The organism is Treponema sp. UBA7570, from assembly GCA_002477955.1.
Lineage (GTDB): Bacteria > Spirochaetota > Spirochaetia > Treponematales > Treponemataceae > Treponema_D.
This window is the reverse complement of record DLLE01000056.1, coordinates 51,106-108,776: the sequence shown is the minus strand read 5'-3', so window position 1 is coordinate 108,776 and position 57,671 is coordinate 51,106. Positions and strand designations below refer to the sequence as shown.

50 protein-coding genes and 2 tRNA genes (1 of these 52 running past the window's edge) are annotated in these 57,671 nt (G+C 40.5%); 32 read left to right on the top strand and 20 right to left on the bottom strand.

What is annotated here, in order from left to right:
- The 9 genes from B4N75_RS07450 to B4N75_RS07410 all read left to right on the top strand — a co-directional run.
- Positions 1–714, top strand: partial view of an iron-containing alcohol dehydrogenase gene (locus tag B4N75_RS07450; RefSeq protein ID WP_296707034.1) — the 3' portion only. It extends 444 nt beyond the left edge of the window; the window shows 714 of its 1,158 coding nt (coding positions 445–1,158); its start codon lies beyond the left edge, outside the window; its stop codon occupies positions 712–714.
- Entirely contained in the window at positions 714–1,568 is an 855-nt protein-coding gene (locus B4N75_RS07445; protein ID WP_296707032.1) for a carbon-nitrogen hydrolase family protein, read from the top strand. Before B4N75_RS07450 ends, B4N75_RS07445 begins: the two co-directional genes overlap by 1 nt.
- A gap of 177 nt (positions 1,569–1,745) precedes the next feature.
- Positions 1,746–2,915 carry a transporter substrate-binding domain-containing protein gene (locus B4N75_RS07440; protein ID WP_296019402.1) on the top strand — a complete coding sequence of 390 codons (1,170 nt, stop codon included), beginning with the start codon at positions 1,746–1,748 and terminating at the stop codon, positions 2,913–2,915.
- Positions 2,916–3,144: 229 nt separating this feature from the next.
- Positions 3,145–4,008, top strand: a complete 864-nt coding sequence (gene urtB / locus B4N75_RS07435; protein ID WP_296668373.1) for an urea ABC transporter permease subunit UrtB — start codon at positions 3,145–3,147, stop codon at positions 4,006–4,008.
- A gap of 12 nt (positions 4,009–4,020) precedes the next feature.
- Positions 4,021–5,127, top strand: a complete 1,107-nt coding sequence (locus tag B4N75_RS07430) for an ABC transporter permease subunit (RefSeq protein WP_296019396.1) — start codon at positions 4,021–4,023, stop codon at positions 5,125–5,127.
- Positions 5,128–5,247: 120 nt separating this feature from the next.
- On the top strand, positions 5,248–6,114 hold the full coding sequence (gene urtD, locus B4N75_RS07425) for an urea ABC transporter ATP-binding protein UrtD (RefSeq protein WP_296019393.1): 867 nt from the start codon (positions 5,248–5,250) through the stop codon (positions 6,112–6,114).
- A 2-nt stretch (positions 6,115–6,116) separates the two neighbouring features.
- Entirely contained in the window at positions 6,117–6,815 is a 699-nt protein-coding gene (locus B4N75_RS07420) for an ATP-binding cassette domain-containing protein (RefSeq protein ID WP_296019390.1), read from the top strand.
- Positions 6,816–6,829: 14 nt separating this feature from the next.
- A complete protein-coding gene (locus tag B4N75_RS07415) occupies positions 6,830–7,489 on the top strand; it encodes an AAA family ATPase (protein WP_277075881.1) in 660 nt (219 codons plus the stop codon).
- Between the two features lie 60 nt (positions 7,490–7,549).
- Positions 7,550–8,782, top strand: coding sequence for a Zn-dependent hydrolase (locus tag B4N75_RS07410; protein WP_296019384.1), 1,233 nt, complete (start codon positions 7,550–7,552; stop codon positions 8,780–8,782).
- A 2-nt stretch (positions 8,783–8,784) separates the two neighbouring features.
- Here B4N75_RS07410 and B4N75_RS07405 read toward each other — a convergent pair whose 3' ends face one another.
- From B4N75_RS07405 to B4N75_RS07395, 3 genes are read right to left on the bottom strand one after another with little or no spacing between them, the layout of a single operon-like run.
- Positions 8,785–9,546: a LamB/YcsF family protein gene (locus B4N75_RS07405; RefSeq protein WP_296668377.1), complete on the bottom strand. Its 762-nt coding sequence runs from the start codon at positions 9,544–9,546 to the stop codon at positions 8,785–8,787.
- Positions 9,533–10,417, bottom strand: coding sequence for a DUF4392 domain-containing protein (locus B4N75_RS07400; protein ID WP_296668379.1), 885 nt, complete (start codon positions 10,415–10,417; stop codon positions 9,533–9,535). Before B4N75_RS07400 ends, B4N75_RS07405 begins: the two co-directional genes overlap by 14 nt.
- 39 nt (positions 10,418–10,456) lie before the next feature.
- On the bottom strand, positions 10,457–11,314 hold the full coding sequence (locus B4N75_RS07395; RefSeq protein WP_296019376.1) for an aminotransferase class IV: 858 nt from the start codon (positions 11,312–11,314) through the stop codon (positions 10,457–10,459).
- A 249-nt stretch (positions 11,315–11,563) separates the two neighbouring features.
- On the opposite strand from B4N75_RS07395, the gene B4N75_RS07390 reads away from it, so the two are divergent.
- On the top strand, positions 11,564–13,570 hold the full coding sequence (locus tag B4N75_RS07390; protein WP_296707030.1) for a pectate lyase family protein: 2,007 nt from the start codon (positions 11,564–11,566) through the stop codon (positions 13,568–13,570).
- A gap of 227 nt (positions 13,571–13,797) precedes the next feature.
- Here B4N75_RS07390 and proC read toward each other — a convergent pair whose 3' ends face one another.
- Together proC and proB are read right to left on the bottom strand one after the other, a co-directional pair.
- On the bottom strand, positions 13,798–14,589 hold the full coding sequence (gene proC, locus B4N75_RS07385; protein WP_296707028.1) for a pyrroline-5-carboxylate reductase: 792 nt from the start codon (positions 14,587–14,589) through the stop codon (positions 13,798–13,800).
- Between the two features lie 11 nt (positions 14,590–14,600).
- Positions 14,601–15,395, bottom strand: coding sequence for a glutamate 5-kinase (gene proB, locus B4N75_RS07380; protein WP_296692709.1), 795 nt, complete (start codon positions 15,393–15,395; stop codon positions 14,601–14,603).
- Positions 15,396–15,538: 143 nt separating this feature from the next.
- Between proB and B4N75_RS07375 the strand changes: the two genes are divergently transcribed.
- From B4N75_RS07375 to B4N75_RS07360, 4 genes are all read left to right on the top strand, one after another.
- Positions 15,539–19,564, top strand: coding sequence for a phosphoribosylformylglycinamidine synthase (locus tag B4N75_RS07375; RefSeq protein WP_296707027.1), 4,026 nt, complete (start codon positions 15,539–15,541; stop codon positions 19,562–19,564).
- Between the two features lie 224 nt (positions 19,565–19,788).
- Positions 19,789–20,856, top strand: coding sequence for a hypothetical protein (locus tag B4N75_RS07370; RefSeq protein WP_296692705.1), 1,068 nt, complete (start codon positions 19,789–19,791; stop codon positions 20,854–20,856).
- A gap of 3 nt (positions 20,857–20,859) precedes the next feature.
- A complete protein-coding gene (locus B4N75_RS07365; RefSeq protein ID WP_296019360.1) occupies positions 20,860–22,143 on the top strand; it encodes a hemolysin family protein in 1,284 nt (427 codons plus the stop codon).
- Positions 22,143–23,423, top strand: a complete 1,281-nt coding sequence (locus B4N75_RS07360) for a hemolysin family protein (RefSeq protein ID WP_296669241.1) — start codon at positions 22,143–22,145, stop codon at positions 23,421–23,423. The genes B4N75_RS07365 and B4N75_RS07360 overlap by 1 nt, the downstream gene beginning before the upstream one ends.
- A gap of 108 nt (positions 23,424–23,531) precedes the next feature.
- Here B4N75_RS07360 and B4N75_RS07355 read toward each other — a convergent pair whose 3' ends face one another.
- From B4N75_RS07355 to B4N75_RS07345, 3 genes are all read right to left on the bottom strand, one after another.
- Positions 23,532–24,173, bottom strand: coding sequence for an AAA family ATPase (locus tag B4N75_RS07355; RefSeq protein WP_296019354.1), 642 nt, complete (start codon positions 24,171–24,173; stop codon positions 23,532–23,534).
- Between the two features lie 81 nt (positions 24,174–24,254).
- Positions 24,255–25,283, bottom strand: coding sequence for an omptin family outer membrane protease (locus tag B4N75_RS07350; protein ID WP_296707025.1), 1,029 nt, complete (start codon positions 25,281–25,283; stop codon positions 24,255–24,257).
- 1 nt (position 25,284) lies between these two features.
- Positions 25,285–26,037, bottom strand: coding sequence for an RluA family pseudouridine synthase (locus B4N75_RS07345; protein ID WP_296669236.1), 753 nt, complete (start codon positions 26,035–26,037; stop codon positions 25,285–25,287).
- Between the two features lie 248 nt (positions 26,038–26,285).
- On the opposite strand from B4N75_RS07345, the gene fabV reads away from it, so the two are divergent.
- The 4 genes from fabV (at position 26,286) to B4N75_RS07325 (ending at position 30,462) form a co-directional block, all read left to right on the top strand.
- Positions 26,286–27,503 (top strand): enoyl-ACP reductase FabV, encoded by a 1,218-nt coding sequence (gene fabV, locus B4N75_RS07340; protein ID WP_296707023.1) that lies wholly within the window; start codon positions 26,286–26,288, stop codon positions 27,501–27,503.
- Positions 27,504–28,043: 540 nt separating this feature from the next.
- Positions 28,044–29,357 (top strand): THUMP domain-containing class I SAM-dependent RNA methyltransferase, encoded by a 1,314-nt coding sequence (locus tag B4N75_RS07335; protein ID WP_296669233.1) that lies wholly within the window; start codon positions 28,044–28,046, stop codon positions 29,355–29,357.
- Positions 29,357–29,965, top strand: a complete 609-nt coding sequence (locus B4N75_RS07330; protein WP_296019342.1) for a TetR/AcrR family transcriptional regulator — start codon at positions 29,357–29,359, stop codon at positions 29,963–29,965. The genes B4N75_RS07335 and B4N75_RS07330 overlap by 1 nt, the downstream gene beginning before the upstream one ends.
- A gap of 2 nt (positions 29,966–29,967) precedes the next feature.
- Positions 29,968–30,462, top strand: a complete 495-nt coding sequence (locus B4N75_RS07325; protein WP_296707022.1) for a YkgJ family cysteine cluster protein — start codon at positions 29,968–29,970, stop codon at positions 30,460–30,462.
- Here the strand turns inward: B4N75_RS07325 and B4N75_RS07320 are convergent.
- On the bottom strand, positions 30,453–31,019 hold the full coding sequence (locus tag B4N75_RS07320; protein WP_296669230.1) for an ANTAR domain-containing response regulator: 567 nt from the start codon (positions 31,017–31,019) through the stop codon (positions 30,453–30,455). The two genes, B4N75_RS07325 and B4N75_RS07320, sit on opposite strands and share 10 nt — an antisense overlap.
- Before the next feature lie 4 nt (positions 31,020–31,023).
- Entirely contained in the window at positions 31,024–32,217 is a 1,194-nt protein-coding gene (locus B4N75_RS07315) for a glutamine synthetase family protein (protein ID WP_296019334.1), read from the bottom strand.
- Between the two features lie 314 nt (positions 32,218–32,531).
- Here B4N75_RS07315 and B4N75_RS07310 point away from each other — a divergent pair.
- The 8 genes from B4N75_RS07310 (at position 32,532) to B4N75_RS07275 (ending at position 42,481) form a co-directional block, all read left to right on the top strand.
- Positions 32,532–32,605, top strand: a tRNA-Ala gene (locus B4N75_RS07310).
- A gap of 102 nt (positions 32,606–32,707) precedes the next feature.
- Positions 32,708–33,982 (top strand): O-acetylhomoserine aminocarboxypropyltransferase/cysteine synthase family protein, encoded by a 1,275-nt coding sequence (locus B4N75_RS07305; RefSeq protein ID WP_296692690.1) that lies wholly within the window; start codon positions 32,708–32,710, stop codon positions 33,980–33,982.
- 86 nt (positions 33,983–34,068) lie between these two features.
- Positions 34,069–34,764: a PrsW family glutamic-type intramembrane protease gene (locus B4N75_RS07300; RefSeq protein ID WP_296667647.1), complete on the top strand. Its 696-nt coding sequence runs from the start codon at positions 34,069–34,071 to the stop codon at positions 34,762–34,764.
- A 21-nt stretch (positions 34,765–34,785) separates the two neighbouring features.
- A tRNA-Met gene (locus tag B4N75_RS07295) sits at positions 34,786–34,858 on the top strand.
- A 278-nt stretch (positions 34,859–35,136) separates the two neighbouring features.
- Entirely contained in the window at positions 35,137–39,096 is a 3,960-nt protein-coding gene (locus B4N75_RS07290; RefSeq protein ID WP_296707020.1) for a fibronectin type III domain-containing protein, read from the top strand.
- Positions 39,093–41,357, top strand: a complete 2,265-nt coding sequence (locus B4N75_RS07285) for a fibronectin type III domain-containing protein (RefSeq protein ID WP_296667644.1) — start codon at positions 39,093–39,095, stop codon at positions 41,355–41,357. The genes B4N75_RS07290 and B4N75_RS07285 overlap by 4 nt, the downstream gene beginning before the upstream one ends.
- A 4-nt stretch (positions 41,358–41,361) precedes the next feature.
- Positions 41,362–41,763, top strand: a complete 402-nt coding sequence (locus B4N75_RS07280; protein WP_296707019.1) for a hypothetical protein — start codon at positions 41,362–41,364, stop codon at positions 41,761–41,763.
- Between the two features lie 10 nt (positions 41,764–41,773).
- Entirely contained in the window at positions 41,774–42,481 is a 708-nt protein-coding gene (locus tag B4N75_RS07275) for a hypothetical protein (RefSeq protein WP_296667640.1), read from the top strand.
- A 10-nt stretch (positions 42,482–42,491) separates the two neighbouring features.
- Here B4N75_RS07275 and arfB read toward each other — a convergent pair whose 3' ends face one another.
- The 4 genes from arfB to B4N75_RS07255 all read right to left on the bottom strand — a co-directional run bounded on the left by arfB (position 42,492) and on the right by B4N75_RS07255 (position 44,405).
- A complete protein-coding gene (gene arfB / locus B4N75_RS07270; RefSeq protein ID WP_296019287.1) occupies positions 42,492–42,905 on the bottom strand; it encodes an alternative ribosome rescue aminoacyl-tRNA hydrolase ArfB in 414 nt (137 codons plus the stop codon).
- 168 nt (positions 42,906–43,073) lie between these two features.
- The gene (locus B4N75_RS07265) at positions 43,074–43,622 is read right to left on the bottom strand and encodes a hypothetical protein (RefSeq protein WP_296707017.1); all 549 of its coding nucleotides are present in this window, start codon (positions 43,620–43,622) and stop codon (positions 43,074–43,076) included.
- A gap of 51 nt (positions 43,623–43,673) precedes the next feature.
- Entirely contained in the window at positions 43,674–44,183 is a 510-nt protein-coding gene (locus B4N75_RS07260) for a JAB domain-containing protein (protein WP_296707016.1), read from the bottom strand.
- 33 nt (positions 44,184–44,216) lie between these two features.
- Positions 44,217–44,405, bottom strand: coding sequence for a hypothetical protein (locus B4N75_RS07255; protein ID WP_296707014.1), 189 nt, complete (start codon positions 44,403–44,405; stop codon positions 44,217–44,219).
- Between the two features lie 197 nt (positions 44,406–44,602).
- On the opposite strand from B4N75_RS07255, the gene B4N75_RS07250 reads away from it, so the two are divergent.
- Positions 44,603–44,803, top strand: a complete 201-nt coding sequence (locus B4N75_RS07250) for a hypothetical protein (RefSeq protein ID WP_296667202.1) — start codon at positions 44,603–44,605, stop codon at positions 44,801–44,803.
- A 525-nt stretch (positions 44,804–45,328) separates the two neighbouring features.
- Here the strand turns inward: B4N75_RS07250 and B4N75_RS07245 are convergent.
- Both B4N75_RS07245 and hisG read right to left on the bottom strand, forming a co-directional pair.
- Complete coding sequence (locus B4N75_RS07245) at positions 45,329–46,012, bottom strand: imidazoleglycerol-phosphate dehydratase (protein WP_296019279.1); 684 nt, start codon at positions 46,010–46,012, stop codon at positions 45,329–45,331.
- A 46-nt stretch (positions 46,013–46,058) separates the two neighbouring features.
- On the bottom strand, positions 46,059–46,931 hold the full coding sequence (hisG, locus tag B4N75_RS07240) for an ATP phosphoribosyltransferase (protein WP_078930800.1): 873 nt from the start codon (positions 46,929–46,931) through the stop codon (positions 46,059–46,061).
- Between the two features lie 249 nt (positions 46,932–47,180).
- Here hisG and B4N75_RS07235 point away from each other — a divergent pair, with 249 nt between their 5' ends.
- Both B4N75_RS07235 and B4N75_RS07230 read left to right on the top strand, forming a co-directional pair.
- On the top strand, positions 47,181–47,675 hold the full coding sequence (locus tag B4N75_RS07235) for an Lrp/AsnC family transcriptional regulator (protein ID WP_296019274.1): 495 nt from the start codon (positions 47,181–47,183) through the stop codon (positions 47,673–47,675).
- Positions 47,676–47,677: 2 nt separating this feature from the next.
- The gene (locus B4N75_RS07230; protein ID WP_296707013.1) at positions 47,678–48,856 is read left to right on the top strand and encodes a pyridoxal phosphate-dependent aminotransferase; all 1,179 of its coding nucleotides are present in this window, start codon (positions 47,678–47,680) and stop codon (positions 48,854–48,856) included.
- Positions 48,857–48,920: 64 nt separating this feature from the next.
- On the opposite strand, the gene B4N75_RS07225 is transcribed toward B4N75_RS07230, so the two are convergent.
- Positions 48,921–50,261 (bottom strand): tetratricopeptide repeat protein, encoded by a 1,341-nt coding sequence (locus B4N75_RS07225; RefSeq protein WP_296707011.1) that lies wholly within the window; start codon positions 50,259–50,261, stop codon positions 48,921–48,923.
- 89 nt (positions 50,262–50,350) lie between these two features.
- Positions 50,351–51,925, bottom strand: a complete 1,575-nt coding sequence (locus B4N75_RS07220; RefSeq protein ID WP_296707009.1) for an ATP-binding cassette domain-containing protein — start codon at positions 51,923–51,925, stop codon at positions 50,351–50,353.
- Between the two features lie 108 nt (positions 51,926–52,033).
- Between B4N75_RS07220 and B4N75_RS07215 the strand changes: the two genes are divergently transcribed.
- Together B4N75_RS07215 and B4N75_RS07210 are read left to right on the top strand one after the other, a co-directional pair.
- Positions 52,034–52,879, top strand: a complete 846-nt coding sequence (locus tag B4N75_RS07215) for a phosphatidylserine decarboxylase (RefSeq protein ID WP_296707008.1) — start codon at positions 52,034–52,036, stop codon at positions 52,877–52,879.
- 221 nt (positions 52,880–53,100) lie between these two features.
- Positions 53,101–54,276, top strand: a complete 1,176-nt coding sequence (locus tag B4N75_RS07210) for a dienelactone hydrolase family protein (protein ID WP_296692665.1) — start codon at positions 53,101–53,103, stop codon at positions 54,274–54,276.
- Here the strand turns inward: B4N75_RS07210 and ilvY are convergent, their stop codons facing one another.
- On the bottom strand, positions 54,277–55,164 hold the full coding sequence (ilvY, locus tag B4N75_RS07205; protein ID WP_296019251.1) for an HTH-type transcriptional activator IlvY: 888 nt from the start codon (positions 55,162–55,164) through the stop codon (positions 54,277–54,279).
- 111 nt (positions 55,165–55,275) lie between these two features.
- Here ilvY and B4N75_RS07200 point away from each other — a divergent pair, with 111 nt between their 5' ends.
- Positions 55,276–56,142 carry a hypothetical protein gene (locus B4N75_RS07200; RefSeq protein WP_296667224.1) on the top strand — a complete coding sequence of 289 codons (867 nt, stop codon included), beginning with the start codon at positions 55,276–55,278 and terminating at the stop codon, positions 56,140–56,142.
- A gap of 143 nt (positions 56,143–56,285) precedes the next feature.
- Here the strand turns inward: B4N75_RS07200 and mnmA are convergent, their stop codons facing one another.
- Entirely contained in the window at positions 56,286–57,461 is a 1,176-nt protein-coding gene (mnmA, locus tag B4N75_RS07195) for a tRNA 2-thiouridine(34) synthase MnmA (protein ID WP_296692662.1), read from the bottom strand.
- Positions 57,462–57,671: the final 210 nt, after the last annotated feature.

Here is a 57,671-nt window from a genome sequence, read left to right as displayed (position 1 = left end):
TTTACAGAAACAGCGACAGATTCAAAACTCTTAATAAAAGGCGACGCGCTTCTTCCAAAAATCGCTGTTGTTGATTACACATATACTCTTTCTTCTCCTTCTTCAATCACACTGGCCACAGGAATGGATGCGCTCACGCATGCGATTGAAAGCTATACTTGTGTAAAACATACTCCAGTTACGGATTTGTACTGTCTTGATGCGATTAAGAGAATTTTCAAATATCTTCCAGTCGCTGTAAAGGACGGTACGGACAAGGTTGCCCGCGAAAATATGAGCATTGCCGCTTACGAGGCTGGAGTTGCAATAAATACTAGTCCTACAACGATTGTTCACGGAATGAGCCGTCCGATTGGAGCGGTTTTTCATGTTCCGCATGGAATATCAAATGCTATGCTTTTGGTTGAATGTCTGCGCGCTGTGCTTCCTGGAGCATATTCACGTTTTGCAGAACTTGCCGTATTGGTTGGAGCGGCTCATGACGGAGAGGAACCGAAAATTGCCTCTGAAAAATTTCTTGAAAAACTTGAGGAATTTACAAAATCCTTGAATGTTCCAACTCTTCGTGAATACGGTCTTGATCTTCAAAAATTTGCTCAAAAAGAAGAAAAAATGGCGTCAGATTCCGTTGCGTCTGGTTCACCTGCAAACTGCTACAAAGTTCTTTCAAAAGAAGAGCAGATTGCGGTTTATGAGATTTTGAGGAAAAAATAATGAAAATCGCGCTGATTCAGATGAAAGGAAAAAGTTCCAATGATGACAATATCGAAATTGCGCTGGAACAAATCGAAAAAGCAAGTGATTCTAGTGCTGATTTTGTTGTTTTGCCGGAAATGTTTTCCTGTCCTTACAAGGCGTCAAATTTTCCTGTCTATGCTCAGGAAGATGGCGGAAAGAACTGGCAAAAATTGAGCGCTGCTGCAAGAAAAAATAAAATCTATCTTGTGGCTGGCTCAATGCCTGAACTAGAAATAAGTGAAGAAAATGGCAACCGCGTAGAAAAAATCTACAATACTTCCTATGTTTTTGACCGAACCGGAAAACAGATTGCAAAGCATCGAAAAATGCACTTGTTTGACTGCGATATTCCTTCGGCGCGGTTTTATGAAAGCGAGACTTTAAGTCCAGGAAAAAACGTAACAGTATTCGACACAGAATTCGGCAAAATCGGACTTATGATTTGCTTTGACATTCGATTTCCTGAATTGGCGCGGCTTATGGTTGACAAGGGTGCAAAACTGATTGTTGTTCCTGCAGCATTCAATATGACGAGCGGTCCTGCCTGGTGGGATATTATGTTCCGTGCACGTGCAACCGACAATCAGGTTTTTATGGCAGGATGTTCTCCTGCCCGTGACGAAAATGCTGGTTATGTTGCGTGGGGACATTCGCTTTTTGTTGACCCATTTGGAAAAATTCTTGCTCAACTGGACGAAAAAGAAAATATTCTTTTGTGCGATTTGCAGCTTGAACAGGTTGATGATTTCCGAAATCAGTATAAAATTCTCTCTGCCCGGAGAAAAGACGTTTATTCGCTTGTTGAATGCAAAAATGTTACAGAAAAATAATGCAGGCATATAGTTAAAATGCACGAAAAAAAAATTAAAATTTGTGCAAATAAGATTTTTATGTCTGGAGCAATGTCTGTATACTAAGTTTAATTTTTATGAATCAAAGGCGGTTCTATTCATCGTAGAAGATGGATTGGGCCGCCTTTTTTTGTTCATCTATGGAGGTGCATAATTATGAAAAAAGTCTTTAAAAAATCACTTGAGGTTTTAGCAGTCCTTGCGGCTGTTTTTGGATTTTTTTCTTGCGGAGAAAAAAAGAGTTCTGCAAAAACAGTTAAGATTGGAATTCTCTACAGCACGACTGGAAATTTCAGTCTTTCTGAAACGCCTATGCAGAATGCGGCTAAAATGGCGATAGACGAAATCAATGCGGCTGGCGGCGTAAAAGGAATGCAGATTGAACCTTTGTATGTTGACTACGGTTCAGACCCGGCTATGGCAGCGGAAAAGGCTCAGCAGATGATTTTGAAAGATGGCGTTACTGCTATTGTTGGAACAAATGCATCTAATACGCGTCTTGCAGTAATTCCTACGATTGAAAAATACAATAGCGTTCTTGTTTATAATACTTATTATGAGGGCGAAAAACCTTCAAAGAACCTTCTTTACACAAACACTTGTCCAAACCAGCAGGTTGCGGCATTTATTCCGTGGATGATAAAAAATCTCGGTCCGAAAATCTATATTGTTGGATCGGATTATGAATTTCCACGCAAGACAATCGCCTTTGCAAAGGAATATATTGCAAAATTTGGCGGACAAATTGTTGGAGAAGAATATACACCTACAAACGAAACAGACTTTTCTTCTGTTGTAAACAGAATTAAGGCTTCTGGCGCAGATTGCGTATTCTCCGGTGTAGCAGGCAACTCAAATGTTCCATTCTACAAGGACTATGTTCAATATGGAATGGATCCAAAAAAAGTTCCTCTTTGTTCAATTTCGTCACACGAGTCAGCAATTAAGGCTGTAGGTTCCGCAGCGGTCGGAAACTATGCTTCGTTCGACTATTTTAATTCTCTTGATACGCCAGAAAGCAAGCTTTTTGTTGAAAAATATCAGAAGCTTTTTGGAACGACAACAACAGTTACAAACAGCGCAGAAGGTGCTTATCACGGAATCTACATTCTTGCAAAAGCAATAGAAAATGCGCAGTCGCTTTCGGCGCAGGATATTATTGCCGCGGCTGCAGGTGTTGAAATTGATTCACCTGGAGGAAAGATAAAAATGGACGAGAAAAACCATCACTGCTGGCTTAATACTTATATTGGCCAGGTTCAGGATGATTTGTCTTACAAGATTCTTGCAAAAAGTGACGGACTTGTAGCTCCGATTCCTGAATAACGGAATAAAATTGAAGAAAAAATCTGTCGTCGCGGTGGACAATGACGGAAAACTGCCGCGGCGCACAGTCAGTTGATGAGTTTTTAACACAAAAAGGAGGCATGATAAAAAATTACATCCTTGTAATTTTTATCATCACAGTTTGCTCAAGCGATGCTTTCACAAACTGTGATTCTCGCCATCCGTGGCTCGCCTCTAACGCGGAATTTTATAAGGAGGCATGATACAGATGAGCCTTTTCTTACAACAGCTATTGAACGGAATCAGTAACTCATCGGTTTTGTTTCTTACGACAATCGGGCTTGTAATCATTTTTGGAATGATGGACGTTGTCAACAATGCACACGGAGAGTTCATAATGATTGGAGCTTATACGGCCTGTATAAGCGTTAATGCGCTGCATATTCCGTTTGCACTCGCATGCATTCTTGCAGCCCTCATAACTGGATTTGTCGGAATAATAATTGAGCAGGCGGTTATTAAAAAACTTTACGGAAAAGTTGCAGAAACTCTGCTTGTTACGTTCGCACTTGAATATATAATTCAGCAGATTGTACGAATGATTTTTGGACCGGAAAGCCAGACGCTGGAAGTTCCGTTGCGTGGACAGATTACAGTTCTTGGAGTTTCTATTCCGTATTACAACCTTATTTTGATTTTAATGGCCTTGGTTGTGCTTGCGCTTACGCTTGTTCTTTTTTATAAAACTTCGTTTGGAATGCAACTCCGCGCAATTACACAAAACCGCGATATGACGCAGTGCCTTGGAATCAATGTTGCACGGATAAATATGTTTACATTTGGCTATGGTGCTGCTCTTGCAGGTTTTTCTGGTGCGTTGATTGCTCCGATAAAGAGCGTTTTTCCTGGAATGGGACCGGCGTTCAATGTTGACGGTTTTCTTGTCGTAATTCTCGGAGGACTTAATTCAATAATAGGATCATTTGCAAGTTCATTTGTAATCAATGAATCAATCACAATTATGTCGGGATATATGAGCCAGATTGTCTCAAAGCTTTTAATTTTTGTTGTGATAATTGTGATTGTACGTTTCCGGCCGAACGGTCTGTTTTCTTCAAAGGAAAAAAGATAGGTGAGGTGAATTATGAGTTTTGATGAAAAAATTGAAAAACTGAAGACGCCAGGTTTGTCTTCTGTAAAATCTGTAAGCGTTGAAAAGTGGATTGCTTATGGAATATTTGCGCTTCTTATTTTTATTCCGCTTTTTAGTTCAATGTACAGCCAGCTGGTGTTCGGAAAATTTATCTCCTATATGATTTTTGCGCTTGCGCTTGATATTCTTTGGGGATATGCCGGATTGATGAACCTTGGATTTGCGCTCTTTTTTGGGCTTGGCGGATATGTATTGGGAATCTCTCTCTCGTGCCAGAACGGGCTTCCTGCATTCATGGAATTTGGCGGACTAACGCAGATTCCTCTATTATATAAGCCTTTGCAGAATATTCCGTTTGCTTTTTTGATGGGACTTTTGGTTCCTTCGGCAGTTGCCTTTATTCTTGGGCTTTTTATTTTCTACAGCAAGATTAAAGGAGTTTTCTATAATTTGATAACTCTTGCGCTTGCGGCTTTGTTTGAACTTCTTCTTGCTACAAAGCAGATGTACACCGGCGGCTCTTCCGGAATCAACGGGATTGCAGGAGGACTCGACAAAATAAAATTTTTCGGCAGACCTATAACGATTACGGGCTGGTATTATATCGGTCTTGCTGCGCTTGTGGCAGTTTATGTTCTTTGCCGTCTTATTACAAAGGCTCGTTTTGGCAGTGTAATAAAATCTGTCCGCGACAACGAGGCCCGGCTTCAGTTTCTCGGATACAATCCTGCGGTGTTTAAGATTGCGGTCTTTACAATAGCAGCGTTTTTTGCAGGTTTTGCCGGAATGGTCTATCTTCCAATGACGTCGTTTATTTCTATTGAGGCGGCCGGCGTCAGCTTTTCAACGATGGTTCTTGTTTGGCTTGCAGTCGGTGGACGTGGAAACCTGACGGGGGCAATGGCTGGCGCACTTCTTGTAAGTTTTTTGCAGTCAAAGCTTTCTGAAAGTTTTGGCAATATGTGGCAGCTTGTGCTTGGCGCTGTCCTTATTCTTATCGTTTATTTTTTGCCAAAAGGAATTGTTGGAACTTTGCAGGATATTCAGTATAACCGTCGAATTGCAAAAGTAATCTCGCAGCAAAAACAGGAGGCATGATAAAGATTACGTCCTTGTAATTTTTATCATCACAGTTTGCTCAAGCGTTGCTTTCTCAAGCTGTGATTCTCGCCATCCGTAGCTCGCCGCTAACGCGGAGTTTTAGAAGGAGGCATGACAATGGCTTCATACCTTGAATTGAGAGATGTTTCAGTTGTTTTTTCAGGATTCCGGGCTGTCAATAAAGTCAATCTCAAGATTGAAAAAGGAGAACTTCGCGTGCTTATTGGACCGAACGGTGCCGGAAAAACCACAATAATGGATATGATTACCGGCAAGACAAGACCGACAGAAGGGCAGATTCTCCTTGACGGACACGATATAACAGGAGAACCGCCCTATAAAATCGCTGAAACTTACAGAATCGGGCGCAAATTTCAAGGACCGAATATTTTTGCGAACATGACTGTCTTTGAGAACATAGAAGTTGCTCTTCGCGGTTATTCGTCGCTTATAAAAACATTCACCTACAGACGCACGCCGCAAATTGTCGAAAAAATCAATGGCATTTTAAAGCAGATAAATCTCTACGATTACCGGGACATGATAAGTTCTTCTCTTTCGCATGGTCAGAGGCAATGGCTTGAAATGGGAATGGTTTTGGCACAGGATCCAAAGGTTATTCTTCTTGACGAGCCGACTTCGGGAATGACAGCGGACGAAACATACAAGACGGGCGAGATGATTCTCAATGTTATGAAAGGAAAAACTATTCTTGTAATCGAGCACGACATAGATTTTGTTAAGCAAATTGCAAAAAAAGTCACTGTTTTAAATCATGGAGAGATTCTTGCAGAAGGCACTTACGAGGAAATTACCAATAATCCGGAAGTTGTCCGTGTTTATCTTAAAAACGATGCCGACCTTGATAAAAAAGAGCCAACGGCTGAAGAAAAAATTGTCAAACAGATGCAGACACAGCTTCTTGAAAAGGCAGGTGTTTCTATAGAGGCAGTTGCAGGCCAGAAAACTACAGGAGGAGAATAAAAATGCTTGAAGTAAAAGACGCATGTGTAAGTTACGGAAAGAGCCGGGTTGTGAACGGAATCTCCTTAAAGATTGAAGGCGCAGAAACATTCCTTATTCTTGGAAGAAACGGTGTTGGAAAGACAACATTTATGAAAAGCATAATTGGACTTTTGCCGGTAGATTGCGGCTCAATAAATTTTGGCGGAAGCGATATAACAAAGAGCCGGGCGTATGAACGTTCTCAAAAGGGAATTGCCTATGTTCCTCAGGGACGTGAAATTATTCCTATGCTTACAGTTAAAGAAAACTTGCAATTAGGGGCTGTGGCACATAAAAAAGTTCAATTTGAGGCAAAAATGAAGGAAATTCTTGAATATTTTCCTGATTTGACGCCGCATCTGCGAAGAAAAGGAGGTGTGCTTTCTGGCGGACAGCAGCAGCAGCTTGCAATTGCCCGCGCGCTAATGAGCGATCCCAAAATTCTTATTCTTGATGAGCCGACAGAAGGAATTCAGCCAAATATAGTTATGGGAATTGCAGATATTCTCAAACGGTATCAAAAAGCGAAGAATATTCCTCTGATTATCGTAGAGCAGAATCTTCACTTTGCGCGCAGAATTGGAGACCGTTTTATGATTATCCAAAAAGGCCTCAGCGTAAAAGAAGGTTCTATAGACGAACTGACAGATGAAGTTTCTGCTAAATATATTTCTGTATAGGCGGGGGTAAAAAAATGTCTAAAAATTATGTAATTACAATTGCGAGAGGTTTTGGTTCTGGCGGCAAACAGACGGCGACACAGATTGGAGAGAAACTGGGAATTCCCGTCTACGAAAAGCAAATTCTTGAAATGGCTTCGGCATATTCTGGGTTAAGCGAGGAAATGTTCATTGAAGTTGATGAAAAACTCCGTGGAAATTATGTAACCAATGCGCTTGCAAAATTTACTTTTCCAAAGGAAGTTTCGCCTACAAGCAAGCGTTTTGAGAGCGATATAAATCTCTTTTGTATTCAGGCGGAAATAATAAAGCAGCTTGCACAGAACGTGTCGTGCGTAATTATCGGAAAATGCGCCGATCATATTCTCAAAGATTTTGACAATGTTGCGAGTTTTTATATAGAAGCTCCTCGAAAAGAGTGTCTGGAATCAATCATGACAAAGACCGGCGTAAATGAAAAAGAAGCCGCAAAGATGATTGAGAGCACGGACAAATATCGTTCCGAGTATTATAAGTTTTATTCTGGCGGAAACTACTGGACAAATCCTGTCAACTACGACCTTACGCTTAACAGCGCGAGAGTGGGACGCAGACGTTGTGCCGATGTTATTATCGATTATATGCGTCGGAGATTCGGGGCGGACTTTGAAGATACATTCAAGGGAAAAATATAATGAAGGAATAACTGGTTGCGTTTTTTAACCGCATTATTTTGCTAAAAAGAGGTATGACAAATGTATGAATGTGATATAAAAAGAATGGAAGAGAAAATAACTACTTTTGGAGGTTTTGGAGACACAGGCCACGGCGGAATTACACGATTTTCACTTTCTCCAGCGGCTATTCAGGCAAGAAACGAGATAAAATTGCGCATGACAAAGCTTGGCCTTGATTTTAAGACGGACGATCTTGGAGACATTTACTGCACTCTTCCAGGAACAGATCCGGATGCAAAAGTCATAATGTCCGGCAGCCACTGCGATTCAGTTCGGCAGGGTGGAAATTACGATGGAATTCTTGGCGTTCTTACTGCTATGGAAGTGATAGAAACTATAGTCACCAAAAAAATTCCACACAGGCATCCGATTCAGCTTGTTGTTTGGACAAACGAAGAAGGCGCGCTTTATGAACCTGCGATGATGTGTTCAGGAATAATCTGCGGCAAATTCAAAAAAGAAGAAATGTTTGCTTCAGTCGCAAAGGACGGTTCTGGAAAAACTTTTGGACAGGCTCTTTCGGAAAGCGGCTTTTTGGGTGAACAAAAGAACAGAATTGAACCTTCAAAAACAGAAGCTCTTGTTGAACTTCATATTGAGCAAGGACCGGTTCTTGAAGCCGGTGGATACGACGTTGGAGTGGTTGAAGGAGTGGTTGGAATGATAAATTATGAATTTACATTTCACGGACAGGCTGACCATGCCGGCACATTCCCAATGCCTTACCGAAAAGACGCTCTTTTTGCCGCAAGCCAAGCTCTTTTGTTTCTTCACGAAGAATTTGACAAGATAGGCGACAAGGAACTGGTTTATACAACCGGAAAAATAAGTTGTCATCCGAATATTCACACAATTATTCCTGACGAGGTAAAATTTACACTAGACGTGCGTCATCAAAATCCAGAAATAATAAAAAGATGTGTTGAAATAATAAAAGCTATGCCAAAAGAGTGGGCAAACTGCACAATGAGCTATAAAGAAGCATGGGCGCGAAACACTGTAACTTTCTACAAGGAATGGGTTGATGATGTCGAAAATGCGGCTCAAAAACTTGGTTACAAGAGCCACAAAATGTACTCTGGAGCCGGTCACGATGCACAGTATCTTAGCGAAATTGTTCCTACTACGATGATTTTTGTCCCGAGCAAAGGCGGACACAGCCACTGCGAACTTGAATATTCGCCAGTTGAATGGTGCTGGAAAGGAGCAAACGTGCTCCTTAACACAATTCTTGAGATAGACAAAAAATAGGATTATTTTCCCATGGCAACAACTTTAATTCCCTCAGTTTCAAGTGAACTCCGGATTTTTTTTACAAATTCAAGGGCTTTAGGGCTGTCGCCATGCACGCAGATAGAATCGGCTTCGATTTCTATTTCTTTGCCAGAAATTGTCTTTACTTTGTGATTTTTTATCATTTCAAGAACACGTTCAATTGCAAGATTTTCGTCTTGAATCATTGCGCCTGGCTTTGTACGGGAAACAAGACTTCCGTCATCTTTATAAGCGCGGTCTGCAAAAACTTCTTTTTTTGCCCGTAGACCGACTGTTGAGGCTGCTTTTAGCATTTCGCTTCCGCTTAGGCCAAGAAGAATCAAAGAATCGTCAATTTCGGCAATTCCCTCTGCTATTGCAATGGCAAGTTTTTCGTCTTTTGCCGCCATATTGTACATTGCTCCATGGGGCTTTACATGCTGAAGAGGGACTTTATTTGCAACACAAAAAGAATGCAAGGCTCCGATTTGATACTGTACCATCGCTTTTAGTTCGAGAGGGCTGACATTCATATTCCGCCGTCCAAATCCGACAAGGTCTGGAAAACCTGGATGCGCGCCTGCTGCCACATTGTTCAGTTTTGCCATGGCAACAGTTTTTGACATAACCAGCGGATCTGACGCATGAAAGCCGCAGGCAATATTTGCAGAGGAAATATATTTTATAACCTCTTCATCAAGTCCGATTTTATAATTTCCAAAACTTTCTCCAAGATCACAGTTTAAATCAACTTTCAGCATAATCGTTTTCTCCGTTTTTATATTTTATGACTGCGTTTTTCAGGGCAAGAATTATTTCTTTTTCTGTGTCCATTCCAAACCCGTCAACACCGACAATTTTTTCTCTTTTGACTCCGTCCACACTTCCGATTTTTACCGTGCTGCAGATGTAATCCTCGATTTCCTTAAAATCCGGCAAAAGCTCTGTTTTTTGAGAAAGAGCATCGAGATACGCAATAATTGAATACGCTCCCCAGTTGCTTACGGAAGCTATTACAAGGCAGTCTACTTTTACAGAACATGGAACAAGGCTCAGTTTTGAACTTATCAATTCCGCCACATTTCCCATTCCAATTTCGTTTCCGCCGTCGCCAACGCCAATTGTCGGAATTTTTCCGTAGGCAAGAGTGAATAAAATGTCTGTTCTGGCAGTAAATTCGCCAATGCTTTCTCTGCGCATATTTTCGTATCTGCCGTTGATGTTTATTCCACAGCGTTCAACCGAAATAAGCCCCGCCGGCTGATATTTTTCAAGCAGAGCCGTGCAATATTTTTCGTCGCCGTCAAAAGGCATATAGACAACTTCAAGCCCTTTTAGTTCAAAAAAATCTTTGCAAAAAGAATCTGTAACAATTACAGGATTAAACCCAAGTTTTTTTAACGCAAGCGCCAGAAAAACAGTTCCAGCAGGACCGTCTGTTTCTGCATATCCGGCTACATAAAAACCTGTTGTCAGAAGAATTGTTCTTCCTCTCTCCCAGGACAAAATCATTTCTGCCGCCTTATGCGAATAACCAGCCGGCAAACTTTTTTTAAGCACGTTCATTCCGCGTGAGCCATGACGCAAAACAATATCTTCAATTGTTTCTGTCAAATTAGTCGAATTTTGCATAGATGTCTCCCAAAATAAGAAAAACAGCGTAATTAAAAATCAGATAATGTCGGCTTTATATCCAGTTTCCTTGTAAAAATCTTCAACAGCCTCAGTTTGAAGCCTTTTTAAAAGTTCAGGATCCTTTCTTCCAACTGGTTTTCCGTCAATTTCGTAAGCCGGCAATCCCAAGGTTCCTGCCGAAGTGATGAAAACTTCGTCTGCGGCAAAAAGCTCATCTAGTGTAAAAGGACGCTCTTCATAAGGAACTCCTATTCTTTTGCAAATTTCAAGATAATGACGGCGTGTAACGCCTGGAAGAATAAGTTCATCCAATGGAGGAGTGATAAATTTTCCGTCTTTTAAAATATTTACGTTTGTATGCGCACATTCAGTAACACGCTCGCCACGATGAAAAACAACTTCCTTTGCGCCGCTTTCAAAAGCTCTTTGGCTTCCCATTACGCTTGGCAGGAGGTTCAAAGTTTTTATGTTGCAATGGAAAAAGCGAGTGTCTTCTTCTGTAATAAGTTTGCAAGGTTTTCTCAAATCAGTGAGTTTTGATTCAGAAATTGTGATTAGAAGATTCGGTTCAACATTAGGAAAAAGGTGGTTGCGCGGCGCAGTTCCACGGGTACATTCCCAGTAAACAAAACATACTCCGTCGCTATCCATGGCATCAATGCATTTTTGAAGTTCTGCGACCAGCTGCTCTTTTGATAATTTGAAAGGAATTCTTGTAAGACGCAAACTGTTAAAAAAACGTTCAATGTGGTAATCAGTCTCAAAAATTTTGCGGTTTGCACAGTATGTCGCATCGTACACACCGTCGCCAAAAAACATTGCACGGTCCAAGAAAGGAACCGTCATCTCTTCCTGTAAGCCCATCTTTCCATTGTAATAACCTACGTTTTTCATGCTTTAGCCTCTTATATTTCGTGCATCGTGCACGTTGATAATAAAATTATTATGTTTTTCATTTTTTTTGGCAAGAATTTTTTACATTTTTTTATTGCTTTTTGACAAATTTTTTACTTTGAAAGATGAATTCATTTTGCCTTTATTTTGGAAAAAGCAGGCAGAATTTTATATATTCAATTAAAAAATTCTCGAATAAACTAAAAAAGAATGTTATTGAAGTTTACATTACAAATCTGGAGGAACAGAATGAAAAAATTAACTAGGCTTGCTGCAATTCTGGCAAGCACAGCAATCTTGTTTAGCGCAATAAGCTGCAAAACCGACGACAGTGGGGGGGGCGGAGAAGAAAGCGGACCGTCAATCGAAACAAATGCGGACGGAACAACGACGTTAAAAATCGAAGAGAATGGAAAAGGCTTTGTCAGCACGACAGGCTCTATAAATACTACGGAGGCAAAATGGATTGGGTACAGCGGAGGCTTTGTTGAAAATCTGACAATCGGCACAAGCGTGATTTATGCTGTGAAAGTAGATTCTGATATTTCTGATGCGAAAATCGCGATTCATTATGCTAACTGGCAAAATACAAATGTTCGTGGAGCATATGTATATGTGAATGGAACTCTTGTAAACGAGAATAATCCTATTTCAATGACATATACTCAGGGGCAGACTGTTTCTGACCGATGGATTGACACAGGATTTTTGACTGGAATAAGCCTTAAAGCAGGAACTAACAAGATTGAGCTAAAAGGTGCGCCAGAGGGTTCTTACGAAAACTTCATTCCGACTGCAAAAGATACTGCAAATAATCTGCCTTTGCTTGCTGTGAACAATGACGGGCAGCTTTCAAATATTGACTATCTTATTGTAAATGGAAAAGGAATTTCTTTTGGAAATTCTTCTGATGTGAAATCTTCCTATAAATTTTATGTTTCTTCAGAAAACGAGACTGCTGGTTCTGTAACGTCTTCTGCTGCAAACGGAAGCGTTGAGGAAGATACGAGCGTAACTTTGAATGCCTTGGCAAACAGCGGCTGGAAATTTGAGTGCTGGACTGACGGAAATACAAGTGCGGAACGTGTAATAAATGTTTCAAAAAATACTTATCTAATGGCGCATTTTGTTCCAGAAAATTATGTTGTGCCAAGCGGTTTGGTCGGATATGCAAGTGTAACAACTGACAACGGGGATTCTTACACGATTACAGGAGGCGCAGGCGCAGCAAGTGAAAATGTCGTAACTGTTTCTTCTTACGATGAGCTCATTGCAAAGAAAGAATTGCTTGCCTCTGATACGCCAGCAATTTTTACGATAAAAGGAAAAATTTCGACCGCAGGACAGTCGAATCCGCTTTTAAGCGTAAAACTTACTGTTGGTTCAAATACAACTATTTATGGAGATATAACAGAACAGGGACGTTTGCAAAATATTGAATTATGTGTTGAAGGCGAGAACGTGATTATCCGGAATATGATGCTTGGCGAAGTTATCAGCTGGGACGGATACGCAAGAAGCGGCGCGGACGATGCCTTGAGCTTGAACGGAGCTACGCACGTCTGGATTGACCACTGTGAATTCCAATCGCATTTGACGCCGCAGGACTTGGACGGAAACGAGATAAAATCTGGCAACAATTATTATTCTTCCGATGAAGACTGGAAAAAAGATTTTTACGATGGCTTGCTTGACATAAAGAACGGCTCAACATGGATAACAGTTTCAAACTGTTATTTCCATGATCACTGGAAAGCTGTTCTCTGCGCTTCTGGAGATGAAAAACCTGATGCAAATACAACAACTGGCGCAACAGACGAAGATATGAGAGTAACTTTTGCTGGAAACTACTTTAAAAATGTGAATGCCCGTATGCCGTTGTTCCGTTATGGAAAAGGTCATATTCTCAATACTTATTTTGACGCTGGCACGCAGTCGGACAGTGCAAGCTGCATAAATGTCCGTGCGGGAAGCGAGCTCTATATTGAAGGCAATAATTTTGCTAATTTTACTAAAACAACAGGAGATTCTGTTGTGAACGGAAGCTATTTAATCGGTTTCTATTTTGCAGATGCTGCCAAAACATATGGTAATGCCTCTGGTAAATGGAAAGCTGTAAATAATTCTTCGGATAACGGTGGTTCAAGTTCTTATAAACCGCCATATGAATATACTGCGCCAGGCAGTGCTGTTTCTGAACCGACTCCAGGTGTAAACGTTGGTGTCAATGTTTTGACGGCTAGTGATTTGCAGTAGGGCATAGAGCAGCGGCGATGGCGGGTTGGAACCTGCCGAAGCCGAAAACCGCAGACGCGCTGTTTGCGCGGCGAGGATTTAGAGCGTTAGCGAACTGCGGCACGCCCGACGGCAGCTTTGCTGCCGGACTGCCCTTATAAAAAAAAGAACCCGGTTTTATTAAATTCCGTTTTTGAAATTTTTTAAGCCGGGTTTTGTGTTTTTATAGGACAATCTTCTGATAATTTTTATTTTTGCATTATTGAATCGATTGATTTTATGCAGGCGTTGCGAAGTCCGTTTTCTTCGAGGGCGGTTACTCCGCGGATTGTGCTTCCTGCCGGGCTGCACACGTTGTCTTTTAATACGGCTGGATGTTCGCCTGTCTGCAGCTGCAATTTTGCCGAGCCTAAAACTGTCTGGCTTACGAGTTTATATGCTGTTGCGCGCGGAATTCCGTATTTGACGGCGGCATCTGCGTAGGCTTCGATAAAAAGGTCTACAAATGCCGGTCCGCAGCCGCTTATTGCCCCTCCGATCCCCATTAAATTGTCTGGCAATTCTTCGACTGTGCCAAGATTTTCAAAAAGCTGCCAGATTTGCGCGCGTTCTTCTGGTTTGAGCGAATTTGTTTTTTCAAAAAGGAATACTCCTTCGCCAGCCATGGCCGGTGTGTTTGGCATGACAAACTGGATGCGCGGTTTTTCGGTGTAGGCTGAAAATATTTTTTCAAAAGCGTGAAAATTCCAGCCGAGCGCAATTGAAATGAGGGTTTTGTTTGCAAAATCACGTCCAACTTCCGAAATTACGTCTTCTATCTGGTATGGTTTGCAGGCCATAAAAATCGTGTCGGCTTTTAAAACGGCTTCTTTTAATGAGGAGCAGGGATTAAAGCCGTATTTTGATGCGTTTTGCGCAAGCTTTTGTTGGTTTGGCGCGTAGGCAAATATGTTTTTTGGCTCGATTTTGCCGGATTTTATAAAGCCTCCGGTCAAAGCCTGCGCCATGTTTCCCATTCCGATAAATGCAATTTTTTCCATATTTTTCCTCTTTATTCTGCCAGGAAAAGGCTGCCTTTTTCTGTGCCGTCGTTGAGTTTATCCAGAATATTTTCTTTTCCGCCGTTTGCCAGCAGCATTGGAATTCCGTAGACTGTTGTTTTTTCTGCCGCCTGAATTTTTGTTTCGATTCCGCCTGTTCCAAAATTGTTTGTGCCGCCAATGTGAATTGTTTTTCGCAATTCTGGAATTGACTTTACGACTTCTACGAGTTTTGCGTTCTTGTTTACTTTTGGATTGTCTGTAAAAATTCCGTCGATGTCGCTAAAAAGAATTAGAAGGTCTGCGCTCCAGAGAATTGATGTGAGCGCCGCAAGGTTGTCGTTGTCGCCGATTGAAAATTCGAGCGTAGAAACGGAGTCGTTTTCGTTGATGATTGGAACAACGCCTTCGTCTGCAAGTGTAAAAAGCGTGTTGCGGATATTCAGTGAGCGGTTGTTGTCTTCAAAATCTTCTTTTGTCAAAAGAATCTGTCCGATGTGAAGTCCTTGTTCGTTGAACGCTTTGCGCCATTGAGCCATAAGTTCTACCTGACCGATTGCGCACAATGCCTGCCGAAAATGCAGGTCTTTTTTGCGTGCCCATTCTTTTAGTGTCGAAACCCCGGAAACCTGCGCTCCTGAAGAAACTATGACGAGTTGTTTTCCCTGATCGATTAAATTTTTGCACTGTTTTGCAAACGAAGCCATAAATTGCGTATTTTGTGTTCCATCCGGCAATGCAAGTGTGTTTGAACCGATTTTTATAACGATTTTGCGAGAAGATTTTATTGCGTCCTGAATATTCATAGCAGTATTTTAGTGAAAAGACAGGCTGTGGACAACAAGAAATTTTTGTGGTTATAAATTGAATTTGGAAAATGCGTTTTATTGAAGTTTTTACAATGCCGTTCGATGTTGAATTAAGAGGTCTTTCTCATTAAAATAGTAGAATGTTTCGTATTTATGTAGAACGCAAGCCTGGCTTTCAGAGTGAAGCTCAGAGCATTTTATCGGAGATCAATGGATTTTTGGGCATTTCCTCTGTAAAGGGAGTGCGTTACTTTAACCGCTACGACATTGAAAACACTTCGGAAGAAGTGTCTAAGATGGCCGCATCGAGAATTTTTTCTGAGCCTCAGAGCGACAGTGTGGCTTATGAAGAAGTTAAGATTGATGAAAAAGACACGGTTATTGTGTGGGAATATTTGCCTGGACAGTATGACCAGCGAGCTGATTCTGCCGAGCAGTGTCTTTCGCTTTTGCGCGAGTCTATGAAGAATTCTGCAAAAGTTTGCTCTCTTCCTCCGCGTGTTCGATGCGCAAAAATGGTTGTTTTGTCTGGAAGCATTGGTGCTGACGAGATTCAGAAAATTCAGCATTATCTTATAAATCCTGTTGACTCGCGTCTCACAGACTCAAAAATTCCTGAGACTTTGGAAATAAAAGCTGCCGAGCCGGGAGACGTTCCTGTTGTTGAAGGATTCAACAAGTTTGGCAAAAAAGAGCTTAGTGAATATATTTCAAAGATGGGTTTGGCGATGGACTTGCCTGACATCCAGTTCCTGCAGAAATATTTCAAGTCAATCGAGCGCGACCCGACCGAGACTGAAATCCGCGTTCTTGACACTTACTGGTCTGACCACTGCCGCCACACAACGTTCAACACAGTTCTTAAAGACATAAAAATCGACAAGGGTCCTTATGCCAAGCTTTTCAAGCAGTCTCTTGAAAACTACAAGGCTCTTCACACAGACCTTTACGCGAACCGCAAGGACAAGCCGCTCACTTTGATGGACATGGCGACAATCGGCGGAAAATATCTTCGAAAGCACGGAATGCTCGACGACATGGAAGTAAGCGAGGAAAACAACGCGTGCTCTATCTTCATCGATGTTCATTACACGACAGACAAGGACGGAAATCCTTATCCAGAGGGAAAGGACGAAGTTGAGCAGTGGCTTTTGCAGTTCAAAAACGAAACACACAACCATCCGACAGAAATCGAGCCTTTCGGAGGCGCGGCAACTTGTATCGGAGGCGCAATCAGAGACCCGCTTTCAGGACGAAGCTGGGTTTATCAGTCAATGCGCGTTACAGGAGCAAGCGACCCGACTGTTCCGATGAGCGAGACTCTCCACGGAAAACTGCCTCAGCTTAAGCTCTGCCGCGAGGCTGCACAGGGGTTCTCTTCTTACGGAAATCAGATTGGATTGACAACTGGACAGGTTACAGAATTCTATCATCCAGGGTTTGTGGCAAAGAGAATGGAGCTTGGAGCTGTAATCGCGGCAAGCCCTTATTCAACAGTAATGCGCGAGACTCCAGAAGCTGGCGACATTATCATATTGCTTGGAGGCGGAACCGGACGCGATGGAATAGGAGGAGCGACAGGCTCTTCTAAAGTCCATACGGAAAAATCCGTAACGACTGCGGCTGCGGAAGTTCAGAAAGGAAACGCCGTTGAGGAAAGAAAAATCCAGCGTCTTTTCAGAAATCCAGAAGTAAGCCATATGATTCGCCGTTCAAACGACTTTGGCGCAGGCGGAGTTTCTGTTGCTGTAGGCGAGCTTGCCCCTGGACTCGACATCAATCTTGACGCTGTTCCAAAAAAATACGAAGGCTTGAATGGAACAGAGCTTGCAATTTCTGAAAGCCAGGAGCGAATGGCGGTTGTTGTTCGTGCCGGCGATGTTGAGAAATTCATAAAATTCTGCAACGACGAAAACTTGAATGCGGTTGTTGTCGCAACTGTTACTGATAAAAATAAGCTCACAATGAAGTGGCGCGGAAAGACGATTGTTGACATTGACCGCTCATTCTTGGACTCGGCTGGAGCTCCTCATTACGCAAAGGCAGAGATTGAAAGTCCTGCTGAAAACAGAAAATCTCCTCTTGTCCAGCCGCTTGAAAGCGTAAAAAAAGCGCTCGGCGACTGCGCCTCTGCGACAGGAGAAAGCGGCGAAAGCGAGCCTACAAAAGAGCAGATTAAAAACGCTTTTGTCGCAAACATCTCAGACCTCGCATGCTGCTCTCAGCGCGGACTTCAGGAACGCTTTGACGGCTCAATCGGCTCTTCAACTGTCTTGTTCCCGTTCGGCGGAAAATATCAGGGAACTCCAGAATGTGCGATGTCGGCAAAAATTCCAGTGGTTTCTCCACGCGAGACTTCAACTGTCAGCCTTATGTCTTACGGCTACGATCCGCGCGTTGCTGAATGGTCTCCGTGGCACGGCGCGCAGACAGCGGTTTTGTCTTCTCTTGCAAAAATCACTTGTATCGGCGGAAAAGCGACTACAAGCCGCATGAGCTATCAGGAATTCTTCGGACGCACAGTTGACGAGAAAACTTGGGGCTATCCGGCGGCGGCTTTGCTCGGCTCTGTTGATGCGCAAAAATCAATGGGCTGCGCTTCAATCGGCGGAAAAGACTCAATGTCTGGAACTTTCGAGCATATGAATGTTCCCCACACTCTCGTTTCTTTCGCAGTCGCTCACGATGAGGCAAAAAACGTTCAGTCAGGCTCATTCAAAAAATCTGGAAGTTATATTTATCTCGTTCAGGTTCCATATTCTGCTGAGCTTGCGCCAGACTGGGAAGTTTTCAAGAAGAATTCAGACGCGCTTTATGAGGCGAACAAAGCCGGAAAAATTCTTGCGATGTATCCGGTCGGAGCGGGCGGAATCGCAGAGGCAATCACAAAAATGTCTTTTGGAAACAAGATTGGTGTTCAGCTGACTGCAATTCCTTCAAGCGCTACTGCAATTGGATTCCATCGCAATGTAAATAATACGATTGCAGACTTGTTTACTCCGCTCTATGGTTCGATTATTGTAGAAACTGATGATGACAAATTCGAGAACAACGAATTTGTAAATACGACTGTAATTAGAATCGGAAATACTCAAAAAGATCCGGTTATCAGCGTTGCAATGGAAGGACTTAATCCTCTTCCTCTTACAGAAATTTCGCTTGATGAGCTTTACGGGGCTTGGGATAAAACTCTTGCAAAAGTATTCCCGCCAGTTTCTTCTGCAAAACCTGCTGAAAAACTTCCTGAATGGGCAGTTGAAAAGCACTCTTCTCTCGAAGAAGCCCGTGCAAAAGTTTCTGCCTTTACAGTTCTCGACAAGGCAAAAGCTAAGCCTCGCGTAATTGTTCCTGTTTTCCCGGGTACAAACTGCGAATATGACATGGCTCGTGCTTTTAATTTGGCTGGAGCAGATTCAAAAATCTTTGTTTTCCGCAACAGAACTTCAAAAGACTTGGAAGAATCTCTTGTTGGATTGCAAAAAGAAATTTCTGGCGCACAGATTGTTGCGTTTGCAGGCGGTTTCTCCGCTGGCGATGAACCTGACGGTTCAGGCAAATTTATTGCAAACGTTATTCGGGAGGCAAATATTGCGCAGGCAATTACAGACCATCTTGAAAAGAAGAATGGCTTGATTCTTGGAATTTGCAACGGTTTCCAGGCTTTGATTAAGACGGGACTTGTTCCTTTTGGAAAAATTGTTGAGCCGGCAGCCGAAAATCCGACACTTACTTACAATAATATTCACCGTCACATAAGCCGCGTTGTCAGAACGACAATGGTAAGCGCTTCTTCTCCATGGGCTTTGGACAAAACTGTTTTGGACACTCGCCCGCACTATGTTCCAGTAAGCCACGGTGAAGGACGTATTATTATGTCTGAAGAATTTGCAGAAAAAATGTTCAGAAACGGCCAGGTATTTACACAGTATTGTGACGAAAATGGAATTCCTGCTGTGAGTGAACCGGATAATCCAAACGGCTCAGCATTTGCAATCGAAGGCCTTACAAGTCCGGACGGACATGTTCTCGGAAAGATGGGACATTCTGAACGCACTGTTGGAATCGGTGGATTTAGCAATGATTTGATTAAAAATATTGCTGGTGAAGACGATGGATCTTCTTCTTGCCAGAATATTTTTGCTGCAGGTGTAAGATACTTTAATTAAGCCTTCGGTTTAGGGATTTTTGCGTGCAAGCACGCTGCGACTTTTGCTGACGCAAAACTCGTGATTATAGTGTGTGTTAAAGCACACGACCTAAGCCTTCGGCTTAGGGATTGGAGTGGTGGAAGTGGCTGCTTTGACAGCCACCGTAGGCGAATGCCGTAGCCACGGAAAGCCCGGCCCGCGCGAGCGGGAAAGCCCCAAATTTTAAAATTTAGGAATTTAAAATGAAAAAAAATTTGAAACTTTTTGCTGTTCTTTTGATGAGTTCGGTTATTTTTGCCGGATGTTCAAAAAAAGAAGAAACTCAGGCTCGCAAGCCTTCAGAAAATATTGACTCGTCGACTTGGGTTGACAATTTGATTGACGGAAAAGCCGCGGCCTCTAAAGAAAATAAAAAAATCTTCTTGCTTTTTTCGGGCGATGATCAGGATAAATCGAGCGCTGAGCTTAAAGAAAAGATTTTCAACCGCGACGGTTTTATTTCTGAAATGACAAAAAATTATGTTCTTGTTAATTTGGATTTTTCAAATTCGCTTTTTGACAAGGCTGCTGCTGAACCGACAGCTTCTGAAGAAGAAAAAGCCGAGGCTGCTAAACTTTGGGTCAAACTCGAAGAAAATATGCGCGATGCCGGACTTTACAATATTCAGGTAACTCCTTCTTATTATCTTTTGACAAAAGAAGGCTATGTAATTAAGCAGATGGTTTTTGAAAATAAACCTGAATCTGTTGAAGATTTTTTTGCCGGTTATAATCCGCTTGTTGAAGAAATTGCTGAATACGAAAACACGATTTCTGCGGCTCGTTCTGGAAAAACAGAAGACAGGCTGGCTGCAATCAACCGTCTTTTTGAAAAAACTGACCCTCAGTTGCGCTATCTGCTTGCTGATTTTTGCTCGGATTATATTAAGCTCGACAAAAAAAATTCGACTGGAATGGTTGGAAGCTATGTCGTTGCATTGGCAAATTCAAACGCTGTTCAGCATTATCTTGACCAGGATCCTCTGGCTGCAAGTGAAGAATTTGCAACGGCTGCAAAGAGCAAATTTTTGGAACCAGAGCAGAAACAGCAGTGTCTTTATACAGCGGCATACCTTTTTGCTTCGAGCGGAACGGACGACGCTGCAAAAGTTAAAGATTATTTGCAGAAAGCTTACGATGTGGCTCCGGATTCGGAATATGCAGAGTCAATTTTGAGCATGATGCGAATGATGGAAGAAAAATATGGTGAAAATGCAGAGCCTTCTGCAGACGCACATGCGCCGGAAGCTAAAGATTCTGCGGAGAATTAAAATATGGACGGCTACCCCTCGGATAATTTAATTATTCTTTTATTGGTTGCGATTACTTGCATTGTGCTTTCGTCGCTTTTTTCGGCTTCAGAAAGCGCATTTCTCGGACTCAACAAGCTTCGCGTTCATTTTTTGCGTGAAAAAGGTGATAAACGCGCTATTCGGGCTGGAAAACTGCTTGAACGCAAGGAAGAACTTTTAAATATGCTTTTGGTCGGAAACGAAATTGTAAATGTTACGCTGTCCGTTGTTTTAACTTCAATATTTTTAAAACTTTTTGGAGCGGCTGGTCTTGGAATTGCCACTTCAATTTCGACTGTTTTGCTTTTGATTTTTGGAGAAATTACCCCAAAAAGTTTGACTACGCGTTATCCAGAAAAATCGTCTTTTTTCTTGAGCCGGTTTGTCTGGTTTTTCTTTTATTTTTTGCGTCCTTTTGTAATAATTTTTACTTCAATTTCCAGACTTTTTTTGAAAATTTTTGGAATTTCCACCAAAAAGAAACAGGCGACTTTTACCGAAGAGGAAATCAAAACTTTTATTGATGTTGGCGGCGAAGAAGGTGTCCTTGAAAATGGCGAAAAAAATATGATGAACCGCGTTTTTAAGTTCACCGATTTGAATGCCACCGATATTATGGTTCCTCGTTGCGATGTAATTGGAATTGAAGCAAAGGCTTCTTACCGCGATATAATTCAACTTTCTGAACGAACGAGAATCAGCCGTTTTCCAGTTTATGCCGAAGACGGAATTGACAATATTCTTGGTGTGCTTTATGTAAAAGACTTGCTGTTTTTTAGAGGCGCAAAGGAAGATTTTTCTGTCGAGAAGCTGATGCGTCCTCCGCTTTTTATTCCTGGAACTACAAAAATGTCTTCGATTCAGGAGATGATGCGTAAAAATAAGCAAAGTTTTGCTGTTGTAATTGATGAATATTCTGGAACTGACGGAATTTTGACGACAGAAGACATTGAACGTGAAATTTTTGGTGCAATTGCGGACGATTTTCAAAAGGCAGGCGACTCGACTTCTGTCCATATAAAAAATCCTGACGACAATTTGCTCGATGGAAGCGCTCGGCTTATTGATTTGGCGGACGAACTCCACTTAAAGCTTGAGAGCCGCGACAACGAAACAATTGGCGGTTACATTTGCGAAGTTTTAGGACACATTCCTGTTCCCGGCGAATTTATTGAAGTGGGCGAATATCGTTTTGAAGTGAGCTCAATGGACAGGCTCAGAATTGCAAGCGTTCATTGCACAAGAATTCCTGGAGGCGAAGAATAATGAAAATTTTTGTCGAAATAATTCTTCCGATTCTTGCCGACATTTTGCTGGTTTTGATTGTTGCTTTTTTTGCTGCGAGCGAAACGGCTTTTTTGTCGATTACCCGTGTAACCTTGCATCAGATGATAAAAAAAGATGGCGATAAAAAAAATACGCCGGCCAAAAAAATTCAATTTTTAAAAAAAGATACAAACCGCCTTTTGTCGCTGATTTTGATTGGAATCAATTTTGTAACTTCTCTGGCTTCCGGTCTTGCCGCAATGATTGCGATTAAAATTGCAGGAAATTCAGGCTCGACCTATGCAACAATCATTATTTCGTTTGTTTTGATTGTTTTTGGAGAAATTATGCCAAAAACTGTCGCTGCTGTTTATCCAGTCCAGATGGCAAGTATTTTTGCTTCTCCGCTGATTTTTTTAGAAAAACTTTTGTTTCCGATTGTCTGGCTTTTTTCTAAAATTACAGATTTTATTACGGAAATTCTCACAAGTTTTATTCACGAAGGCCGGGAACTTATAACTGAAGACGAGTTAAAATCGCTGATTGCAGTTGGTGCAAACGAAGGAACTTTGGAAAACAGCGAAAAGCGAATGTTGTATAAAATTTTTGAATTTACGGATTTGAAAGTTCACGATATTATGCGCCATAAAAGTCAGGTTCAGTTTGTGCCGGAAAATGCCTCGTATGTTGAAATTGCCGACATTTTTGCAAAAACTGGCTATAGCCGGCTTCCTGTTTGCCGAGGTTCCTTTGAGGATGTTCTTGGTGTTCTTTATTACAAAAATGTGCTTTTGGCGGGAAGAGTTATAAAGGAATCTAAAAATCTGGCGGCAAGATGTATGCGTCCGGCGCTTTTTATTCCAGAAACGATTACAGCGACAGAGCTTTTGCAAAAATTTAGAAAGGAAAACATAAATTTTGCAGTTGCTGTTGACGAAAACGGTTCAAATATCGGAATTGTAACGATGGACGACATTATGCGCGCGGTTTTTGGACACAGCGTGCACGGAGAACAGTCAGATATTCCTCCAGAAACCTTGATAGTTCCTGTTACTTCAAAAGAATTTTTGGTTCCTGGCGATATGAAAATTGACGATGTAAATGAACTTTTAAAGCTTGAGCTTGTAAGCGATGATTACGACACTCTTGCCGGCTGGCTTTTGGAACAGTTTGATGCAATTCCGGAAGCAGGCGAAACAATTCGCCGTGACGGAGTTTTGTTCAAGGTAGAAGACCAAACCCGCCATCGGATTCAGAGCGTAAGAATCACATTCCCGTAATATTAAAAGATTTGCCGCAGATTCCTTGCAAAGGCGGTTTACAAAAAATCAATAAAATAGTGTAAATTCGTCTTTGCAAGGCAATGCGTTTTTTTTTGCAGTCGGCCTTTACTGGTGTTTTGCAATTTCCGAAATTATCCGGGCGGTTTCTTCGATTCCTGCTGTTGAACTGTTAATCATAATGTCGTAGTTTTTGCGGTCGCCCCATGTTGCTTCCGTAAAAGTGTTGTAATGATTTGCACGGCGTTTATCAATCTGCTGAATTGTCTTTTTTGCCGCCTGTTCCGGTTCTTTGTACAAGTCTTCGATTCTTTTGAGTTTTTCTTCCAGATTTCCGTAGATAAAAACATTTAAAAGAGATTTTGAATCAATTTCATCGCTTGCTTTAAGAATATAATCTGCGCAGCGTCCGACAATTACGCAGTTTTCTTTTTTTGCAAGGTCGAGAATAACTTTGCGTTCGGCATTAAAAACCTGGTCCGCAAGAGGAAGCATCTGAGTTCCGTTTATCGAAGCCGCGCCATTTGCTGTTCCAGAGTAGCTTGAGCCTAAAAGAAGATTGTATAAAAATCCTGAAGAAAGATTTTGTTCAGTTTTTTTTATAAAATCTGGAGAAAGTCCGCTTTCCTGAGCGGCCATGTCGATAATTTCCTTGTCGTAAAAATCATAACCCAAAGTTTCTGCAACGAGTTTTCCGATAAGTCTTCCGCCGGAACCGTATTCACGGCTGATTGTAATAATTTTTTTCATAAAAAGCCTCCGTAAAGACTGATTTTTGTTTTTTGTAGGCTTATTATATCACAAAAATGCAGAATTTTAGGAAGCTAATTTTTAGAAAAATTTATATTTAAATGAAAGGGAAATGTTAAAGCATTGCTGATTTGCGCCGCCTTCTGAATCTTCAAGCTCGTTATTTTTAGACCATCTTTGAGAATTGCTGGAATATGATTTTCCACGAAGAGTTTTCATATAAAGGTAGTCTGCGTTAAGACAGATTGATTTTTTTGAATCGATTTTATACTCGGTGTTGAAATTGCAATTAAAGAGGCTGCAAAAATCCGAAACAATGTCTAAAAAATAAAGATCTCTTAAATAATGGCAGTCGATTGATTCTGAATAGACAAATGGAGAAAATTTAAATCCTGCTCCGACAGAAAAATTTTTTGGAAGCTTGAAATCGATGCTGCCTCCGAGCCAAAAAATAAAATTCTGCCGTTTATAAGAAATTACGTCGCCAGAAAAATTGATTATTTCCCGGTTTGCTTCAGCTTCATCGTTCCAGGCCGCATAATAGCCGTCTATTGCGTTTCCATACCAGCCAGTTCCGTTTTTTGCCGTAAACTTAAATAACTGGTATTCAAACTCAAAAAACGGGCTTATCTTTGCGCTGATTTTTTTTAGCTCTGGAAGTTTGAACGAATAGCCGGTTTTTAAGCTTGCAGAAATGTCATAATCGATATAATTGTCGCTTTCCGAATAGCATGTTTTGTAATCGTGTCCAGAAGTTTTTGTCACATCGCTTGGAGAATTATTGAGCCAGTCAGAATCTTTCATTGTTCCGCATTTTAGCGGGAATCCTGCCGTAAATCCTGCTTCCAGAAAGACATTTTTATAGCTGCCGTTAAGTTTTAGCCCAGAATAGAATTCGTTTTTGATTTCCCAGTTTAATTCACTTAATTTGTCGCAATCGTAGTTCGACTCTTTTAAAAAGACATATTCGTTTACCTGGCCGTTTTTTATTCCAATCAGCGGTTCAACAGAAAGCGAAAAGTCTGTTTTTTTTATTTCGGCTGTGGCATAAACTGAGGCAAAAATCGAAAAAAAAGGAATTGCTAAAACTAACGGTAAAACTTTTTTCATTTTATTTTTGATTAAAAGGATCAACTCCAAAAATGCTTGCCAGCTGTTTGCGTGTTGCTTCCATGTCTTTTTGATAAGGCGCGGTAAAAGTCATGCGTTCGCCGGTTTTTGGGTGTTCGAGCGAAAGACTGTAGGCGTGAAGAGCCAGTCTGCTTAAAAGCGGACGTTCTGTTTCTGTGTCTCCGTTCCAGCGTTTTTTTATGTCGCTCAGGCGGACAGGTTTTTGGTTTCCAGAATAAAGAGGATCGCAGACGATAGAAAGTCCGATCGACTGCAAGTGAACGCGAATCTGGTGAGTTCTGCCGGTTTTTGGGCGGGCTTCAAGCCAGCTGTACGGTCCGCATATGCCGATTAGTTTAAAATCTGTGATGCTTGTTTTTCCAAAGCGCGAATTTATCGTTGTGCGGTGGCGCAAATCTCCATCTGGCAAAAGTTTTGAGTCTACGGTTTTTGTCTGCCAGAGCGGCCGCCCGTTTACAAGACAGTGATAGATTTTTTCGACAGTCCGGTTTTCAAACTGCATAGAAAGCGCGCGGTGTGAATCTGCATTTTTTGCGTAAATTACACAGCCGGAAGTGTCTTTGTCGATTCTGTGGACAGCATAAAGCCTGCCGAATTCTTTTTCAGCTTCGGAGTCTAAACGTGGAGCGTCTGGATCGTAGCGGTCTTGCGCAACTAAAAGTCCGGAACGTTTATTCAATACAATAATGTCGTCGTCGTTATAAATGACAGTGTAATTTGGCGTAATTTTCATAGAAAAATTGTAGCACAAAAAAAGAGTTGATAGAAGTTGAATTTGGACGGCACCGCATGGTCAAACCGGTGTTTCAGTGTTGTCATTCTAAAAAACGGGGTTTTTTAGAACGCCTTCGGCGCACTTGCACCCCGGCGTAGGTTTTGCCTAAAAAAAGCAAATTGACAAAAATGGAAAAAGTGTCATAATGGTAATAATTAGTATTTTGGCTCTCTATAATTTGAGGTGCCGATTTTTAGGGGAAAAAAATGGCTATTATTAAACCGATGATTCGTTCGAACATTTGTATCAATTCGCACCCGCTTGGATGTGCACAGGATACTAGAAATCAGATTGCCTATGCTGTTGCTCAGAAAGCAAAACGCGGAACAAAAACAGCCGCTGAAGGCGGTTATGCTCCAAAGAACGTTCTTGTTCTTGGTTGCTCCACAGGATATGGACTTGCGAGCCGTATTTCGGCGGCTTTTGAATATGGCGCAGACACAATCGGTGTTTCGTTTGAAAAAGAAGCTACAGAAACAAAAGCCGGAACTCCTGGTTTTTACAACAATATGACTTTTGACAAGGAAGCACAAAAGGCTGGCCTTAAATCAAAAACTTTCAATATGGACGCTTTTTCTGACGAATGTCGTCAGGCGGTAATTGACGAAGCAAAAAAACAGGGAATTAAATTCGACCTTATTATTTATTCTCTCGCTTCTCCAGTTCGCACAGATCCGGATACAAAGGTTATGTACCGCTCTGTAATCAAACCTATCGGTTCAACATTTACAGGTCCTGCGCTTGATATGATGACTGGAAAAATTGCTATTCAGGAAGTAAAGCCTGCCGAAGGCGATGACATTCCAAATACTGTAAAAGTAATGGGCGGTGAAGACTGGGAACGCTGGATTAAACAGTTAAAAGAAGCGGATGTTCTTGCTGACGGTGTACGCACACTTGCTTATTCTTACATTGGACCAAAATACAGCCATCCGATTTACCGCGACGGCACAATTGGCGAAGCAAAAAAAGACTTGGAAGCCCGCGCCCACAATATCGACAGCTCCCTCAAAGGATTGAACGGCGCCGCTTATGTTTCAGTAAACAAAGGCCTTGTAACCCGCTCTTCGGCAGTAATTCCAATTATCGCGCAGTATCTTGGAGTTTTGTTCAAGATTATGAAGGCAAAAGGAACACACGAAGGCTGTATCGAACAGATGGAACGTCTTTTTGCTGAGCGTCTTTACACAGCGGACAAGAAAGTTCCTGTAGATTCAGAAAACAGAATCCGCATAGACGACTGGGAACTTGATCCTGCAGTTCAGGCAGAAGTAGACAAGGCAATGCCAAATGTTACAGAAGAAACAGTAAACGAATACTGCGACATGGAAGGACTCCGCCACGACTTCTTGATGATTAACGGTTTTGAAGTTCCAGGCGTTGACTATACCAAAGAAATCGCAAAAATGAACGAAATAGACTAGTCAAAAATTAAACAAAAGCTTTTTAATGATTAAAGACCTGCTTTTTTTAGGCGGGTCTTTTTTATTTTAGGAGCGCACCGCAATCACAAACCGGCTCTTCACGGTTCCGCTTACGCTCCATTCATGAACGCTTTGCGCCGTTCCGATCCGGGCTAAGTTTTTCCGCAATTACAGCATTTTTCTCTTCCTGTTCTAATAGGAAGATGAGTTTTGTTCTAAGCGGAAAGGACTTCCTGTTAGAGCAGGAATGAAATTCCGGCTAGAAGAGGAAGAAACATTGTCATAATCTAAGGCTGGCAGACACTTTCAATAGATTATCGGGCCAGCCCGATAATGACAGGGGGCGTCGCCGCATTAACGAGATTGTCTGAATTTAAGAAAAAGCTACCCCGGATGCGCAGGACGGCAGTCGACCGCAGGCTTTAGCCGAGGACGATGAGCGTGAGCGAATCCGTAGCAGCCGGATAAGACGATAAAATGTGGTTCTAAAAAAAATCTTTGGTTGTCCAAAATGACATTTTGTGCTAAATTGTCAAGATAATGAACACTTTAGTTGCTTTGTGCGCAATTGGCGCGGAAAAAATTCTTGGAAACGAAATTAAGCTCTTGGGTTACAGGCTTGCTGGAAATGCTCCTGGACGCGTTTTTTTTGAAGGCGATGATGACGCTCTTTTTAGGGCGAACCTTTGCCTGCGGACTGCCGACCGCGTTTATCTTTTAATGGCTCGCTACAAGGCTGAAGATTTTGATCAGCTTTTCGAAGGAGTTTATTCTGTAAACTGGCAGGATTTTTTTAAGAAAGATACAAAAGTTACGGTTGATAAAGTTCGTTCGTATAAATCAAGACTGAATTCTGAACATTCTGTGCAGGGAATGGTTCAAAAAGCGATTTATAAAAAACTCGGCGACAGATGGAATATGTCTTCTTTGCCGGAAACTGGCGAAAAAAGCGATGTCCGCGTTTATCTGGATAATGACGAAGCGTTGATTTTGCTGGATTTGAGCGGATTGCCTTTGCACAAGCGCGGCTATCGTACTGACGGCGGAATGGCTCCTTTGCGCGAAACTACTGCTGCCGTTCTTTTACAGATGAGCATGTGGAAGAGAAAAATTCCTTTCCACGATCCATTCTGCGGTTCGGGAACTTTGCCAATCGAAGCGACACTTTTTGCTTTTAACGTTGCGCCGGGTTTTGGCCGGAGATTTGCTTTGGAAAATCTTCCTATTTTTAACCGCGAACGTGCAATCGAAATAAAAAATGCTGAAGCGGCAAAAATCCGCACCGACGTTGAAGTTCGCATTACAGGAACGGACATTGACCCTTCTGCCGTTGAGCGGGCCCGTTTAAATGCTGAGCATGCCTGCGTAACTGCCGGCCGTGCGCTCAAGGCGATTGGTGTTGATGCCCATTTGTGGCGTCCTGATTTTCAGGTGAGCGATTTTAAGGACATTGAAGCTCCTTACGAAAACGGAATGATAATCTGCAATCCGCCGTATGGCGAGCGTCTTGGCGATGAGCGTCAGGCCGCGGAACTTTATTCAAGCATGAAAAGTCTTTTTGAAGATTTTAAAGGCTGGCAGATTGGCGTAATAACTGCGCACAAAGAGTTTCAGGAAAATGTTGGCCGCTATGCTACGACCTTAAAAAGCATAAAATCTGGAAACTTGGACACGATTTTCTATCTTTATAACGGAACAGAAAAAGAAAAAAAACGTGGTGTTCGTCCGGCGGATTTTAATTCAAACAGAAAAAAATCCGGAGAATGGAAAAAAGACAGTCCAAAAAAACAGAATGAAAAGCCTTTTGCTCCACGCGAACGCAAAAATGAAAATTCAGGCAAGGAATATTTTTAATGGCTATTGTTGTTGAACACGAAAAAAGAAAAAGGGAAATTCTCGAAAAAGCGATGGAACTTTTTTGCCGTGATGGGTATGAAGACGTTACCTTTCAAAAAATTGCGGATGCCTGCGGAATTACGCGCACAACGCTCTACATTTATTTTGGAAGCAAACACGAAATTTTCAATTTCAGCATAAAGCAGTTGTCTTCGGATCTGGAAGTAAAATTTTTAAAAATCATAAAAGACCATTCTATAACGGCGGAAGACTGTCTTCGAAAAATTACTTCGGATGCAATCGACGCCTGTGTCGAAAAAAAGACTCTGTTTGAAATCTTAGTTCCATATCTTACAGGGCTTTATAAAACCGGCGATAATGTTTATGAAAGGGTTCGCCGCCGTACAATCCGCATAAATCACCTTTTGAGCATGATGATTGTGCGCGGTCAAAAAAATGGCGAATTTAGAAAATTTAGCGTAAAAACTGCAAATGATTTAATTTTCGGCTTGATTATCGAATCAGTTTTTAAAATGGCGGTTCTTCACAATGCGGAAGTTGACAATATAAAGGCAAGTTTGAATCTTGCAATCGACGGACTTTTGGCAGACCGCCCGGAAAGCTAAAAATGACAGAAAATTCTCAAAAAAAAGAACCGTTTTATCTAAACGGACTGCATTTCGGATGCCAGCGATGCTCATTTTGCTGTGGACATTCTCCGGGATTTGTTTATCTTTCGGAGCGCGATTTAAAGGCCTTGTGCAGCTTAAAAAAACTGTCTGTAAAGGATTTTGTCGAACAGTATTGCCGATGGACAGATTATTACTACGGAACTCAGGTTCTTGCCCTTAAAGAACAAAAAAATTACGACTGCATTTTGTGGAATAGCGGCTGTTCTTGCTACGAGGCGCGGCCTGTTCAGTGTTCGACCTGGCCGTTTTGGAGCTGGATGATTGAATCAAAAGAAAGTTGGGAAGACTGCGCTAAAGAATGTCCAGGAATGAATAAGGGACGGCTCTGGACTTTTGACGAAATTGAAGAAAACCGGCTTGCCTACGAAAAAAATGTTCCGATTCACAAAGAAGAAGTTTTAAAAATTATTGAAGAAGAATCTCAGCTGTAAGTTTTTATAATTTCATCTGCAACGGCAATCCGCTTCATGCTGCGGTCCATTGCCTGTTTTTCGAGAAAACGGTGGGCTTCCTGCTCTGACATTTCTTTGTTCTGCATTAAAAGCATTTTTGCGCGGTTTACAATGCGGATTTCTTCCATTTTCTCTTTGAGTTTGATTGTCTGGCTCGAAAGAACTTGAACCTTGTACTGAACGGCAATTGCAATTTTTATCATATTGTAAAAATAGAACTGGTCAAAAGGCGAAGTTATCGTAAGAATTCCGTAAGGCTCAACTCTGTAGCTCAGCTGGTCAAAAAATTGTGTCGGCGCAAGAAGCAGGATTGTGCTTGTGCAGGAAGAAATATCAACCGCAAAGTCGGTTCCTTCACCGTCAGAAAAATCGACAATTACAATGTTAAAAACCCGTTCGTTGCAAAGCCGGCGGGCTTCGTTAAAATCTTCTGCCAAAATTACATCGAACATTGGCGGAACAAGCATTGTGCTTATTAGAGTCGAAGTTTTTATGTCTTTTGTCACAACCAGAACGCTATGTATATCTGATGCCATAAGCTTAGAATTTTATGATTTGTTTAATAAATTCACTTTCTTCTGCAAGTTTTCGGGCTTCAGCCAAACTGAGAGGAATTGTCTTGTAATTTTTTGTCCGTTCTTCGTAGTCCTTTTTGTCTTCTGCATAAGACTGAAAAAGGTTTTCTTGAACAGCAGGCTCTGGAACGAGATTTTTTTTGATTCCGTCGAGAGCTGCGTAAATCAAAAGTGTAAATGCAAGGTAAATATTACATTCGCTGTCAGAAGACCGGATCTGGATTTTTCCGTTTGGATGCTTTGAAGGAACGCGGATTGCACAGGAACGGTTTTGAGTTCCCCAGCAGATAAATTTTGGCGCTTTTGACTGTCCGATTCTTGAATAAGACTCTTCGGAAGGATTTAAGAAATATGTAATTTCTGACAAGTGCGCAAGAATTCCTGCCATAATAGCAGGCATTTTTTCTTCTTTATTTGCCGAAATATTGATGTGCATGCCGTTTCCCGGATAAACAGAAAGCGGTTTTGGCGAAAAATCAGCGTAAAGACCGTTTGAAGCGGCCTTTGTGCGGACAATCCACTTAAAAGTCGAAGCATTGTCGGCAGCCGTTTCTGCATCGGAAGCGCGGAAATCAATTTCGTTTTGGCCAGGACCTTCTTCGTGATGGCTGAATTCTGGAGTAATTCCCATTTGCTCGAGGGTAAAATCGATTTCGCGCCGGATATTTTCGCCCTTGTCTTCTGGAGCAATATCCATGTATCCAGCGTTATCGAAAGGAATTTTTGTATTGCGGCCGTTTTCGTCGAGCTTAAAAAGGTAGAATTCAAATTCAGTGCCAAATTTAAATTCAATGCCAAATTCGTCCTTCGCCTTTTTGACAGCCTGTTTTAAAATATGGCGGCAGTCTTTTTCGTAAGGAGTTCCGTCAGGATATTTAATGTCGCAGAACATGCGGACAACTTTTCCAGTTGAAGGCCGCCACGGAATTACAGAAAGAGTAGCAGGGTCAGGATGCAAGAACAAATCCGAAGAATGGGCTTCCTGAAAACCAGGAATTGCCGAAGCGTCAAAAGAAATTCCTTCCTTAAAAGCGCGAGGCAGTTCGCCGGCCATAATCGAAACATTGCGCTGTTTTCCAGAAAGATCAAAATATGCAAGACGAATAAATTTTACATCTTCCTCATTCACGTAGTCGATAACTTCAGATTCCATATACATATCGAAAACTCCATCGTCAGATAAAAATACAGCCAAAAAAATTATAAAGGAATCAATCTGTTTGTTCAATTTTAAAATTTTACAAACAAAAAAAATTGTTTAAAATGCACAAAAAAAATAGCAGAAAAAGGGCGGCTTTTTACTTCGCTTTGCTGCGTAAAAAACGGGCTATCCACAGTTCCGCTTTCGCTTCATTCCAAAGCGTTGCTTTGGAACGCTTCGCGCTGTTCCTATCCCTGCCGCACAAAAAAAATTCTAAAAAATCAGATTACATCTTTATTTAATTCCTAATTTTCTGTTAGAATAAACCTATCGGGGCTGTAGCTCACCTGGCTAGAGCGTTGCAATGGCATTGCAAAGGTAGTCGGTTCAAGTCCGATCAGCTCCAAAAAAACGAAAAATTGTTTTTCGTCAGAAAAATTTAAAAAGTAAAAAAATGCCGAACCGACTACCAAAATGAGCGCTGGCTGCGTGAGAGGTATATTTAAAAATGAAAATTGAAACAAAATGTCTGCATTCAGGTTATGAACCAAAAAACGGCGAGCCTAGAATGATTCCAATTATTCAGAGCACGACTTTTAAATATGATTCAAGCGAAGAAATGGGCAAGCTTTTTGATTTAAAGGCAAACGGTTATTTCTATTCACGCTTACAGAATCCAACTTGCGACATGGTTGCTGCAAAAATTGCCTCTCTCGAAGGCGGAACTGCCGCAATGCTTACAGGGTCTGGACAGGCTGCAAATTTTCTTTCGGTTTTTAACCTTGCAAACGCTGGCGACCACGTAATCGCTTCTTCTGCAATTTACGGCGGAAGTTTTAATCTTTTCAATGTGACAATGCGAAAAATGGGCATCGAGTTTACTTTTGTAAATCCAGACTGTTCAGACGAAGAGCTCGAAGCTGCATATAGGCCAAATACAAAAGCTGTTTTTGGAGAAACAATTGCAAATCCGGCGCTGATTGTTTTTGACATTGAGCGTTTTGCAGAATCTGCTCATAAACATGGAGTTCCGCTGATTGTTGACAATACTTTTGCAACTCCTATAAATTGCCGTCCTTTTGAATTTGGAGCGGATATTGTAACTCATTCAACTACAAAATATATGGACGGACATGATGCTACACTTGGCGGTGTGATAGTTGATCACGGCCAATTTGACTGGATGGCGCATGCAGATAAATTCCCAGGATTGTGCACTCCAGATGAAAGCTATCATGGAATTACTTATGCTGAAAGATTTGGAAACGCCGGAGCTTTTATTACAAAGGCAACAGCCCAGTTGATGCGCGATTTTGGAATGGTTCAGGCGCCGGTAAATGCTTATATGCTTAATCTTGGACTTGAGTCGTTGCCAGTTCGAATCGAGAGGCACTGCTCAAATGCCCAAAAAGTTGCCGAATTCTTGGAAAAGAATGAAAAAGTTGCATGGGTAAATTACCCAGGGCTTCCAGGAAATAAATATTATGAACGCGCAAAAAAATATATGCCAAAAGGAACTTGCGGAGTAATCAGCTTTGGAGTAAAAGGCGGCCGTAAAAATGCAGAAAAATTTATGGCAGGATTAAAACTCGGAATGATTGCAACCCATGTTGCCGACGCAAGAACTTGTTGTTTGCATCCTGCAAGTTCAACTCACAGACAGATGAGCGAAGAAGAATTGAACGCTGCCGGAGTTCCATCTGATTTGGTAAGGCTTTCTGTCGGTCTTGAAAATGCAGACGATTTGATTGCGGATATTTCGGAAGCATTAAAATCTGTATAAAAAACAGGTTCAAACCCTTTGTTTCAGCGTTTTGAAAATTTAGTTTTTACGTTGAAATATCGGAATAAAAATATTATTCTGCTTATATGAACATTTTTGCACTTTTTGCCTTGAGTTTTCTCCCCTTGGTTGCGGTCTTTTTTCTGTTTGTGATTTTAGTTCCGGGGCAAAAAAAAGTTCGGTTTGAAATTTTAGCCTGTATTCTTGGGCTTCTTGCTATTGTTCCGACATCATTTGTTCAGCATTTTATTTTGAATTTGCCGATTTTTACAGCGAGCACAGTTGTAAACCTTCTTGTTACGGCGATAGTTTTTAATGGCCTTATAGAAGAGTCTGTAAAAATGTTTTTTTTGTCGTTTTTGCCTTTTAAAAAACTGAATCTTTCATTTTATTTTTGCTGTGCTCTTCTTGCAGGAATGGCTTTGGGCAGCTTTGAATCCATAATTTACGTTATAAAAAAAATCAGCGGTGCCGCCGAGCCTCTTGGAACTCAGACTGTGCTGAATTTGTTAATTGCAAGGGCTTTTACAAGCGTGCTAATTCATACATTTTGCGCAGGATTGAGCGGGCTTTATCTGTGGATGTTCAAGAAAAAACAGACACATGTACTGCCTTTTGTCTGGGCCGTACTTTTGCACGGTGTTTACAATTTTTTTGCTGGTTTTTCAAACAATTTTTATTGGTTTGCCGTCATAGCAATTCTTTTTGCAATATTAGAATGTAGAATTTGGTACAAATACAACAATTTAAGCGATACAGGGGTTGACATAAAACACCATTGAATATAAACTATCTGAACACGACGCGGGGTAGAGCAGTTGGCAGCTCGTCGGGCTCATAACCCGGAGGCCGCAGGTTCGAGTCCTGCCCCCGCTATAACAGACCACTCAGAAATGAGTGGTTTTTTGTTTTTAAAATAGAGTTATATGAAAGCAAATAGATAGATAAAAATAATGTTGTTCTTGTATCTTGTTTTGTCAACCTCTTAAAAATTAAGGGTTATAGCTACTTTTTTTTGCAGGCATGTGCTTTTTGTCTTACGTGAATTTTTTCGTGTAATTTTATATAATTTGACAATGAATAAAGGAAATTCTTTTAACAATTTTTTTTTAGTTGTGTTTTCTTTGTTTTTGTTTTCTTGCAGCGATAGTTTATTGGATTCTCCTAAAAGCGAGGGGGGGGGTAACGATTCGGCAAATGTTGCGGATTCTATCGATTCGCCAGCTAATTTGACGGCCACGAACGGCGGTTTTAAGGCTATTGATTTAGGATGGAAGGCTGTAAGGGGCGCTAAAAGTTATCTGATTTTTGCTTCGGATTCGCCTTTTGATGAATATGAGCAGATTTGGGAAACTAGCGAAACTTCTTATTCGGTTTCTGTTCCAGCGGGAAAATCTCAATTCTATAAAGTTAAAGCTAAAAATTATAAAAATGTTCTTTCTTCTTTTAGCAATGTGGTTTCTGGTTCAAGTTTGGCAAGCCCTGTTATAACCGCGATTGAACAGAATGATGAAGGAAATTCTGCGACTGTAAACTGGTGGATGGAAAATTGCAATGATTCAACTTACGCAAATTTGATTCGCTATACGGTAAAAGTTTATTCAGCTGACGGCTCAACTGTCTTAAAGGAAGTTTCTGTGGCTGGAAACGAAACTCAGGTAACAATAGAAGGTTTAGAGCCAAAGACAAAATATTTTTTTTCGGTAGAAGCCTATATCATTTCTGCGCAGACAAATGTTGAATCCAGCGGCATGGTTGATTCAGAAACTGCAAGAAAACTGATTCCCGAAGCGCCTGCTAATCTCGAAATCGGGCAGGGAGTTTCTGCTGAAAAAATTTGCCTTAGCTGGAATTGTCCTCAATATGTTGATGTTAGTGCAGGAAACGGAATTTTTGAACAAAAACCGGTTTATTTTAAAATTTACAGAAAAAAGACAGATTCAACAGAGGATTATGTCGAAATTGCTCATTATATTGGCTCTGTTTTGCAAGGAGACAGTTCAAAAAATATCTTTAATTTTAACTGTCTTACACAAACTTGCAGCGACGAAAGGCTTAGAGTTGAAAAATCAACCGAAGAAGGAGCTGTTGCTTATGGAGATTACAAATATGTCGGCAAATCTAAAATTTTTTGGACAGACAAGACTGAACTTGAGCGCGGAGTTCAATATTCATATAAAGTTCAGGCTTTTGTTGACGATGTAAAAAAATCAATTAGTTCTGACAAATGTGCAGCAGAAGAAAATGGCTGGCTTATTTCGGTTCCGGTGCTGAGCGTAAAGGACAGCTACGAAATTGACGATTCCGGCTCAAAATACTCAAAAATAGTTTTTGGCTTTAACGGCGAATTTGAAACTTTCGGAAAAGACTATTCGTATATTTTGGTAGAAACAAAAACTGACTTTTCGGGCGAAAATTCTGTAGAAACGCAGTTTGAATTTGAAATTTTTGAAGATTTTCTTAAAATTGAGCGTAGTTTTGAAAATCCGAAGGAGCAAAGCGGATATTACAGCTACAAAATTTTTATTGCTCCAACAAAAAATAAAAATCCGGAAAGCGCATATACCTGGGCGAATGTTCCAGGAAAATTTGTTGTGACAGATGATTCAATGCTGGTTCCAAAAATTACAACTTTTGAAGTGGCGGACGGTTTTTCTGACAGATTTGAAATTCAGTTCAATTATATAGAAGAATATGAATATTATCTTTGCTGGATTCCTGTTGTGGATGGAGTTGAGCAGGAACAGCAGTATCTTTTGCTTCAAAAAGACGGTCTTAGCATAAGCGATGCAGAAAATGGCGAAAAAATTGCAAAATTTACTCACGAAGCGCCTGCCGGCGAAAAAAGAACCTATATTCTCGAAGTAGAAAATAACAAAATAACTGCGAACAGAGTCTGTCAAAATATTTCTGAGACTCTCGGTAAAGCAAAACTTTCTAATAAAGAAAAATTCTATGAGAAAATTCAGGTAGAATGGCAAAAAGTTCAAAAGGCCGATGAATATTTTGTAGAAGCGTTTTTTACCGAAAATCCGGAGAATGAAATTTCTGTCATGGAAGATTCAATTTTGAGCGAAGACGGAAAAACTTTTATTTGTACGATAAACGAACCTTCTGGCTGGAATGATGCGGAAATTTCCGGACAGTCTGTCACCGTAAAAGTCATTTCAAAAAACACTGGAACAGGAAATTCAACTGAAAGCACGATAGAAACTTCGACGATGGGACCTGCTCTTGTTAAATTGAATGCCGGAAAAGCGGACAGAGATTCAATGAGCGTAAGTTGGAAAAAAATTGACGGTGCTAAAGGTTATGTCGTAGGACGAGGAAAATGTTCAGACGGCTTGAGCGGACTTGTGGAAGCTGCGGATTCGTACTTTGTAAGTGCCGACGGAACAACTGTAAACATTGAAGGTTCTTTGGTTGAAAAAGAGCGTGTTGAAGTAACTTTTGAAAACGGAATTTTTACTTTGACGGACAAATACGTTGATACGGCCGAAAACGAAACTAATCAGATTGCCTACAAAAAAAATCAGTCAGAAATTGTCTGGGGATTGGAATACAAATATTCGGTAATTCCTGTTTTGGCGGAAGATGATTTTGTTTTTGAGGCTGAAAATTCAAAAATTAGGCTTACAAAACAGTCAAAAGTTTTATACGAAAATCTTGATTTTGTAAGCAACGGAACAACTGGTTATGGACTTGATTTAAAAGCTGACAAGGCCACAGACAGCGAAAAAATCGAAGTTACATGGAAACAGCCTTTTGGCTGCAAGTCAAAAACGCCATCGCTTTATATTCGCGAAAGCAAAAATTCTGACAGTTCCTGGAAATACTATGATAAAGAAAACCTTGAAAGATCTGACAAAGACCTTTATCAAACTCAGATTGTTCCGGAAAATTCTTTAGAAGCATACGATTTTCTTGTTGTTTACGAAAGCGCAAATTCAGAAATTTCGGCAATCCCAGTTTCTTTTGAAAAAAAGCTAAAAGAAACAATGGCGGAAGAAAGTCCTTTGGAGCAGCAGAATAAAGGATATACTCTTTCGTTAGATAAAATTTATGCGTATATTTCGGATTCGGGCTATGCCGAACAAATTAAATGGAAGACTTACGATTTTGACAAGCGAAAACTTGGGCCTGATTATTACGAGCTTCAAATTTTTAATTCGGACAAAGCCTGCGGCTGGACTACAATCGGAAAAATTGATGTTGATGTAGCCAACAAAGATTTTGGAAACAAAATTGATATTTCCGCATACGAAGATTCTGCTAAAGTCAAACGTGTTAACTCAGGAACGGCTTTAGTCGAAATTGAACCGGTTTTTGACCTGCAAGACGGACAAAATGTTGGCTCTGGCGGAACTAATACTTCTGGAATGTTAAAAGTTTTGCGAAATTTTAAGCATTATTACCGGCTTGTCGCATATAGAAAAATTAGCGAAGAAAAGACCGTAACTGCAGCTGTCGGAAGCGATTTTTCAGTTTATGGATACAGAAATATTACGGACGAAGAATTTGCAAAGAGCGTTTCCCTTGTTCTTGCGGATGCAATATTTCAGTGTGGAATTAGCTCTGGTGGAGAAAATTCTATTTCTGGAAATCTTGGAAAATTTACAATCGGTCATACCAGTGCAACTAAAACTGTATATTGGGGAACAGACGGAGCAGATTATCAGCACGTTTTTCAAGGCGGAAGCCCTTCTTCTGCAAATCCATTTGCAAGCTGTTTTATATTGAATTTTAAGGAAGTTGAACAAAGGTCAGCAGTTGACGGAAAAACTCTTTATCATCTTCCGGAAACGGAAATTACTGTAACAACGGAAAAATTTGACGGCGACAAGACATACCCAGATTCTTATTCTGGCAAATTTTCTATTTCTGTCGGAGATGCAGGTTATAAAGGTTGGACACCAGTAAGTGACGGAGTAAAAACTTCATGGATTTTAACAATCAAAAAAGATGGCAAAGTCGTAAAAAGCATTGCCGAAGAAAATAAAGAAAAATTTCTTGAATGGTTCCCTTACGATATTGGAACAAGCCACGGCTCAGAAGAAAAGACATTCAACAGCGCAATTCCGATTTATCAAAGTCCGTGGTGGGAGAGCAAATGAGAGAAAAATTCTTTATTCTAAAAAAAGTCTCGCTGGTTTTTGGTATTTTAACTGTTTTTTGTTTTTTTTCGTGTTCGGCATGGTTTCAGGACAAGGTTTCTATGCAGACGGACGGAAATTTTGTCAATCTTGGCGAACTTTTTAAAACCGAAACAAAAATCGAAAGCCTTGATTCTCCTGCGCAGGTTTTTGCAAGTCAAGGATTGTATTCGGATTCAATTAAACTTTCCTGGACAGAAGTCGAAAACGCTACGAGTTACAGAATTGAGCGCGCGGTTGTAAAAACTGCCGATCCGAGCGGAAAGTGGAATATTCCTGACGAATCCGAATTCAATTCTCTTGAAATTTACAGTGTAAATAATTCTTATACTGATGTGATTTTAAAAGAGCAGATTGAAGAAGAGGAATATTTTTATCACTATTTTTATAAAATTTATGCAGAAAATAAGGAAAAAGGTCTTATAAGCGAAGGCACAGACAACGTTTTATCGCAGACCCGCGCAGAAGGCTGGCTTTTTGCTCCTCCATTAAATCTGAATGCTTCAAAAGGAAAATCAACCTCAAAAATCAAATTGAGCTGGGATTCGGTAAGCGGCGCTTCAAGATACAAAATTTACCGTGGCGAAAACGAAAACAACGTCAGTTTTATAAAAACCGTCTATGGAAATTTAACATCGTTTGATGATTCAATTTCTTCAAAAGACCAGGGAACTGAATTTTATTACAAAGTTACAGCGGTAAATTCTTTGGGAATTGAATCCTCTTTTAGTAAATCGAACATGGGATATTCTTTGGTAGAAGGTGCTCCGGCTGTTAGCGAAAAAGTTGAAGTTTCCGACGGTTTTGGAACAAGCCTTTCAGAATTGAAAATAAAATGGAAAGAAGTTGAAAAAACTTCGGAAACTGCGGTTATAAGATACAATTTGTACAGAACAAGTTCAAAAGATTCGGTTTATAAAAAAATCGGTTCAAATTTGACGGCGACTTCTTATACAGACAAAAGCGTTTCTTCAGGTTTGGTTTATTATTATTTTGTGCAGACAGTTTGTCTTGACGAAGGGCTGGAAATAAAAAGCGCCTTTACAGAAAATTCAAATGAAAATTTTGGATTTTTGCTCAGTGCTCCTGCAGAAGTTGAAGTTGATGACGGCTCTAGTTCTGAAAAAGTTATTCTCGTTTGGTCAAAGGCAATTGGCTCTCAGTACAAAAATTTTACTTACAAAATTTATGTGAGCAGCAGTCAGGAAGATTTGTATTCTGAACTTATGAGCGGAATAGAAGGAATTGAAAACAAAAATGGTTATCTTGAGTACGAAATTGACAAATATCCGTATTTTAAAATTTCGACCGAAAATTCCGAAAGGCTTGAAAGTTTGCAGAGTTTTGCCGCCTCTCCAATGCCGGCTGCGCCTCAAAATGTAACGGCTTCAAAGACAAGTTTTATGAATTCGGACTTAGTTCCAAATTCAAACAATATTTATCCTGTAAAAATAACTTGGGAAAAACCGTCTCAAGACGAGCCTGCCGGTTATTACGTTTATCGTTCGGCAAAAACTGGCAGCGGTTTTAGAAAGTTGAATGAAAATCCCGTAACAGAGACAGAATTTATTGACGACAGCAGCGAAAGTCTTACAAAGGTTGGAGTTCCGTATTTTTATAAGGTTGTTTCGATAAATTCGCTTGGACAGGGAAAAAAGGGCAATAATCCACAGACTGAATACGACGATGCGGTTTTAGCGGGAGGGGACGCATTCAAAAATATAAAATGCCTTGGTTATGGAGCATTGACGCGCGATCAATGGTTTAGAGAATACAACAAAACCTGTATGAGCAGCCAGAAAAAACTTACTTTAATGCACAAACCAAACGATACGGACAAACTCGGAAGCGAAAGCGTAGAAGGAACAATTTCTGGAACTCTCAAATATACAGCAAAAATTGCGGGGCTTGGCGCGGAAATAAAAATGCCTTACACAAATTACGCAGATTTCTGGATAAACGACAATGAACAGCTTGGAGTTTATTTCTGTTTTGAAAGCGGAAGTACGGATACAACTTCGAATATGAGCGGAAACGGAAAAATGTCCGGAACAGTAAAATGCAGCGGAATGTATCCTGGCGAAGCTTATTACGGAAATTTGGAAATTAAGAGCGGTGCTGCTGGCGGCGGAACTTACGGAGTTAAAACCTTTGATTTGGAAGGAAACGAAATTCTTCCATCGGGAACAGTCGACTGGCTGGTAGGCGAAGAAGGAAGATAAAACTTTGAGAACAGATATTTTTTTTACGGTGAATGTTAATATGCTAAACACAGGAATGAAAAATATAAAAAAAACACTTGAATGTCTTATTTTTGTAGAATTGGTTTTTCTTTTTGCAAGTTGTTATGTGCCATCTCCGTTATACGGAACCTGGGCGGACAACAACGGAAATAAAATTTCTTTTGTTTCTGACGGAACCTTTGTTGCTACGATAATTGATTCAAATACAGAAGAAAAAACTGTAACTCAGGGCGATTATACGGTAGTTGACAACGTAATTTGCTTTTCGACGACAGACGGAGTTTCGATAAATACAGAATGGGATATTCGCGGTTCAATGCTGTACATAACTTGGACAAAAGGCGGAGTTACAAACGTAATGACACTTTACCATATATCAAAATAAGGCGGACAAAATGAAAAAATTCGCGTTTGCCTTTATATTGATTTTTAGTGCGTGCAGTTTATTTTCTCAAACAAGTGCGGAAAACGAAATAACTGAAAGCGAAACGAATGAAAATTCTTTAGCCGAAGAAAGCAAAAAAGAAAAAGTTGAAAAAACTCTTTTAGATGAAGAATTTTATTTTTCGTTTGACAATGGATTTGCACTTTTAAACGTACACAGAATTCAAAAAGAAAGCAAAAATGGCAATTTTGTCTGGCAAGATTCCTTGGCAGGATTATATTTTACGGCAAAAACAAAAAATTTATCATTATGCAATTTAAAGTTCAGAATGGAAGGGCTTTATCCGTTTTTGCATCAGTTTAATGGAATGAAGCAATTTGCCAAGCAGACGATTTTGTATGGATTTGATTTCTTTTTAGGACCGTATGAAGAATGGAGACCGTTTAAATATTTAACATTCAATTTTGCGCCTGGACTACATTATATGTACCAGTTGAGCGATGAATATCACTTAAATTATTTAGGAATTGCCTTGAACGCAGGAGTAGAATTTCCAGTTTTTGAGCGCTGGACATTTTTGCTTGACGGAACATTCAGCTGGGATAACGCAAATTTGGGCACAAACAAAGATATTCAGCCCTTCGACTATAGCTGGCAATGGCAGACAACCCTTGGCATAAGATATTCAAGAAAGCATTTGAACGGCTTGAACAGATAGGGCAATATTTTTATTGCCAAATTTTGCCGCGGATTTTTTTGATTTCGGAACGGATTTTTTTGAGCTTTAATTTGCGCTCTTTGCTGGCTTTTGTAGGCTTAGTTTTTATTCGTTTCTTTTGAATTGCAAGAGCTTGAATTATCCGGTTCTCTATTCGGCTCAGTGCAATTTGCCGGTTTCGTTCCTGATAGCGTTCTTCATCAACATCTAGAAAAAGACAAAAATCTTTGTTGATTATGGAAGAGAGTTTGCTTTTAAGGCGATTTTGTTCGCTTTCGTTTATTCCTTCGAGCAATTTCAATGGCAAAACTAGATGAACTTTAGTATTCACCTTATTAACATTTTGCCCGCCTTTTCCACCGCTACGAGAAAATGAAAATTGAGAATTATTTATTATAGAATTGTGAAGATCAGCCCTGTTCATTTTTATAACTACTTTAGAACATTATAAAGAAAGTCTAAGAAATTGCAATTTGGCAATATTTGCGCATTGTTGGAAAAAGAATATGATCGTGGTTAAGGCATAAAAAAACAACGCACATAGGAATGGAATCAACCCTGTATGCGTTGATATAACAAACTTTTATAAGAACTAGATTTTCTTGTTCTTGAAGTAGTCTAGCTGCCGTTTTCCGGAGCCTGCAAATTTTTTCGCGTTGGAAGCAACGGTGAACAGAGCCAAGGACGCAAGTGCGAGGTCTTTTGCGTCCTCGGCTCTGTCGTAAACTCCGTATTTGTGGCGTGTTTTTATGTTGAGCTTACAAAGGATAGCCATAGATATAAGGCAGATAGGCGAAATAAGAAGTACGGCAATAAAAAAAAGAACAAGGGCTTTTTCAAAATTGAAAGGAGCGATTATGAAAGGCAGCAGTACAAAAAACATTGCAACCAACATTGGTATCGCGGCGTTAGATGTCTTGTTATAAATCAGCCCGGTTAGTCTCAGCTCCTCAAGCTCCTCCTCTGTTTCGACGTTCTCCAGAAGGTACTCTATCTTTTCCCTCATTTTTGACTTATATGTTCTTACGGCATATATGCTGTAAAGAAAAAGTGAGATGACAACAACGTAAGCTAAAATTATAAGATTCTCAAGAGAAATAAGGCTTAAAAGCCCATAAAGAAACCTATCAATAAAATCCATATCAAATACCTCTTGTATATTATTTTTTTTATAAACTCTCTCCGCGGAACATCAGACAGTTGTTTTTCTTTTAATTTTGAATCCTTGTTTAAGGCAATGCCGCTTAAACGATTCCGGATTGTTTTTGAAATAGGCGATATTGGCGAGCATCTCAAAGGATTCGCCTTTGTTCAAGTCAGCGTAATCAACCGGAGATTCTTCAAAGGAGTACCAAGGGTAATTCTTAGCCACGATAATATGGTCAAGGAAAACCACGTCTACAAGACTGCAAAGCTGTCTGACACTGTTTGTCAAATCAAGGTCAATTTTTGAGGGAACCGGAGTGTCGCCGGGGTGGTTGTGAGCCAGAAGCAGAAATGAATAGTTTTTGTCCAGCATAATTTTTGCCACCTGATTTAGATACATATTAACACGGTTTTCTTTTCTGTCAGTTCCGACAAATCTGTGGTCGATGACATTCATCTTATCGTCAAATCCGATAATCATAATATCCTCCAGCTCGTAATTCTCCATTTCCTTCAGCAATGGCTCCACGAGCGTTATGTGAAGCAATTTCTCCATAGGCAACATTCTCCTGTATTATTTTTTTATAAATCAGCCTGCTTTTGGCAAGTCAAGCGATTGTCCGGTCAGCTTTTTGTATACTCCGGGCTTGTCCTGCTCCGCGACAAGGTAGCCGTAGAAAAAATCTTTGGCTATTGCCGGAGGCAGATGGCAAGCCTCGCCGATACGCTTTATTCTTTGAAGCAAATCTTGATGCGTGCAATTTTCAAAAGAGTTCATCCAGCAACTCCTTTTCCCACCCGCATAAAGTTTCATCATCATTTAATGATAATGCCGTTTTTTTTCGATTAGTCCATTTTGTACGCCATAAATATATTCTCCTTGCAGCTATATTAAGCTGCTAAGCAGGACGTATATTGTCCCCGGTTAAATTGTGAATAAAAATTAAAGCAAAGAGAATTTTAGAAGCAGTATTTATGAAAGCTGAGATGGAGTTATTTGTTTTTTTTGTTGCGAGTCGTACTGCAAAAAGAGAGTGTTTGGTGTTGGAGAAAATTTTACTGTTTTATTATTTGCGCCAGAAGTTGGCAAAAACAGAGTCTGCAAGTGCCATAAGCGATGAGCAGCTGCTTAGAGCACTTGCAGACCATCTAGGGTTTGATATTGTCGCAAGATAAAGCCCTAAATGCTTTGAAAAAAAATTGCTACAGGGTGGATGCCTGTAGCAAAGTCTAAGGAGGCGTTTATGTCTAAAAAACATAAGCGAAAACCGCTAACCAGCAAGAGGCTGAAAGCCTTTTTGCTGGACTTACTGAGAGAAGCCATCATAGCCATTATTGTGCAGCTCTTAGTAACATTTTGTTACAAGCTATTTAAAATAACTTGTAAGGGCTAGTTTTTTAGCATATACTCCAAAAATAGTTTAAGGGTTATTTTATGGAAAAGCAAGAGGTTTTAAAATTTTTAATAGGTTTCATCATCATTTTCGCGGCAATTCATTTTGCAAGAAGAATGAAGTAATGTGCGTGTCTTTTTATTATTAGAATTGGTTTTAATCATAAAAATCAGGGCTATGTTTTTATCGTATTCAGGGCGGACTGTCTCTCTATCGCAAGTTTCTTTTGTAATGTGTCATGTTGTGGCATAAAGAAGCACAAGCCTGTTTTTTAGAGTACAGCAACGTTTTTTTTCTGAGCCTGCGTTTAAACTTTGCCTTTTGTCGAAGGAATTTCCCCGTTTCTTCTTGGGTCGATTGCTGTTGCCTGGCGTAAGGCTCTGGCTGCGGCTTTAAAAAGCCCTTCTATTTTGTGGTGATCGGAACGGCCTCGGATTGTATCTAAATGAATGTTGCATTTTGCGTTTGCCGCAAATCCTTGCCAAAAATCTTCAAAGCAATCTGTCTGAAAAAGGTAGTCGTTTCCGTCTTCGTCGCGGCTCAAAAGCGGAATTCCTGTCAGCTGGGCGTTACATACGCAGTATGGGCGTCCTCCAAGGTCAACTGCCACTTGAGAAGTTGCATCTTTTCGTTCTTCTGTAGATGCGGATTCAATTAAATCAAAATCAACTCCGCATCTTAAAAGGCTTTCGTCCATAGGGTAGATAAAATAGCCTGTCCGAAAAATTCCTGCGCAGTTTCCAAGCGCTTTCGCAAAAGCCATTCCTAGGGCAATTCCAGTGTCTTCTATCAAATGGTGCTGGTCTACGTCCAAGTCTCCGGAAATTTCTCCGGAAAGGTCAAAAAGTCCGTGTTTGCAGAAAGAATTGAGCATATGGTTAAAAAAGCCGATTGGATTTTTTACAGTATATTTTCCGCTTCCATCGAGATTAAGAGTCAATTTTATTTGAGTTTCTTTAGTGTTTCGTTCAATTTCTGCTATTCTTTCCATAAAAAATGGTTCCTTAAGTGATTTTTGTAGGAGTAATTTTTTTTAATTACTGCATAACCTTTCTCAGTTCGTATTCGAGAATATCAGTTGCCCCAAGCTGATGCAATTTTGGGAGGAGAGTCGGAACTTCGCTCTTTTTTACGGCAATTTTTACTGCATAACCGTTGTCGCCAAAAAGTGGCGAAACTGTCGGGCTTTTCATTGCAGGAATTCCTTTTATAAGCGCATCAAAATTGTCTTTTGAAACGTTCATTTCGAGCATTACGCGGCTACGTGCTGCAAGAACTGCTTCAAAAAGCATTTTAAGCTCCATGATTTTTTGTTTTTTCTCAGGATCTTTTAACGCCTCTTTAGAAGCGTACATTCTTGTCGAAGATTCCATGATTGTGTCACAAATTTTAAGGTGATTTGCGCGCAAACTTGAACCTGTCGAAGTATTGTCTATCAAAATCTGAGCAAGAGCCTGTTCGTTGTCCTGAACAAATCCTTCTGAAGTTCCCCATGTGCGGAAAATTTTTCCATCAACGTTCTTGCCTTTTGCCCAAAAACGGCTCAAATTCTGGTATTCGGTTGCAATTGTAACCGGTTTTTTGAGAAGCGCGTCAAAATCTACGGTTTCTGGAACTGCAACGACAATGCGCACTGGATCAAAACCCAAGTCCATGATTTCTTCAACCTGATCTTGAACTCCGTTTTCAAAAACCCAGTCTTTTCCCGAAAAAGCAACATCGGCACGGTTGTCGGCAAGCAGCGCGCTGGAAATTTGCGGTTTTACAACCTGAAAAGCCAGGTCGTCCTGATTTGTAATCGGATAATATGTGCGGTCTGGCAAATAAATTGAAATGCCGACATCTTTTAAAAGTTCAACAACAGATTCGTAAATTCTTCCTTTAGCCAAAAGAATACTCAGTTTTTTCATAAAAAATCCTTTCGGGACAAACCCAATAAATCTTCTAATATAATAAAGAAATATAACGCAAAATTCAACTTTGAAGACAAAATACTGAATTAGTGATTTTTTTCCTTAAGCTCGCAATTTCTTGTGGAAATGCAATTTTTGGATTTTTTTCGAAAATATTTCAAATTGGGCGCAAATTGGTTTTAAAATATTCAAAAAGTCGTTTTTCTGTGCTAAAATTGCATATATTTATTTTTTCGAGGTAAAAAAATGGACGGCAAGGAAGAAATTCTTGAACTTTTGCGTGAAAATGCGCGTCTTTCTGTTGAAGACATTTCCGCAATGACGAAAAAAACTCCAGATGAGGTTAAAAAAATTATTGCCGAACTGGAAAGCGAAGGTGTTATTTTAAAATACGCCGCCATTATAAATCCAGAAAAAGACGAAGCGAATAAAGATAAGGTTGTTGCCGAAATTGAAATTCAGTGTCAGCCTGAACGTGAACACGGTTTTGATGCGCTTGCCGAACGAATTTACAGATTTCCGCAGGTTAAGTCGCTTTATTTGATGAGCGGTGGCTATGATTTAAAGGTTGTAATCGAAGGCGACAACTTAAAAGAAGTTGCAGGTTTTGTTTCGAGCAAACTTTCGACTTTGAACGGTGTACGTTCGACAAAAACACATTTTCTTTTAAAAAAATACAAGGAAAATGATGTTCTCTACGTTGAAGACGAAACTGACCGTCGCGAAGGAGTCATGGCATAAAAATGAACAACAGACCCGATAAATTTTCTAAATCAATGATGAACATTCCTCCGTCAGGAATCCGCAAATTCTTTGAAATGCTGATTGGGCATGATGACGTAATTTCTCTTTCTGTAGGCGAGCCGGATTTTCCTACTCCGTGGGTTATGCGCGAAGAAGCGTTTTATCATCTTGAAAAAGGCCACACTTCTTATACTTCAAACTGGGGCTTGCTTGAGCTTCGTGAAGAAATTTCAAGATATATGGAAAGATATGAGCTTTACTACAATCCAAAAAATGAAATTCTCGTTACGGTTGGCGCAAGCGAAGGAGTTGATGCTTCTTTGCGCGCAATTCTCAATCCTGGTGACGAACTGATTGTCGTTCAGCCTTGTTATGTAAACTATGTTCCTTTGGCAGAACTGTGTCAGGTTAATGTAATTCCAATTGATTCTGGTGTAAACGGTTATTATCCGACTGCTCAGCAGATTAAAGATGCAATTACTCCAAAAACAAAAGCTGTCATGATTTGTTCTCCAAATAATCCGACTGGAACTATGATTCCTGCAGAAGAGCTTGAAAAAATTGCAAAAGTTATCGTAGAAAATCAGATTTGGTGTATTTCGGACGAAATTTATTGTGAGCTTCATTATGAAGATGCACAGCATGTTTCTATTGGTTCGTTTCCGGGGATGAAAGATTACACGATTATTTTGAACGGTTTTTCTAAATCTTTTGCTATGACAGGCTGGCGAATTGGTTACATTGCTGCTCCTGCCGACCTTTTGCAGCAAATTGTAAAACTTCACGGTTATAACACGATCTGCGCGCCGATTTTTTCTCAATACGCGGCTGTAGAAGGCTTGCGCCACGGCTGGAAAGATGTTGAAAAAATGCGCATAAGTTATCAACAGAGAAGAAATTTAATGTACAAGGCTTTTTGCGATATGGGGTTGCCAGTTCCTGAGCCAAAAGGAGCATTTTATATGTTCCCGGATATTTCTTCGACAGGACTTTCTTCGGAAGAGTTTGCAACTAGACTTTTTCAAAAGCATAATGTCGCAGTTGTTCCAGGAAGCGTCTTTGGGCTTGGCGGTGAAGGGCATATTCGCTGCTGTTATGCAACTGGAATTGAAAAAATGAAAATTGCCCTCGACAGAATTGCAGATTTTGTAAAGGAACTAAAAGATTCTAAAAACTAAATTGTTTCGTTAAATTTTATATGCTGAGCGTCTTATGAATTTTGAAAGGCGTTCAGCATTTTTTTTACGACGCATCAACTTTCTTTAATAATTTTATAAGTCCGTCTTTTTGGATTAAGTCAATTGGACGGCCTTCGGAATATTTTTGCGCTTCATCGGTGTATGTTCCTGCTGTAAAACATATTCCTCGGTCAGCCTTGCTTTCGCTTACCTTTGCCTGAAAATCGCGGATAAAAAGCTCGCCAATTGAACCGGTTGTCCTATAAAAACGGAAAATTTCGGTATCTTCCCAACGGTTTGTGTCTACTGTAAGTAGAATTTCTACATGGTCTGGTTCAACAGAAATATCTTGTATTTTTACGAGCGCCCGCGGATAATAAGTCATTACTACTTTACGGCAAAGAGCTACAAAGTCCGAAGTGCTGCTCATAAGATAAATTTGAAGATTTTTGTTCTTATTTAATTCTCCATACCGGTTTAAAAGCTGTGCAACGTCTTTGTATGAAGGCGCCATTGTCTGAATTTCTCGCAAAAGCGAAATTCCTGTTGCAATATTTTTTGTTGCAAAACAGGCTTGAGCATAGCGGTAACGGAGTTCAAGAGCGGTTTCCGGAGGAATATTCTGATGTTTTATGCCGATTTCAAAGTCCTGAAGTGCTTTTTCGTATTGAGCTGCCTTTGAATGCATAAGTCCTGCCGCAAGACAGGATCGTGCTCCATATTCTGGATCTGGACGCAAGTGAAGAAATACTTTCATTGCCTTGTCGCCGTATCCACATTCCTGCATTGCATCTGCCATACTAAAAAGCGCTTCTTTGTTGTCTGGGTTTTCATCGAGTGCACGCCTTAAAAACGGCAACGATTCCTTAAAATGATGAGCATTGTACAAAGCCATTCCCAACGGCGCATTTACGTTGAGAGCGTCAGGTCTTGCAATGAGCGCTTTTTTTAAACAGGCGGTTGCCTTGTCATAATCTTTGTTTGCATAGAATGCGAGTCCGAGGTTGTAATTTACGTCAAAATTTGAAGGATTTATTTGAAAAGCTGCCGAAAGTCCGCGGAACGAATCTTGAATTTTATTTAGCTTAAAGGCGCAAATTCCTTGTCTTAAAGCTGCAAGAAACGGGTCAATCTGCGTATGGGCCGGTGCTATGTTTAGCATTGTGTCGTAAATCTGATATGCTTTTTCCCATGAGTGTTCGTTAAAATAAATATTTCCTAATGCAATCAGTCCATCGGGATTATGAGGATCCTGAGCAAGTTTCCGGGTTGCTTCACGTATAATTTGAGCACGTTTTTTTGTCTTGCCTTTTTTGCTTCCGGTTTTTCTTGTTCCAAAGGCGACCAAAATTGCTGCAAAACCGATTGCAATGGCGATTGCTATAACAAGGGCTAATGAATCCATATTGTCTATTATCGGCAAAAAAGGTCTAAAACTCAAGTTTTTACGAAAAACTTGAGCCTTTAGCGTAGTAGTTATGAAAAAAACATATATTATTTTTTTACAATGATTTTGTACATCGGTTTTTCGCCCGGGCACAGTTCCAAAATATGTTTTTCAGCTTCGAGAACTTCTGTCGGATCATGGGTCACGTGCAAAAGAGTTGTTGTTCCAGAATTTGCAACTGTTTCGAGCAGATCGAGAATTTTTTGGCGATATTGTTCGTCGAGGCCGTGGCATGGTTCATCAAGAATCATAATTTTTGGAGATTTTACAGCTGCGCGGATTATAAGAATTGCCCTCTGTTCTCCATAGCTCAAGTTTCCGAAAGATTCGTGTTCGCGTCCTTCAAAACCTGCCAGTTTTAACCATTTTTTTGCCGCGGCGATTTCCATGTCTGTCTTTTTTTCGTACAAACCGATTGAATCGTGAAAGCCTGAAATTATTACGTTTTCGAGCTCTGTGCCGCCTACCATTCTGTATTCAACATGAAGACGGTAACTTACGATTCCAAGATTTTTTTTGATGTCCCAAATTGATTCTCCAGTTCCTCGTTTTCGTCCAAAAAGCCAGACGTCGTTGCAGAAAACTTGCTTGTTGTCGCCAGTTATGAGTTCCAAGAGCGTTGTTTTTCCTGAACCGTTCGGACCGCGAATAAACCAGTGCTCGCCTGGAAGAACTTCCCATGAGAAATCCTTTAAAACTTCATGTCCGTCCCAGCCAACATTTACCTGATTCATATATACAAGAGAATGTTCCGCAGAAACCGTATTTTGCTGAGAAATCGAATTCTGTGCTTCGGAAAGCTCGCTCAAAAACGCCTCTTTTTCTGACTTTCGGTTCGCATTTTTTTGAATATTGCGCTGTTCTATGAGCTTTTCGTATTCAGCCTTTGTTCCGCAGAATGAAATTTTTTTGTCCGTAAATTCCAAAACATTTGTAATTGTCCGAGGAATTTCGTGGTAACGTTCCATTGCCATGATGATGGAAGTTCCGTTCAAACTCCCGCTGTTTTGTCTGCCTACCATTGTCTGGAAAAATTCCAAAAGAATTGAACGGCTCTGTGCGTCAAGACCAGCAAACGGGTCGCTCAAAATCAGCAATTTTTTTCCAGAAAGCAGCGCGCGGCATAAAAGTGTCCTGCGAATTTCGCCTGTCGACATAAATTTTAGTCCGCGGTCAAGAATTTTTTCGACTCCGCACAGTTTTACTTCCGGCAAAGTTTCCAGCCGTTCGCCGATTGCTGGCAAAGGGAGATGTCTGTGCTTTGCGTCAGGACCACCCAAAACTTCGCAGATAAATCGTCTTCCGGAACGGCCTTCATCAATTTTATTGATATATTCAGATTCATCCAAATCGCGTTCTTCCTGAATTAAAAGAGCCGCACGTTCAAGAGAAACTGTTTCTGTTGATTTTTCAAAAATCGTGTCTTCGACTTTATTTGTCTTGTTGTTTATAAACTGTTTTTCGCCGGCAAGAGCCTGTAAAAAATCTGCTTTTCCGCCGCCATTCGGCCCGATAACAAGCCATGCTTCTCCAGCTTGCATCTGCCAGTCAAGTGATTCAATTTTTGTTCCGTGCAAATCCTGAACACGCACGTCTTTTAGCGAAATAAGATTGTCATTCATAGAATAAAATTATAATGAAACACAAAAAAATATAAAAGTTGAACAAAAATTGTGCAGGCAAAAAAGTCTCTAGCGGACAAATTTTTTTTTATTTGTTAGAATGTGATTATGAGTGCAATTGATTTTTATGGCAACGAACCGGGAAACAGTAAATCTGTCGTATTTTTGTGCAGTTCTTCTTTTGGACGTTTTTTGTATAATTTGACGCTTTTTTTGCAAATTCCTAAAATTATAGGAGCATTTTTACGTTCACCTTTGAGCAAATTTTTTATAAAAGGCTTTATAAAAAAAAATAATATTGATATGTCGGCTTTTGCCGGCGTTAAATTCAAGTCGTTTAATGATTTTTTTACAAGAAAAGATAATTCTCGTAAGCCGGAATTGTCGCCAGAAACTTTGATTTCGCCTTGTGACAGCGCTCTTAGCGTATTCAATATAGAAGAAAATTCAACTTTTAAAATAAAAGGCTTTGACTATGCGCTTAAGGATTTTTTTGAAACAGATGAATTTGACAAAACTTTTTCTGGCGGAAATGCGCTTATTTTTCGGCTTGCTGCAACTGATTATCACCGCTATTGCTACATTGATTCAGGCTCGCTTGAAAAAAATCATTTTTTAAAAGGAAAATTGTATTCGGTTCAGCCGGTTTGCTGCCGGACTTTTAAAGTTTATACAAAAAACCGGCGCAGCTGGACGATTTTGCATACGCAGAATTTTGGAGATGTCGCCCAGGTTGAAGTAGGCGCATTTAGCGTAGGCGGAATAAAAAATCATCACGAAAATTACACTTTTTCTAAAGGTGAAGAAAAAGGTTATTTTGACCTTCACGGTTCAACAATCGTCATGCTTTTTAGAAAAAATACGATAAAACTTGATGAAGAAATTTTGGCTCAGACTGCAAATGGCAAGGAAATAACAGTAAGATACGGCCAGCCAATCGGTAAAAAAGCGTAATATTTTTATATTTTACACATTTTTAGCATATTTTATATATTTTTATTCAAAATCTCATCGTATTCTTTAATAGTGAATTTTTGAAATTCGCGGAAATTCTAAAAAGTTGCGGAACTTTTCGCATGGAGGTTCGCTTGAAAAGACTTCTAAAAAAATCATTTTTTGCAGTATTTGCTGTTTTTTTTGCATTCAGTGTGTTTGCAAAAGGGAGTAAAGAGTACGTGACTCAGGAAATTAATGCTTCGGAGCGCTGTCTGCCTGTTTTTTATGAAAACATAAAATCTCGCTGGACTTTTAAAATGGGTTACAAAGATGGCGTTGATTTTAACCAGTGGAAAAAAGAAGGACTCGAAAAAGCACGAGAACTTATTATTCAGGAAGATGACAAAACGCCGTTCGATATGGTTGTTTTGGAATCAGAAAAGCGTGACGGCTACACTGCCCAGAAAGTAGTTTTTAATATTTCTCAAGACAGCCGTGTTCTTGCATATCTTTTGCTTCCTAATGGGAAAAAAGGACAGACTTTTCCTGCCGCCCTTATGCTCCACGACCACGGTTCAAATTTTGCCATTGGTAAAGAAAAAATGGTAAGGGCTTTTTCTTCAGACAAGGCAGTAGAAAAAATTCTAAAAATCAAGAGCAACAAGGAAGCCAGCATTGAAGCTGCAAAACTTTCTCCAGAAAGCAAGGATTTGTACGAAAAAATCAAGAATTCAAAAGCCTGGGCAAATCAATACTTTTCCGACCTTTATCCTGGCGACGAACTTGCAAAGCGCGGTTATGTTGTTTTGAGCTTTGATGCGCTTGGCTGGGGCGACCGTTCAGTTAAAAATTTCAGCACAGGAAGCCAGCAGTCTTTGGCTTCAAATATGTTCAACATGGGAACAAGTTTTGCAGGACTTATTGCCCAGGAAGACTGCCGGGCTGCAAAATTTTTGGCAAGTTTGCCTCAGGTAGATAAAGAGCGCGTTGCCTGCATCGGTTTTAGCATGGGCGGTTTCCGTTCTTGGCAGCTTGCCGCAATCAGCGACGACATTAAGGCTGGGGTCTCTGTTTGCTGGTTTGGTACGATGAAAGGTCATATCGTAGAAAAAGATGGTCAGTTGAAGGGAAATTCTGCATATTCAATGTTGCACCCGACAATAGCAAAATTCCTGGATTATCCAGACATCGCTGGGCTTGCTGCTCCAAAACCAATGTATTTTATTGGCGGAGATAAGGACGCTGTAAATCCAAATGCAGGAACTGAAGAGGCATACGAAAAAGTTCATAAAATTTGGACTGCTGCAAATGCCGGCGACAAGTTAAAGACCGAAATTGTGCCTGGCATGGAACACGCTTTCCCGGCAGAACAGCAAAAAGCGGCTTTTGACTGGCTTGATAAGCAGTTTAAGTAGTCATTCATGTAAAATTTTATCGATTGCCTGCCGCATCTTTTTATAAGATTCGCTTCCGGAATACTGTATTTTTTGAATAAATCCGACTTCGTAAGAGCCGAGCGCGTTTCCGGCAGCGTGGCAGGTAAATCCTTTTTCATAAGGCCCGTTTGTAAGCACAATGTGAGGCACAAGTCCGATTCCTAGTCCGAGCTGAACCAATGCCATGATTGCTTCGTTTCCTTCGGTTTCGGCGGCGATTTGAGCTTTGACGTTGCGTGATTCTATCCAGCGGTCAAAACGTTCGCGGGCCAATCCTGTTTTTGGCAAAATTAGCGGTACTGAAGAGACAATGTCCTGAGGGCTGCCGCTCACTTTTTCGTACGGACCTCCAGTGCTTGCTGCAAAGACAAGAGGTGTGCTTCTTACAGGAATACAATCTATTCCGCTCAGCCCCGTTTCTGGAATTGCCGCAACGGCTACATCGGCTTCTCCGTTTTTTACAGCTTGAATTGCACCAGCAGGATCTCCCGTTTGAACATTTAAATGCAAGTCTGGAAAACGCTCCGCAACTTTCTGCAAAAACGGCGGCATAATTGAATAGCAGGCCGTTACAGAAGCATAAACTTTTAAGGTTCCGGTTATGAGAGATTTTGATGAATTCAATTTTGCAAAAACATCTTCCTTCTGTTGCAGGCACTTTTCCGCAAATTCGGCAAATTTCTTTCCTTTTTCTGTTAACGCGGCTTCGCGGTTATTGCGTTCAAAAAGCTGACAGGAAGTTTCGTCTTCTAGCCTTGTAATCAAACGGCTGAGGGCAGAAGGACTTAAATTTATTTTTTCGGCGGTTTTTGCAAAGTGAAGAGTTTTTGAAAGAGTTAAAAAAGCATTCAGTTCAAAAAAGTCCATAATTCAACCTCAAAAACCTTAAAATTGAAATTTTTAAAGGTTTTTTATACAATTAGTTACAATAATATATAAAAATTGCCGATAATAAAACAGAATCCGGAGGAATTAAAAATGAAAAAAACATTTATCGCTATGACAGTTGCCGCTTTATCATTCAATATTTATGCTTTTGATCCTGCCGCTGCTGTTTCTCTTTCTGCACCTGTTAAGGATTATACAAAAACCACTTATACGATTACTGAAAAATTTGGTGAGTATTATCGTTCTCCAAAGGCAAAATACCTTCATGTCTTTGACGCAAACGGAAGACAGACAGAAACTTCTGAATTTACGGCAAAGGGCGCAGTTGTTGACCGTTTAGTTTTTGCTTACGATGCTGCTGGAAATTTAACATCAACGACAGGATTTGATTCTGACGGAAAAATAAGCTGGAAAACAGTTACAGTTTACGATTCAAACGGAAACAAAACCGAAGAATCTGAATACAATGCAAGCGATATGCTCGTTAACAAAAGTATCTGGAAAATAAGCCCAGAAAAACAAAGCGAAGAAGCATATTACAATGCGGACGGAGCACTTCTCGGAAAAACAATTGTAAAATTTGACGATGCAGGACGCGACAGCGAAGTTTGTTCTTACAACGCAGACGGTTCTTTGCAGCAAAAACGCGTTTACACTTACAACGATGCCGGAAAACTTTCTGAAATTTCTTATCCTCTTTCTGATGGAACTGTTACTCAGAAAGTAGTATTCCGTTTTGACGAAAAATATTCGGTTACAGAAGAGCAGACTTACAACGAATCAAACAAACTTGTAAAGAGAATTATTTATAAATACGATGACAAAGGAAATGTTGCAAGAACTACAACCTATGCCGTTTCTCAGAAATTCGGAACAACTGTAAACGAACTCATCGACATAAATGAATATTCTTACACTTACGGAAATTCATCTTCTGCAAATTCGGACGCAAAATAATTTTTTTGATTTGTAAAAAACGTAGAATTGGCTTTTAATGGCTGGTTTTGCAAATAAACAAAAAATGCTGGAATTAGAACAAATGTTCAGTTTTCCAGCATTTTTTTTTGCTTTTTTTTCAATTACTATTACACTCGTTTTTATTATTCAATTGTACGGCTTATTACGCCACCGCCACGAATTACACCGTCAATATAAAGAACGGCCGACTGTCCTGGAGCAACTGCGCGCTGAGGTTCCTTAAAAGTGATTTTCCACGGAGTTCCAGAATAAACCGTTTTGTCGTCTTCAGAAGGAATATATTTTTCTACAACTGCTGCCGCTGGTCTGCTTGCAAGCCGAATTTTCACTAGCGCTTCGACAGGTTCTGATGGTTCAATTCCTGCCGGCCAGACAAAATCGTCTGCAATCAGGGCATTTGAATTTAAGTCGTCATTTTTTGCCAGAACAACCAAATTATTTTTTGCGTCAATGTGCTGAACGTAAGCCGGATAATTCAATGCAACGCCAAGACCTTTTCTCTGACCGATTGTGTAGTGTTCGATTCCTTTGTGCCGTCCAAGAACATGACCGTCCAAATCGATGATGTCGCCAGGAACGCTCGGTTTGTCGTTAAAAAGCATTTCAAAATATTCAGGCGGAATAAAATCCTGGCTTTCTTCGCGTTTTGCCGCTTCAAGGTTTGCCTGTTTTGCAAGTTCAAAAACCTCTTTTTTCTTCATAGATGCGAGCGGAAACCTTACTTTTTCGAGAAGTTCCGACGGCAGGCGGTAAAGAAAATAAGTCTGGTCTTTTGTTGAATCGGCGGCTCCGGCAATCATAGCAGGCTTTGCGTCTGTCCCAAAGATTCCGGTTTCCGGACGGACAACGCGCGCATAATGACCAGTGCAAAAATAGTCAAAATTGATTTTAAGTTCTTTTAATCCGGCAAGCAGCGCATCAAATTTTATAAAACGGTTGCAGCGAATACACGGATTTGGAGTGCGGCCGGCACGATATTCGCTTTTAAAATATTCAAGAACGACTTTTCTGTAAGTTTCTTTTACATCGATAACGTGATACTCAATGTCGTGTTCTTTGCAGAATTTTTCGCACTCGGCAATATTTTCTTCTTCTCCAGGACCATAGCAGGCTTCCCGAACCGGTTTGTCAGTCTTTACTTCTGGCAATCTTCCGTCCCAAATGGACATTGTTGCTCCAATTACTTTACACCCATTGTTTTTGAGCAAAAGAGCGGTCAAAGTTGAATCAACACCGCCCGACATTCCGACAACAACAGTATCGCCGGCTTTTGGCATATCAAGATTTATATAATTCATAAAAACTCCAAGAATTCTGATAGCAAAAATTAAACGATATAAAAAAAATAATCAAGGATTTTTATATTTCGGAGCGCATTTTTTGCAAAAGGAATATTTGCCAGACAGAACTGTCCAGTTGTCGCAAAAACCGGCTTTCCAGGGTTCCGCTTTCGCTACATCCGCTAACGCGGATGCTCCGCACCCTTCCAATCCGGGCTGCAAGCCCGG

Excerpts from the sequence above, each read along its gene's own strand:
- B4N75_RS07330 (WP_296019342.1), top strand. The coding sequence starts at position 29,357 with ATGGCTATTGTTGTTGAACACGAAAAAAGAAAAAGGGAAATTCTCGAA.
- urtB (WP_296668373.1), top strand. The coding sequence starts at position 3,145 with ATGAGCCTTTTCTTACAACAGCTATTGAACGGAATCAGTAACTCATCG.
- proC (WP_296707028.1), bottom strand. The coding sequence starts at position 14,589 with ATGGAAAAAATTGCATTTATCGGAATGGGAAACATGGCGCAGGCTTTG.
- B4N75_RS07360 (WP_296669241.1), top strand. The coding sequence starts at position 22,143 with ATGAAAATTTTTGTCGAAATAATTCTTCCGATTCTTGCCGACATTTTG.
- B4N75_RS07415 (WP_277075881.1), top strand. The coding sequence starts at position 6,830 with ATGTCTAAAAATTATGTAATTACAATTGCGAGAGGTTTTGGTTCTGGC.
- B4N75_RS07265 (WP_296707017.1), bottom strand. The coding sequence starts at position 43,622 with ATGGATTTTATTGATAGGTTTCTTTATGGGCTTTTAAGCCTTATTTCT.
- proB (WP_296692709.1), bottom strand. The coding sequence starts at position 15,395 with ATGAATATTCAGGACGCAATAAAATCTTCTCGCAAAATCGTTATAAAA.
- B4N75_RS07320 (WP_296669230.1), bottom strand. The coding sequence starts at position 31,019 with ATGGCATCAGATATACATAGCGTTCTGGTTGTGACAAAAGACATAAAA.
- B4N75_RS07250 (WP_296667202.1), top strand. The coding sequence starts at position 44,603 with ATGAAAGCTGAGATGGAGTTATTTGTTTTTTTTGTTGCGAGTCGTACT.
- B4N75_RS07370 (WP_296692705.1), top strand. The coding sequence starts at position 19,789 with ATGAAAAAAAATTTGAAACTTTTTGCTGTTCTTTTGATGAGTTCGGTT.
- B4N75_RS07255 (WP_296707014.1), bottom strand. The coding sequence starts at position 44,405 with ATGAACTCTTTTGAAAATTGCACGCATCAAGATTTGCTTCAAAGAATA.
- B4N75_RS07390 (WP_296707030.1), top strand. The coding sequence starts at position 11,564 with ATGAAAAAATTAACTAGGCTTGCTGCAATTCTGGCAAGCACAGCAATC.
- B4N75_RS07395 (WP_296019376.1), bottom strand. The coding sequence starts at position 11,314 with ATGAAAAACGTAGGTTATTACAATGGAAAGATGGGCTTACAGGAAGAG.
- B4N75_RS07225 (WP_296707011.1), bottom strand. The coding sequence starts at position 50,261 with ATGGATTCATTAGCCCTTGTTATAGCAATCGCCATTGCAATCGGTTTT.
- ilvY (WP_296019251.1), bottom strand. The coding sequence starts at position 55,164 with ATGGACTTTTTTGAACTGAATGCTTTTTTAACTCTTTCAAAAACTCTT.
- B4N75_RS07235 (WP_296019274.1), top strand. The coding sequence starts at position 47,181 with ATGGACGGCAAGGAAGAAATTCTTGAACTTTTGCGTGAAAATGCGCGT.
- B4N75_RS07215 (WP_296707008.1), top strand. The coding sequence starts at position 52,034 with ATGAGTGCAATTGATTTTTATGGCAACGAACCGGGAAACAGTAAATCT.
- B4N75_RS07400 (WP_296668379.1), bottom strand. The coding sequence starts at position 10,417 with ATGCAAAATTCGACTAATTTGACAGAAACAATTGAAGATATTGTTTTG.
- B4N75_RS07200 (WP_296667224.1), top strand. The coding sequence starts at position 55,276 with ATGAAAAAAACATTTATCGCTATGACAGTTGCCGCTTTATCATTCAAT.
- B4N75_RS07285 (WP_296667644.1), top strand. The coding sequence starts at position 39,093 with ATGAGAGAAAAATTCTTTATTCTAAAAAAAGTCTCGCTGGTTTTTGGT.
- B4N75_RS07365 (WP_296019360.1), top strand. The coding sequence starts at position 20,860 with ATGGACGGCTACCCCTCGGATAATTTAATTATTCTTTTATTGGTTGCG.
- B4N75_RS07355 (WP_296019354.1), bottom strand. The coding sequence starts at position 24,173 with ATGAAAAAAATTATTACAATCAGCCGTGAATACGGTTCCGGCGGAAGA.
- B4N75_RS07350 (WP_296707025.1), bottom strand. The coding sequence starts at position 25,283 with ATGAAAAAAGTTTTACCGTTAGTTTTAGCAATTCCTTTTTTTTCGATT.
- B4N75_RS07315 (WP_296019334.1), bottom strand. The coding sequence starts at position 32,217 with ATGTATATGGAATCTGAAGTTATCGACTACGTGAATGAGGAAGATGTA.
- fabV (WP_296707023.1), top strand. The coding sequence starts at position 26,286 with ATGGCTATTATTAAACCGATGATTCGTTCGAACATTTGTATCAATTCG.
- B4N75_RS07300 (WP_296667647.1), top strand. The coding sequence starts at position 34,069 with ATGAACATTTTTGCACTTTTTGCCTTGAGTTTTCTCCCCTTGGTTGCG.
- urtD (WP_296019393.1), top strand. The coding sequence starts at position 5,248 with ATGGCTTCATACCTTGAATTGAGAGATGTTTCAGTTGTTTTTTCAGGA.
- arfB (WP_296019287.1), bottom strand. The coding sequence starts at position 42,905 with ATGAACAGGGCTGATCTTCACAATTCTATAATAAATAATTCTCAATTT.
- B4N75_RS07345 (WP_296669236.1), bottom strand. The coding sequence starts at position 26,037 with ATGAAAATTACGCCAAATTACACTGTCATTTATAACGACGACGACATT.
- B4N75_RS07440 (WP_296019402.1), top strand. The coding sequence starts at position 1,746 with ATGAAAAAAGTCTTTAAAAAATCACTTGAGGTTTTAGCAGTCCTTGCG.
- hisG (WP_078930800.1), bottom strand. The coding sequence starts at position 46,931 with ATGAAAAAACTGAGTATTCTTTTGGCTAAAGGAAGAATTTACGAATCT.
- B4N75_RS07260 (WP_296707016.1), bottom strand. The coding sequence starts at position 44,183 with ATGGAGAAATTGCTTCACATAACGCTCGTGGAGCCATTGCTGAAGGAA.
- B4N75_RS07245 (WP_296019279.1), bottom strand. The coding sequence starts at position 46,012 with ATGGAAAGAATAGCAGAAATTGAACGAAACACTAAAGAAACTCAAATA.
- B4N75_RS07445 (WP_296707032.1), top strand. The coding sequence starts at position 714 with ATGAAAATCGCGCTGATTCAGATGAAAGGAAAAAGTTCCAATGATGAC.
- B4N75_RS07420 (WP_296019390.1), top strand. The coding sequence starts at position 6,117 with ATGCTTGAAGTAAAAGACGCATGTGTAAGTTACGGAAAGAGCCGGGTT.
- B4N75_RS07220 (WP_296707009.1), bottom strand. The coding sequence starts at position 51,925 with ATGAATGACAATCTTATTTCGCTAAAAGACGTGCGTGTTCAGGATTTG.
- B4N75_RS07410 (WP_296019384.1), top strand. The coding sequence starts at position 7,550 with ATGTATGAATGTGATATAAAAAGAATGGAAGAGAAAATAACTACTTTT.
- B4N75_RS07230 (WP_296707013.1), top strand. The coding sequence starts at position 47,678 with ATGAACAACAGACCCGATAAATTTTCTAAATCAATGATGAACATTCCT.
- B4N75_RS07430 (WP_296019396.1), top strand. The coding sequence starts at position 4,021 with ATGAGTTTTGATGAAAAAATTGAAAAACTGAAGACGCCAGGTTTGTCT.
- B4N75_RS07275 (WP_296667640.1), top strand. The coding sequence starts at position 41,774 with ATGAAAAAATTCGCGTTTGCCTTTATATTGATTTTTAGTGCGTGCAGT.
- B4N75_RS07375 (WP_296707027.1), top strand. The coding sequence starts at position 15,539 with ATGTTTCGTATTTATGTAGAACGCAAGCCTGGCTTTCAGAGTGAAGCT.
- B4N75_RS07335 (WP_296669233.1), top strand. The coding sequence starts at position 28,044 with ATGAACACTTTAGTTGCTTTGTGCGCAATTGGCGCGGAAAAAATTCTT.
- B4N75_RS07305 (WP_296692690.1), top strand. The coding sequence starts at position 32,708 with ATGAAAATTGAAACAAAATGTCTGCATTCAGGTTATGAACCAAAAAAC.
- mnmA (WP_296692662.1), bottom strand. The coding sequence starts at position 57,461 with ATGAATTATATAAATCTTGATATGCCAAAAGCCGGCGATACTGTTGTT.
- B4N75_RS07325 (WP_296707022.1), top strand. The coding sequence starts at position 29,968 with ATGACAGAAAATTCTCAAAAAAAAGAACCGTTTTATCTAAACGGACTG.
- B4N75_RS07405 (WP_296668377.1), bottom strand. The coding sequence starts at position 9,546 with ATGCTGAAAGTTGATTTAAACTGTGATCTTGGAGAAAGTTTTGGAAAT.